Raw genomic sequence first — 55,397 nt, forward strand, 5'->3', positions numbered from 1 at the left:
GTCATCGTCAAGCTCCTATCACCAGACCCCCAATCCGAGCAATCGGGTTGGGGGTTTGGCTTTGGGCTAGGGAAAATATTGGGCATATTGGCGGATTATCTACTCTGAGTGCCCGTTTAATTGCATATTTAAGCATCTGATATCTCTAATGGATGCGTTTCATGCAATTACCAGATCTCAATCTTCTCGTGGCGCTGGATGTGCTGCTGGAGGAAGGTAGTGTTGTTGGGGCTGCTCGGCGCATGCATCTGAGTGCGCCCGCCATGAGCCGCACATTGGCGCGTATTCGAGAAGCTGTCGGCGATCCGATCCTTGTCAGGGCTGGTAGACGCCTTGTGCCGACGCCGCGCGCCCTGGAGTTGCGGGACCAGGTTCGTGGTGTCGTTGAACAGGCCGCGGGGCTGTTCAGGTCATCGGCAGTCGATCTGTCCAGCCTGGATCGTCATTTCCATGTTCGAACCAATGACATCTTCATGGTTTGTTATGGCGGTCGTCTTTTCGAGCGGATGCACCTCGAGGCCCCTAATGCCGTTCTGCATTTCGTACCGGAAATCAATGGCGATGATGAGGCTTTGCGCGAAGGCCGTGTCGACTTGATCGTCGGCGCTTCAAATCGGTTGACTCCGGAGATCAAGTCGCAAGGCTTGTTCGAGGCCAGCTTCGTCGGGCTTGTACGGGAAGGGCATCCGATTTTCGATGGGCCGATAACTCCTAGACGTTTTGCCACTTTCGACCAGATGAGTGTGTCGCGACGTGGCATTACCAGAGGCCCTATCGATCATGCCTTGGCGGAGCTGGGGTTGAGTCGCCGGGTGGCGATGATCTCGCCGAGCTTCTTTTCCGCTGTGCTTGCCTTGCGTGAGTCGGACCTGATTCTGCCCATGCCCGATCTTGTAGGAAGCACTTGTATCGAGCTGGGTTTGCCATTGAGGACATTCGAGATCCCGCTTGCACTCGATAGTGTGAGGGTGAGGCAGTCCTGGCATCCGCGTCTTGATAATGATCCGGCGCATTGCTGGTTGAGGGCGATGATCAAGCAATGCTGCATCGAGGGCACGTAACGCTAAGCTCGGCTAATGATTAGTCGTGCGCCAAGCGCAATGACTATTTAAATAGATTGCAGTTTTCGTTATGCGTCCATGACCATAGACTTTCCCGGTACCCGTAGTACCGGAATGTTTCATGTATCACTTTAGTTTTTCTCTCGGGCCGTTCGCAGAATGACCGCCGCGGTGTTGGCGGGCCAAGTATCTACACCGGCCATTAAGTCCGTGCCTACTCCTTTTGGTCTGCGGATCATCGTCGGCCTGCTGGGGGTTCTCCTAGCCGTCCTCGTTTCAGGTTTCAATGAGAACGTTACCAAGATCGCCCTGAGTGACATTCGTGGGGCCATGGGGATCGGTCATGACGAAGGTTCCTGGCTGATCGCCTTGTATGCCGCGCCTTCGGTGTGTGCCATGGCCTTCGCCCCCTGGTTTTCGGTGACCTTCTCACTGCGCTGCTTCACGTTATGCGTAATCACGGGGTTCATGCTCCTGGGATTGTTGTCGCCTCATGCGCCGAACCTCGGTTCGCTCATGGTTCTCCGGGCACTGCAAGGGCTCGCCGGAGGCGCGTTGCCGCCCATGCTAATGACGGTCGCGCTACGCTTCCTGCCCCCTAACATCAAGGTCTACGGGCTTGCCAGTTACGCCCTGACGGCGACGTTCGGACCAGGTCTTGGCACGCCTCTGGCTGCTTTCTGGGTCGAGTATGTTGGTTGGCAATGGGCATTCTGGCAGGTCATTCCGTTGAGCCTGGTCGCTATGGTTGCCGTCGCCTGGGGGCTGCCGCAGGACCCTGTGCGCCTGGAGCGTTTCAAGCAGTTCGATTGGCGTGGGCTGCTGCTCGGCTTTCCGGCCATTGCCATGCTGGTCATCGGGCTGGTGCAAGGCGAACGTCTGGCCTGGTTCGAATCGCCGCTCATCGCTCTTCTACTGATTGGCGGGGGCTTGCTACTGATCCTGTTCATGGTCAACGAGTGGTCCCACCCGCTGCCGTTCTTCAAGCTGCAGATGCTCAAAATCCGCAACCTGAGCTTTGCGCTGTTTTCCCTGGCGGGAGTCCTGGTTGTACTGCTTGCGGTCGTGGTCATTCCTTCGGGATACCTGGCTCAGGTCCAGGGCTATCGGCCGTTGCAGACTGCGCCTTTGATGCTGATCGTCGCCATGCCACAACTGCTCGCATTACCTCTGGTCGCAGCGCTGTGCAACCTGCGCTGGATCGACTGCAGATGGGTACTTGCCTGTGGTTTCGCGATGTTGGCGACGTCATGCTGGCTGGGCAGCCATATGACCTCGGCCTGGATTCGCGATGACTTCTACACCGTGCAGTTGTTGCAGATTTTCGGACAGCCGATGGCGGTACTGCCGCTACTGATGCTCTCCACCGGTAGCATCGCTCCGCCCGAGGGGCCGTTCGCTTCAGCCTGGTTCAACTCCGTAAAAGGTTTCGCTGCAGTATTGGCCGGCGGTGTGCTGGATGCGCTGACTACAGCCCGCCTGCATTTTCATTCGACCATGCTGGTTGATCGCCTGGGCAACATGCCATTCGTGGATGGCGCTGGTCTCGCTCGCCGCCTGCAGCAGCAGGCAATGGTACTGACCTATGCCGACCTTTACCTGTACATGGCTGTGCTGGCGGCTGCTTTGATTCTGATCATCCCCTTCGTTCCGACGCGCATCTATCCGCCTCGTGCCACCTGACTCAACGGAATTCGACATGAGTGATACACGCATGCAAAAACCACTGATTTTCTGCGCTGCAGCAATGGCTGCCGGACTGCTGGTCTGGACGGCTTGGCGGATGACAGCGGAGCATGGCGAACAGGCAACCAATGATGCCTTCGTCAACGCCGACTACACCCTGGTCGCACCCAAGGTTTCGGGCTTTATCAGCGAAGTGCTGGTGGCTGATAACGAACGCGTGAAGGCTGGCCAGGTTCTGGCACGCATCGATGATCGTGACTATCGCGCAGCTGTTGAAGGGGCCAAGGCCGAGGTTGCCAGTGCCCAGGCACAGCTTGCCAATGCCCAGGCCATTCTGGAGCGCCAGGCGTCATTGATCGAGCAAGCTGAGGCTACGGTGAGGGTCGACCTGGCCGAGGTGCTGTTTGCCAGGCACGAGGTGGAGCGCTATACGCACCTGGCTGGCCAGGGCGCGGGGACCCTGCAGAATTTGCAGCAGGCCCAGGCGCGTTTCGATACCGCCAAAGCGCATCAACTGGAACACCAGGCGGCCTTGTTGGCGACGCGCAAGCAGACCGATGTCCTCACTGCCCAGCGCGATGCCGCAGCTGCAGCGGTACAGCGTGCAGATGCCTTGTCGGTCCGTGCCGAACTCGATCTTTCCCATACCGAACTGGTTGCGCCCATGGATGGCATGGTCGGACGTCGAGCCGTACGTGTTGGCGCTTTCGTCAGCCCAGGGAATGCCTTGCTGGCCGTGGTGCCTCTGGATCAGGCTTATGTCGTCGCCAACTTCCAGGAAACGCAATTGACCGATGTGCGACTGGGCCAGCCGGTCGAGATCGCTGTCGATACCTTTCCCGGCGAGCGTTTGCGTGGCCACGTGGAAAGCATCGCCCCGGCGACCGGGGTCACGTTCGCCAGTGTGGCGCCAGACAATGCCACGGGGAATTTCACCAAGGTTGTCCAGCGTATCCCGGTGCGTATCGTGCTGGATGCCGGGCAGCCGCTGGTTGGCCATCTGCGCGTGGGAATGTCCGTGGAGGCCAGTATCGACACGCGTTTCGAGCCCCAGGCGACGGCTGCGGTGAATTGAAATGACACGTCATGCACTGCTGGTTCTTGCCAGCCTGATACTGGGCGCCTGCAGCCTGGGTACCGATTTCGTCAAGCCCGAGCCGGTGCTCGCATCGCGCTGGGCGTTGCCTATCGGTGATGAAGTGAACAGCCAGGCCGTCGAAGGCGAAGTGCAAGCGCGCTGGTGGGATACGTTCAACGACCCGCAGCTGTCTGCGCTGATCCAGCGTGTGGCCAAGGACAATCTGGATCTGCAACTTGCCGCCAGCCGCCTTGAGCAGAGCCGGGCGGCCCGCATTGGCACGGCGGCCGATGAGTGGCCGGATCTGAATGGGACTGCCGGCTACAGCCGTTCGCGCAACAGCCAGAACGGCCTGAGCGATCCTTCGGGACATAGCGGCAAGTCCGCCTACAACCTCTGGCAGGCGGGGTTCGACAGTAGCTGGGAGCTTGATTTGTGGGGCCGCGTGAGGCGTCAGGTCGAGGCCGCCGATGCGGCCGTTCAGGTGTCCGTCGAAGAGCTGCATGGCGTACGCCTGATGGTCATGGCGGATACCGCGCGCAATTACATCCAGCTACGGGGTACGCAGAGAAGCCTGGCTATCGTCGAGCAGAATCTGCAGATCGCCCGACGCACTCTGGGGCTGAACCAGACCCGTCTCGCCGATGGCGTGGCGACTCAACTGGAAGTGGCCGAGGCGGCTGCCCAGGTCGCGGCCATCGAGGCACGCCTGCCGCCGTTGCAGCAGCACCAGGCTCGCTTGATCAATGCCCTGAGCCTGTTGCTGGGCGAGCCGCCGCAGGCACTGCAGAGCGACGTGCAGACCGCCGCCGCACTGCCCAAGGGGCCGGCCCGCATACCGGTTGGCTTGCCGAGCGAACTTGCCCAGCGGCGACCCGATATCCGCCGTGCCGAGGCGGCCCTGCATGGTGCCATCGCGCAGGTCGGCGTGGCGCAGGCGGATTTCTATCCACGTATCACGCTTGACGGTAACGTCGGGCTGCAATCGCTGCAGTTGAGCGACCTAGGCTGGGATTCGCGCCGTTTCGCCTTCGGCCCGTCGCTGAGCGTGCCGCTGTTCGACGGTGGGCGCCTGCGTGGTGCTTTGCAACTGCGTGAAGCCCATCAGCAGGAGGCCGCTATCCTCTATCGCAAGACGGTTCTGGCTGCCTGGCATGAGGTCGACGATGCCTTGATGGCTTATCGTTCCGAGCAGCGTCGCTATGCCAGCCTGGAGCAGGCCGTCGGCCAGACGCGCCAGGCGCTGGATAATGCCGAGCAGCAATATGCCCAGGGCACGGTGGATTTTCTCAATGTGCTCAGCGTGCAGAATACCTTGCTGGCCAATCAGGCCGCGCTGGTGGACAGTGACAGCCAGGTGTCGTTGGCCCTGGTCGATTTGTACAAGGCGCTAGGCGGTGGCTGGCAGGCGGACGCGCTCTCGGCGACGGTGCATTGAAAGATGGCCAATGGCGCGGCAGACTGCGGCGCGCCGTTAACCGACCGAGTGATTGATCATGCTGTTCGTTGTCATGCTGGGCGGCAAACATCCGAGGGCCAAGATCGAGGTCCATGACGTGGTGTTCGCCTTCGCCGAAACGCTTGAAGACACCTATCCGCAACTGCGCCAGGAGTGGTTCGGCAGCCCGGCCGGCATGCATATCGATTCCTGGCTGGAAGTACGTGGCGTGGACGGCTTCCGTGTCGAACTGAGCGAGCTGATGCCGGCTGCTGGCGAGCCCCGTCTGTTCTTCGTCAACCTGGGCGGCTACGAACCCCATGATTTTGGCGAGGCCCATCACTATGTGCTGGTCGTGGCTCGTGACAAGGCCGAGGCCAAGCTCAAAGGCAAGCGTTGCATGCCAGGCTCGTGGGACAAGCCGCATACCGATGCGCTGGTGGATGTGGACGACTGCATCGCCATCGACCAGGTGGGCGGGCGCTACGTCAGGCTGATCGAGGGACAGACCGCGGATATCGTTCGCCGCAGCGACTACATCCTGTTGTGAGTAGGGAGCAAGCCCCATGGACCTGGACAGCATCAAAACCTTTCTCGACATCGCCCGCTATGGCAGTTTCGTTTCCGCTGCCGAACGCCTGTGCGTGACCCAGACCGCCGTATCGGCACGCATTCAGAAGCTGGAAAACCTGCTCGGGTGCCAGCTTTTCGTGCGTAATCGTGGCGGCTGTCGCCTGACCGTCGATGGCGAGCGGTTCGTGGTTCATGCGACTCAGTTGCTACAGACCTGGGAGGCTGCGCGACGCGACCTGCCGATGCCCGTCGGCTGCGACAATCTACTGCGTATCGGCGGTGAGACGAGCCTGTGCAACCCGCTCATGCTGGAGTGGATCGGTGCGCTGAAGGATGCGCTTCCCAGTCACGCGATACGCAGTGAGATCGGTTCCGGTCCGCACCTGTTGCGTCAGCTCGAAGACGGTGAACTGGATGCCGTACTGGTCTACCAGCCTGCCTATTGGCCCGGCCACCAGGTCGAACAGGTACTCGAGGAAAAGCTGATCCTGGTTCGGGCGGCCAACCCCGATCCCTATGTCTATATCGACTGGGGCGAGGGTTTTCGCCAGGAGCATGACAGCGCCTTGCCGGAAAAGGCACGCGCCGCAGTGAGCTTCAATCTCGGCCCTCTGGCCCTGCAATACATCCTGGGCAGGGGCGGCAGCGGCTATTTCCGTACGCGGGTGGTCGAGCGCTACCTGGCATGTGGCTTGTTGCAGCGGGTGCCCAAGGCACCGGAGTTCACCTATCCCACGTACCTGGTTTATTCCCGCGAGCGGGACTGCGCCTCGTTGCAGAGCGCTTTCGAAACGCTGCGCCATGTCGTGCGTCACAGCACGGACTGGTCCCAGCGCTGGAATCCGGTGCTTTGACCGCTCGCCAAAAAAAACGGGGCTCGTCCAGTGAAGGAGGAGCCCACGTGGAGGATCGCTTTGGAGGATTCCTGATCGGCCATGGCCGGTCGGGAAGCGGTGCTTGCAGACCACTCCAAAAGCGATGCGCAAGTCTGCATCGTCGAGCCGGGTGCCGACCAATGGATAAAACTGCTCGTATGCTGCATTTATTTTGCTGGATGGCGCTGGCTTTGTTGCCTTGCCGGAGAATGTTTGCGTCCGCGCGATGAGTCGCCAGAGCCGGCGGAGGTTGTCGAACCGCTCCGTTTGCCGCAGCATTATCGCCCGAGGTGTGGCTTGCAGCCCAGTTGTAGCGTCGATATCTCCTGACAATCAAAGACCTGTGCCAATTCTCCGTGCCTAATCCCGGAGAGTGAAAATTTCTTGACGCCTGTGGCGATCGCCGATCAGCCGCCGGTCTATTTGCCGATGAGGAAGACAAGTTGATCATCCATCCTAAAGTTCGCGGTTTCATCTGTACCACCACGCATCCTGTGGGTTGCGAGCGCAATGTGCTCGAGCAGATCGAAGCCACCCGCGCCCTCGGCGTGCGTGAAGATGGTCCGAAGAAGGTCCTGGTGATCGGCGCCTCCAGCGGTTATGGCCTGGCTGCGCGTATCACTGCCGCCTTCGGCTTCAAGGCCGATACCCTGGGCGTATTCTTCGAGAAGCCTGGCTCTGAGACCAAGGCCGGGACTGCCGGCTGGTACAACTCCGCCGCATTCGACACGTTCGCCAAGGCCGAGGGCCTGTACAGCAAATCGATCAATGGCGATGCCTTCTCCGACGAAGCGCGGGCCCGGGTCATCGAGCTGATCAAGAACGAAATGGGCGGCAAGGTCGACCTGATCATCTACTCCCTGGCTTCTCCGGTACGCAAGTTGCCGCAGAGCGGTGAAGTGATCCGTTCCGCGCTCAAGCCTATCGGCCAACCGTACACGTCGACCGCCATCGACACCAACAAGGATGTCATCATCGAGGCCTCCATCGAGCCGGCCAGCGAGCAGGAAATCGCCGATACCGTCACGGTCATGGGCGGCCAGGACTGGGAACTGTGGATCGATGCCCTGCAGAAGGCCGAGGTGTTGGCTCCTGGTGTGCAAACCCAGGCGTTCAGCTACATCGGCACTGAAATCACCTGGCCAATCTACTGGCATGGCGCACTGGGCAAGGCCAAGCAGGACCTGGACGAGACCGCCGTGCGCCTGAACCAGCGCCTGCAGGCCATTGGGGGTGGCGCCAACGTGGCGGTACTGAAGTCGGTCGTCACCCAGGCCAGCTCGGCGATCCCGGTGATGCCGCTGTACCTGTCCATGGTGTTCAAGATCATGAAGGAAAAGGGCTTGCACGAAGGCACCATCGAGCAGCTCAACCGCATGTTCCGCGACCGCCTGTATCGTGCCGATGGGCAGCCGGCCGAGGTCGATGCAGAAGGTCGCCTGCGTCTGGACGACTGGGAACTGCGTGACGACGTCCAGGATGCCTGCAAGGCCCTGTGGCCGCAGGTGACCAGCGAGAACCTGTTCGACATCACCGACTACGCCGCGTACAAGCGCGAGTTCCTGAAGCTGTTCGGCTTCGAGCGCAAGGATGTGGACTACGACGCCGACGTATCGGCTTTCGTCGAGTTCGACTGCATTTCGCTCTGATTGCCAGCGGCACCTGGGGTGTTTCCAGGTGCCGTCTACCCACGTTGGGCAGCACTCATCGTTTTCCATCAGGCTGATTGCCCGGCGCCTGCGTCGCCTTCATGCGCCTGCTTATCCAGAACCGACACGCTGGCCTCTGGCAAGAGCCATTGGTTTTCTTGCTTGATCGACGGCTGCTAAAGTTCAGCGGGTCACAGCCGATCCGATAGAAACAAGAACAACACCCCTCATTGCTGCCGTCACCAAGGCTCGAGAACTCGATGAACATCAAACAGAAGTTGACTTGGGCCTTCGCGGCCGTCGCGTGTGTGCCAGTCATTTTGGTCGCTTTCGTCGTCGTGCTGAATTTACGCAGCCAGGCGCAGGATGGCTTCGTTGAAAGCAGTGGCCGAGAGATCCGCCAGATCGACAATGCCATGCGTCTGTTCTTCGATAGCATCAGCCAGAACGTGAGCTATTTGTCCAAGGAGCCGCTGGTCAATAGCCTGGGGGACTTGAAGAAATACATGGGCGCCGATGCGGCCCAGACGCCGTTGACCGAGGACAATCAGCAGTTGCTGGCGATGTTCACGCGCTTTGCGGAAAACCACCCGACGACGGCCTATCTTTCCGTCGCCCGGCCTGACGGCGGCTATGCCAGCTGGCCGAACGACAGCAAACTGGCCAACTACGATCCGCGCGTTCGTCCCTGGTACCAGGCCGCCATGGCCGCTCCAGGAAAGACCACCCGGACCGCGGCCTACTATTGGGCGCCTGACGACACCGTCCTGATCTGCACGGTGCACACCTTGGAAGGGGCGAATGGCCAACCCATTGGCGTGATCGGCCTGGATGTCTCGCTCAAGCAGCTCACCGATCTGGTCAAGCAGATCAAGATCGGTGACAGCGGTTACCTGATGCTGGTCGAGAACAGTGGCAACGTCCTCGTCGATCCGGGCAACGCCGCGCATACCTTCAAGTCCCTGGCCGATCTGGAAGGGGATTATCCGGCGCTGGCAAAAATCAGCAGTGGCTTTACCGAGCTGAATATCAATGGCACGACCTACATGGCCAATGTTTATTCATCGGATGCGCTGGGATGGCGATTCATCGGCTTGATTCAGCGCGATGAGGTCATGAGCGCCACGACGCGTCTCACGTGGTTGATCGTATTGATCACCGCGGTTCTCGTGCTGGTATTCGCCCTGGCCGGGGCGGCATTCGCAGGCATGATCGTACGGCCGATCCGCAGCGTTTCCAGTGGCCTGGAGGGCATCGCCCAGGGCGAGGGCGACCTGACCCGTAGCCTGGATATCCAGGGCAAGGATGAAACCGCGACCCTGGCACGCTGGTTCAACCAGTTCCTGGGCAGCATTCGCCAACTGGTACAGCGCATCATCGGTGCATCCGGAGAACTGCAGAAGGCATCCGATGCCAGCACCCGCGTTGCGCACAACATGAACGATGCCGCTGGCCGGCAGCGTGAGGCGGTCGAGCTGGTTTCCACGGCGTTCAACGAAATGGTCGCGACCGCCAACGAAGTGGCACGCTCGTGCAGCGAAGCGGCGGCATCCGCCGACGCGGGCCATCGCCAGGTGTACAACGGCCAGACCCAGATCGACGAAGCCACCGGCAGCGTCTCGCGACTGAGCGACAACCTGCAACAATCGACCCAGGCCATGCAGGTGCTGGAGCAGGACAGCAAGAACATCAATGCCATCCTCGACACCATCCGCTCGATTGCCGAGCAGACCAACCTGCTGGCGCTCAACGCCGCCATCGAGGCGGCCCGGGCCGGTGACCAGGGCCGTGGCTTCGCGGTGGTTGCCGACGAGGTGCGTGCCTTGGCCAAGCGTACCGCCGACTCGACGGGAGAGATCGACGGGTTGCTGGGTAACCTGGCACGGCGCACCCAGGAAGTGACCCGGCAGATGCAGAGCAGCCTGGAAATGTCGCAGAGCAGTGTCGAGCGTATCCGCCAGGCGCGTGACAGCTTCGAGCAGATCCGTAGCTCGGTGGATAACATTCGTGACCAGAGCACGCAGATCGCCACGGCTGCCGAAGAGCAGCACCAGGTCGCCGAGGACATCAACCGGCATATCGCCCAGATCCATTCCGACGCCTTGCTGGTCGAGGAACTGGCGCAATCGGCGCGCGCCGACTCCCAGCAACTGGAGCACCTGTCTGCCGAGCTGAACGGCCTGGTCGGACGCTTCAGGACCTGATCCAGGGCGGTTGGGCGAGGCTACCCGCATGGCCTTGTCCGAGCCCCCGGCTGGGTTTTTTCGGTTACAATCGGCGCACCGTACCCGGCTGTGAACCGGGAAAGCCCGACCGGGGAACGTTCAGACGAGGTGAGTGAACCGTGGACATTATCGACACTATCAAAGACCAGATCGCCAATAACACCATCCTGCTGTACATGAAAGGCTCGCCGAACGCGCCGCAGTGCGGTTTTTCCGCGCGCGCCTCGCAAGTGGTGATGGCCTGCGGCGAGAAGTTCGCCTACGTCGATATCCTGCAGAACCCGGAAATCCGTGCGAACCTGCCCAAGTACGCCAACTGGCCGACTTTTCCGCAACTATGGGTTGGCGGTGAGCTGGTCGGCGGCAGCGATATCATGACCGAGATGTTCGAGAAGGGTGAACTGCAGACCCTGATCAAGGAAGCCGCGCAAAAAGCCAGCGCGGAATAAGCCCGCTTTCAAGCTGCGCAATGTTTCAGAAAGATCCGATGCCGGTTGCCGGCATCGGATTTTTTATGGCTGGCCATTCGCTCCAGTAAGCGCCGGCCGTACGCGTGCATGGAACAGCTGGAGTATGCGTCGCCGTGCAGTTTGCATGTGTACAGGCCGCATGGATCTTGCAATTTGCAATGTCAAAGCTGCCATGAATTTTCGTATCTATATGATTTTTAATAATAATTTTTTGTAATTGGTTTGGCACGTAGCATGCACCGCTCCTTGGCAGTGAAAGCCACCTGAGCGGGGAGATTCATCATGCAAATCGTCATCCGTGAGCTGTTCCAAGCCTTTCCAAGCCATGAAGTCGCCATCAAGCCGCGTCCCGACGGCAAGCTGTTGTTGACCTTGAGCCAGGGCGGCCAGGCGACGCTGAACAAGGCCATCGAAAGTGATGCGGTGTTTTGCCAGCAGCGTGTGCGTGCGGTGATTCGCGATTTGCTGCGGGATATCAAGCTGGCGTCGGGCGAGGTCTCCATTGCCCACGGCAGCCAGTGGGTGCTCAACGATCTGCCGACGTTCACTGGCGGACCGATCCAGCAGACCGCCTCGAAAACCCTGTTCGCCCGCCGCAAGCTGGATGCCCACAAGGCAGCCGCGCGTCAGTCGGCTGCGGTTTGAGCCACCGGTGCGTCTTCAAGGCGCGTCGGCTGCCTGTTCGTTTTCCTGGCCGAAGCGCCTGAGCGTTTGCAAGAACGCCTGCAGGACAGGTGACTGATCGCCCTTGCGGTAGAGGCAGATCAGTTCAATCGCCGAATCGCCACGACAACTCAGCGGCCGGTAGACCACACCAGGCAGGCGCAGGTTGGTCGCCGCACGCGGCACGATGCTCATACCCAACCCGCCGCCGACCAGCGCGATGCTGGTGGTGACGTCCGTCACTTCGTGGGCGATCACCGGATGGGCGTCGTATCGCGAGAACATTTGCTGAATCTGCACCACCAGGCTGCCACGTACGCCGCGCGGGTAGAGGATCATGGGCTCTGCGAGAATCTCGCCCAGGTCGATGCTGTCGCGCCCGCTCAGCGGATGCTGTTCGCTCAGCGCCAGCATCAGTGGTTCGCGACGCACTTCTTCCTGCTCGATATCCGGTTCGGCCGGGACCAGGCGATTGAAGCCGATGGTCAGGCGCCGTTCACGCAGCGCCTGGATCTGCGCGTCCTTGTCCATGGGATGCAGCGAGACGCCGACTGCCGGATAGGCACTGGTGAAGCGCTTGAGCACCTGTGGGATGAGGTCGAGTATCGATGAGCCGAAAATGCCGATCGCCAGCTTGCCGCGTTGGCCCGACGACAACAGCTTCGATTCCTCGGCGGCGAAGCTGAGGTCGCCAAGAATGCGCTGGGCGTGGTGATAAAAGGATTCCCCGGCGCTGGTCAGCGCGACCCGCTTGGAGTTGCGTTCGAGCAGGACCGCCGAGATGTCATCCTCCAATTGCTGAATCTGCCGGCTCAAGGCCGATTGCGAGATGTACAGGCGTTCGGCCGCCCGGTTGAAGTTCAGTTCTTCCGCGACGGCGATGAAATAGCGTAATTGCCTGATTTCCATGTCCTGGCCCATTGACGTGCAACGATGCGTTTTAGTCATTGTTCGTTGAGTATACGGTATTGGACTGCATCGTTGCCCAGCCCTACCTTGATGCCACGGCTACCGGCGACTCGCCGGATGGTTCTTTTCGGCACTGATGGCAGGCATTTCATGCAATCCACACATTTAGACGAGTTGAGCGACGAGCTGTACCGCGCGCTCAAGGACAACCAGGCAATTTCCCCCCTCACCGAACGCTACCCCGAGCTGACGCTGGAGCAGGCTTATCAACTGCAGTTGCGCGTGCTCGCTCGCCGTCTGGAAAACGGCGAGCGAGTGATCGGCAAGAAGATCGGCGTCACCAGCCGCGCGGTGATGGAGCAATTGAACGTCGAGCAACCCGACTTCGGCCATCTCACTTCGGCGATGCTGCGCGAAGAGGGTGCCTCCATTGCCGTGTCCAGCCTGATCGCGCCCAAGGCGGAGGGGGAGATTGCCTTTCTGCTCAAGCACGACCTGTGCGGGCCGGGACTGACCGTTGCCGACGTAATGCGTGCCACCGAGTACGTCATGCCGTGCTTCGAGATCGTCGACTCGCGCATTCGTGACTGGAAGATCAGCATCCAGGACACCGTCGCCGACAACGCATCCTCCGGGCTCTTCGTGCTGGGGGACGGGGCCATCGACCCGCGCCAGCTCGATCTTGGCCTGGTCGGCATGACCCTGGAACTCAACGGCGAGGTCGTCGGCACCGGTGCCGGGGCGGCGGCGCTCGGTCATCCGGCCAATGCCGTGGCCTGGCTGGCCAATACGCTCGGACGCCTGGGCATGTCCCTCAATGCCGGCGAGGTGATTCTGTCCGGCGCGCTGTCCGCCATGGTGCCGGTCAAGGCCGGTGACAACCTGCGCATGAGTCTTGGCGGCATCGGTTCCGCCAGCGTGCGCTTCATCTGAACGGAGTGTGACGACATGGCGCTGAACGCGACCACCATCAATGAACTGGCCCTGCACCTCGACAGCGCGGAGCGGCAGGCGCACGCCGTTCACAAGATCACCGACGATTTTCCCGAGATGGATTGGGCCGATGCCTATGCCATCCAGGACGCCATCCGCGAGCTCCAGCGGCAGCGTGGCGTGCGCATCGCCGGCCTGAAAATGGGCCTGACCTCCAGCGCCAAGATGCGCCAGATGGGCGTGGTCGAACCGATCCACGGTTTCATCACCGATTACGGCGCGGTGGCGGATGGCGGCGAGATCGACACCGGCACGTTGATTCATCCCAAGGTCGAGGCGGAGATCGCCTTCGTCACCAACCGCCCGCTGCGGGGGCCGGGTTGCCACATCGGCGAAGTCCTGGCGGCGACCGAGTTCGTCTTGCCGGCGGTGGAGATCATCGACTCACGCTATGAGGATTTCCGCTTCGACCTCAAGAGCGTGATCGCCGACAACACCTCGTCTGCGCGCTATGTGCTCGGTGGGCGCACGTTGCGTCCGCAAGGGCTGGACCTGCGCAATCTCGGCGTGGTCATGGCGCGCAATGGCCGCGTGGTGGCCACCGCCAGTGCCGCCGCCGTTCTCGGCCATCCCGCGCAGAGCGTGGCGATGCTGGCCAACATGTTGGGAGCCCGCGACCGCGATATTCCCGCCGGCACCCTGATCCTCACTGGCGGGGTGACCGAGGCCATCGCCGTCGAGGTGGGCGACAACATCAACGTACGCTTCCAGCACCTGGGCAGCGTCTCCATGCGTTTCGTCTGAACGGAGCCTGTCATGCCAATCATTCAAGTGCACCTGATCGCCGGGCGCAGCGAAGAACAGAAGGCCCATTTCATCGAAGCCATCAGCCGGGCCGCGGTGGATACGCTGGATGCGCCCATCGAGTCGATCCGGGTAATCATCAACGAGGTGCCCAGCACCGATTTCGGCATCGCCGGGCAAACCGCCAAGCAACGTGGGCGCTGAGCCCACATCGCTTCACCTGGATCAACAAGCACAATTACAGGAGATCCCATGACCTCGACACGTTCACGCTGCAAGGTCGCGATCATCGGCTCGGGCAATATCGGCACCGACCTGATGATCAAGGTGCTGCGCCATGGCCAGCATCTGGAAATGGCGGCGCTGGTCGGCATCGACCCCGCTTCGGATGGCCTGGCCCGTGCCCGGCGGCTCGGGGTGGCGACCACCGCGGGCGGCCTGGAAGGCCTGCTGGGGCTGCCGGGCTTCGATGAAATCGGCATCGTCTTCGATGCCACCTCGGCGCAGGCCCACGGGCGTCACAACGAGGCCTTGCAAGCCCATGGCGTCAAGGTCATCGACCTGACGCCGGCGGCCATCGGCCCCTATGTGATCCCGGCGATCAACCTCGACGATGAATGGCAGGCAGCGAACATCAACATGGTCACCTGCGGTGGCCAGGCGACCATTCCTATCGTCAAGGCGATCTCCCAGGTCACGACGGTGCATTACGCGGAAATCGTCGCGGCCATCTCCAGCCGTTCGGCGGGGCCTGGCACCCGGGCGAATATCGACGAATTCACCGAAACCACCAGCCGTGCCATCGAACGGCTCGGCGGCGCGCAGCGGGGCAAGGCGATCATCATCCTCAACCCGGCCGAGCCGCCACCGATCATGCGTGACAGTGTGTTCGTGCTGTGCGAGCCGGCCGGGCACCAGGCCATCGCGGCCAGTATCGAGACGATGGTCGCCAGGGTGCGCGACTACGTGCCGGGTTATCGACTCAAGCAGCAGGTGCAGTTCGAGGCCATCGACACGCCGATCAACGTGCCGGGGCTCGGCCTGCGCCAGGGCTTGAAGGTCTCGGTGTTCCTCGAAGTCGAAGGCGCCGCGCACTACTTGCCGGCCTATGCGGGCAACCTGGACATCATGACGTCCGCCGCGCTGGCCTGTGCCGAGCGTATTGCCGGCGCAAGGGCATAAGGCCATGGCGCCGCGCCGCTTGTCGATTCGCGAGCGAGTCAGTGGCGCTCGCTTCGAGCTGGATGAGGGCGTTTCGTTGCAGCAGGCCATGGAGCGCTCCTGCTGCCAGGCCATCGCCGTGGGCTGCCGTAACGGCGGCTGCGGGGTGTGCAAGGTCAGGGTGCTCGCGGGGGATTTCGCCTGTGGCGCCATGAGTCGGCGCCAGGTCACGGCGCAGGAGTGCGAGCAGGGATTCGCCCTGGCCTGCCGTCTTTATCCACTAACCGACTTGGAGGTCGAGCGCATCCTCGAACCCGTTGCAAGGCAACCCTGAGTCAGCCGCTGACCCAGCCAGAACAACTACAACAAACAGGTGATGACATGAGAAAAGGTGTTCTACGTCCCGGCCACGTCCAGATCCGTGTGATGAACATGCAGCAGGCGCTCCGGCATTATGTCGAGCTGGTTGGCCTGATCCAGACCCATCAGGACAGCCAGGGGCGCGTCTATCTCAAGGGCTGGACCGAGACCGACCGGTTCTCGGTGATCCTGGCCGAGGCCGAGGTGCCGGGCATGGATTTCACCGGCTTCAAGGTGCGCGACGAGCAGACACTGGTTGCACTGACCCAGGATCTACAGGCCTTTGGCTGCCAGGTGGAGCAGATCCCCGCCGGGGAGCTGGATTTCTGCGGGCGGCGCGTGCGTTTCCTGTGCCCGACCGGGCATTGGATCGAACTGTATGCCGACAAGCAGTACACCGGCCGCTGGGGCGTCGGCGAAATCAACCCGGAGGCCTGGCCGCGAGGCTTGCGTGGCATGCGTGCGCACGCTTTCGACCATTGCCAATTGCATGGCAGCGAGCTGGCGCTGAACCGCGAGCTGTTCGTCGATGTGCTGGGCTTCCACGTCACCGAGCAGGTGCTCGATGGCAACGGCGAGAGCGTGGCCGACTGGCTGTCGCTGTCGATCAAGGCCCATGACGTGGCCTTCGTCGGCGATGGCAACGTCGGGGCGTTCCATCATGCCGCGTTCTACCTGGACACCTGGGAGTCCCTGCTCAGGGCTGGCGACCTGCTGTCGATGACCGACACCTCGCTGGACGTCGGCCCGACCCGGCATGGCATCACCCACGGGCAGAGCATGTATTTCTTCGATCCGTCCGGTAACCGCAACGAGGTGTTCGCCGGTGGCGATGTCCATTATCCGGACCAGAAACCGGTGATCTGGCAGGAGAAGGACATCGGCAAGGCGATCTTCTATCACAGCCGGGTGCTCAACGAGCGCTTCCTCACGGTGATGACCTGATAACCAGGGGGACTCCAATGAGCAAGAAACTCTACATATCCGACGTCACCCTGCGTGACGGCAGCCATGCCATCCGCCACCAGTACACCCTGGAGCAGGCGCGGGCCATCGCCACGGCGCTCGACCGTGCCGGCGTCGCCAGCATCGAGGTGGCCCACGGCGACGGCCTGCAGGGCTCGTCGTTCAACTATGGCTTCGGCCGCCACTCCGACCTGGAATACATCGAGGCGGTGGCCGACAGCATTTCCCAGGCGCGCATCGCCACCTTGCTGCTGCCCGGCATCGGCACCGTGCATGACCTCAAGGATGCCTACCAGGCCGGTGCCAGCGTGGTGCGGGTGGCAACCCATTGCACCGAGGCGGACGTGTCGCGCCAGCACCTCGAATACGCCCGTACGCTGGGCATGGACGCCGTCGGTTTCCTGATGATGAGCCATATGCAGACGCCAGCGGGGCTGGCCGAGCAGGCCCGGTTGATGGAGAGCTACGGCGCGACCTGCATCTACATGGCCGACTCGGGCGGGGCGATGAACATGCGGGACGTGCGCGAGCGCATGCGTGCCCTGAAGGATGCGCTGGACGCGTCCACCGAAGTCGGCATGCATGCCCACCATAACCTCAGCCTCGGCGTGGCCAACTCCATCGTCGCGGTGGAGGAGGGCTGTGATCGTATCGATGCCAGCCTCGCCGGCATGGGCGCCGGCGCGGGCAACGCGCCGCTGGAGGTGTTCATCGCCGCCGCCGACAAGCTGGGCTGGAACCATGGCACCGACCTGTATGCGCTGATGGATGCCGCCGATGACCTGGTGCGACCGCTGCAGGACCGGCCGGTGCGGGTCGACCGGGAAACCCTCGGCCTGGGTTATGCCGGGGTCTATTCGAGCTTCCTGCGGCACGCCGAGATCGCCGCCGAGCGCTACGGCCTGAAGACCCTCGACATCCTCGTCGAGCTGGGGCGACGGCGAATGATCGGCGGTCAGGAGGACATGATCGTCGATGTCGCACTGGACTTGCTGGGAACGCCTGCCTGACGTCACTGCACGAGGGATTCGAACATGCATAACAAGAACAATAGCGATGTGCTCCTGCAGCAACCCGCTCAACGCCTCTCGCTGGGGAACCAGCCGTTTCTCGGCGGCGTCGGGCTGGGCTGTGTGATCGTGCTGTCGCTGGCGCTGATCGGTTGTTTCAGCGGCGCATTCTTCGCCACCTGGGTAACTTTCTTCGTGGTCTGCTGCGTACCTGTGCAGATCGTCCTGGCGATGCTCTGGCGCGGCCAGTATCCGGGCTGGCTCAAGCAACTGGCGCAGCCATGGCGCGGGCTGGCCCTGGTGGCCATGAGCCTGGCGGGCGGTGCCCTGATCGCCAGCCTGGTGTTCTTCACCCAGGCCCGGGAAGTCGGGCCGCCCACGCCTTTCACCCTGATGTACGTGATCTTCTGCGTGCTGCTGAGCTTCTGGCTGGTGATCATCTGGGAGTGCTGGCCGTTGTCCAGGCTGCTGCGCCACCCGCTGGCGCTGGGGCTGGCGACGCTGCTGGTCGCCTATCTGCTTGGCTACCGGCTGTTTGCCTGGCTGTTCGACTTTTCGGCGATGGCCGGCGCGCCGTTCTACCGTGCCGAGCTCGACCCGCAAGGGTTGGCCCCGGCGTTCGAGATACTGGCCTTCGCGGTGACCACCGTGGGGGTGACCTTTGCCTGTGTGCTGCTCGGTTTCTGGCCGCTCGGCTCTCGGCTGCAAGGCCTCCAGCCATGGGCCGGGTTGGCGCGCAGCGCGCTGGTCCTGGGGCTCAGCGCCGCGCTGTACCTGGGCGCCACCCGGTTACTGGGGATCGCGGCGGTGCCGTTCATGGTGCATGGCGCGATTGCCCTGCTGTTTGGTTGCCTGGTGCCGCTGCTGGCCTTCGAGGGCGAGCTGTTCGGTAGGCTCGCGCAGCCTTTGCGCGGCCTGCTGCAACTGCTGGTCGCGCTGCTCGCGGGGGCTGTGCTGCCCCGCCTGTACTGGGTCGCCGGGCCCTGGCTCAGTGGCCCGATGAGCGCGGGCGCGGTGGACTACGCCCATGAATTCTGGCTGGCCTCGGCACTGCTGGCGATGACCTTCCCTGTGCTGGTTGCATTCAGCCAGTTCTTCGATTTCTGGCCATTGCGCCGCCGCTGACCCTTTTCCATTGCTTTCCAGGTACCCGGCCATGAGGCCCGGTGCATGGCGTTCGCTCGTCTCGACAAAGGAGTCCGTAGATGCACAAGAACAACAAGCACGCACTGCTCGTCATTCCCTTGCTGCTGGGAGTGGTATCGCCTGGCATGGCCAGTGAGGGCGGCGGCTCGTCCTACCCGATGGGGGCGGAGAACTACATGTCCGGGGCATTGCCGCCGCCGGGCTGGTATGCCCAAGTGTACGCGCAGCACTATGCGGCCGACGACCTCAAGGGCAACGATGGGCACGCCCTCGACCTGGATTTTCGCCTGCGCGCCACTGTCGTCGCGCCACGCCTGGTATGGGTGAGCGAGAGCAAGGTGCTGGGGGGCGACCTGGCATTCCAGGCCATCGCCCCGCTGGTCGACCTCAGTGTCAGCGTCAATGGCGATCGCGAGCGGCGCCGGGGCCTGGGCGACGTGATTTTCGGTCCGGCCCTGGGCTACCACTACAACGAGCGTTTTCATGCGGTCTATGCCCTGGACATCATCGCCCCGACCGGCAGTTACGAGCGTGATCGGCAGGCCAACATCGGCCGAAACCATTGGGCGTTCGAACCGGTCGCCGCATTCAGCTACGTCGACCCGGATGGCCTCAATCTCGATCTCAAGCTGATGTACGACTTCAACCTGCGCAACCCGTCCACCGACTACCGTTCCGGGCAGGAAGCCCATGCCGACTATGCCGTCGGCTGGGGGCTGGGCAATGGCTGGGTGATCGGCGTGGGCGGCTACCTGTATCGCCAGGTCAGCGCTGACCGGCAATCCGGCGAGCGGGTGGCGGACAGCAAGGGCAGGGCATTGGCCATCGGCCCGTCGATCAAGTACAGCAGCGCGGCTGGCTGGTTCGTGACCGGCAAGTGGCAACAGGAAAGCGGCGTGCGCAACCGTCCGCAAGGCGATGCCTACTGGCTGAAATTGACCGTACCGCTGTAAGAACCTGTTCACGATCTTTTCGAGCCCGTCTAAATGGCTGCATTAAGGCAATTGTGAATACACGTCGCAGCCGGTTGGGAGCCTTCGTCATTCCCGCGAAGGCGGGACAGCGGCTCCATCGCTGAACAGCGCTTGCGCTGGCCCGCAGGGGAATAAACCAGAAGACTCAAAGCATCTGGGCTCCCGCCTTCGCGGGAGTGACGGTCAAACACACCGCGTAGGAACGGTTATCGCACGAATGTCCAGCCCTCGACCGCTTCAATAACGCTGACGCCTGAGATCGTGAACAGGTTCTAAGGCTTGCGGGCGATCAGTGTGGCTCGTACTGGCGCTGGCAAGCCTTCGAGGGTGCGACTGTGATCGGCCGGATCGAGAAAGTCGGGCAGCGACTGGAAGCGCATCCAGTCGGTGGCGCGCTGCTCCTCGACACGGGTGGTCGAGACGTCGACGCAACGCACGTCGAGGAACCCGGCGCGGCGCAGCCACAGTTCCAGTGCCGGCACCGAGGGCAGGAACCAGACATTGCGCATCTGCGCATAGCGATCCTCCGGCACCAGTACCTGTTGCGCATCGCCTTCGACGACCAGGGTTTCCAGCACCAGCTCACCGCCACGGCGCAGGCAGTCCTTGAGTTCCAGCAGATGATCGATGGGCGATCGCCGGTGATAGAGCACGCCCATGGAGAACACGCTGTCGAAGCCTTCCAGGCGCGGCGGCAATTCTTCCAGCGCCAGTGGCAGGTGCCAGGCCGGCAGGTCGGGCAGGTAGCGCTTGATGGCGAGGAACTGATTGAAGAACAGCCAGTTCGGATCGATGCCGATCACGCTGGAGGCACCGGCACCGAGCATGCGCCACATGTAGTAGCCGTTGCCGCAGCCGACATCCAGTACCCGTCGCCCTTGCAGGTCGATATGGGGCGAAACCCGCTCCCACTTCCAATCCGAGCGCCATTCGCTGTCGACATGCACGCCGAACAGGTCGAACGGCCCTTTGCGCCAGGGAATCAACCCTTGCAGGGCGCTGCGCAGTTCGTCGCGGGAGGCCTCGTCACAAGGGCCGTCCAGGCGCAGGCCGTGTTTCAGCGAGCGGAGCTGCGCGACCAGCGGCGGCAAGTCGAGCACGGCAGCGTACCAGCGTTGCAGGTCACCGTGGCCGACGGCCAGCTTGGCATCGAGATGACCGGGCAGATCGGCGGCCCAGTCTTGCAGTGGGGTGCCCGCCAGGGTTTGCTGGAGGGCGTCGAGGTCGAGTTGGTGAATCATGGCAGGGCGATCAATGAGGCGAAGTTGATGCATTGGAACCACGGCAGCACCTGGCTGAAACCGGCGGCGTGCAGGCGTTCGCGATGCTGCTCGAAGCTGTCGGGCTTCATCACGTTCTCGATGGCGCTGCGCTTCTGGGCGATTTCCAGTTCGCTGTAGCCGTTGGCTCGCTTGAAGGCGATGTGCAGATCGGTGAGCAGGGCCTGCTGCGAGTCGTCCTCGAAGCGCAGCTTTTCCGAGAGGATCAGTGCGCCACCCGGCAGCAAGGCCTGGCGGATGCGCTGGAGCAGGCCGAGGCGCTCCTGGGGCGGGATGAACTGCAGGGTGAAGTTCATGGCCACCAGCGAGGCCGGCTGAAATGCCAGATTGAGGATGTCGCCTTCGAGCACCTCGACCGGCAACAGCTCCTGGAACATTGAGTCCTGGGCGTGCAGGTATTCGCGGCAGCGCTCGACCATCGCGGTGGAGTTATCCATCGCGATCACCCGGCAACCATCCGCCTTCACATGGCGACGCAGGGACTGGGTCACCGCACCGAGCGAGCAGCCCAGGTCATACAGCGCCGAGTTGGCCTGGGCGAACTCGGCCGCCAGCACGCCGATGTTCTCGACGATGGTCGGGTAGCCTGGCACTGAACGCTTGATCATGTCCGGGAAGACCCGCACCACGTCCTCGTTGAAGACGAAATCCCTGATCTGTGGCTGCGGTTGGGAGAAAAGACGGTCGGGTTGGTCGGTCACGGCGGTTCCGGCGAGGGTAAAAAGGCCGGCATTTTATCCAAGTGGGGCCCGCGACCCAACCACCGTTGCGCCGACCGACATCCCGGGATGTCGAGACTTCAGCGTGGCACGTGGCCAGACTTGAGCCTTACGGGCGGCACGCCGGCCCTGTAAGGGTTAAGCTATGGTCGTCAAATCAATGGAGTGTGAAGACAAGATGAGAGCCGCAGCCAGACTCAGGGCCGGTTTCATGCTGGCGATCCTGATGCTCGTACTCAATGTGCTTTTGCCATTGGTCAGTACCTTGTGGATCTCGCAGAACCGCAAGGAATACGACCGGCAGCAGCACTTGAACGCGGAAATCTCTCTGCTCCTGTCTGCCCTCAAGGACGGTGAGACCGGCCAGCGTGGTTTTGCCATCACCGGGCGCGACGATTTCCTCTCGCCCCTGTATGCCGGTTATGCCGATGTCGACCGCCTGACGCGCCAGCTCAACAGCGAACTGGTCAACGACCCCGAGCTGGGGGGGCGGATGCAGGAGATGGAGGCGCGCATCGCCGAGCAGCGCACGTATTTCTCTCTGGTCATCGACACGCGGAGAGCGTCCGGTCTGCAGGCGACCAGCGAACTGATCAACCAGGGCAATGGCAAGCGCCTGATGGAAGGCCTGCGTGACCATGTTGCGGAAAGCCTCAGCGTTCAGCAGAGGCGCATTGTCGCACTGGAGTTGCAGGAGCAGTGGCGCGAGCGGATCAGCCTGGCCGGCCTGATGCTGATAGGCGTGCTCGACCTGGTCGTGATCGGCATGCTGTTCCATTTCACCTTTCATACGCTGCGCGAGTCGCGCAAGGTGCGCAACGAGCACATCAGCCTCAGCGGAAAACTTTCCGAAGGCGTGCAGCGCCTGGAGCAGCGCAACCTCGAAGTGTCGCTGCTCAGTCGCATGGCGGGCGCATTGCATTCCGTCACTCAGTTCGACGAGTGCTACACCATCATCAATCGTTTCGCCAAACAGCTGTTCCCTCACAACAGTGGTTGCCTGGCGCTTTATCATCCGTCGCGGGACATTCTCGAAGGCGCCATCAGTTGGGGCGACTGGCCCAAGGAGCTGCAGTTCTTCGAGCCGAACGCCTGCTGGGCCATCCGCCGTGGGCAGAGCCATGCGGTGCTGGATCCGGACAAGGACCTGATCTGCCCGCACTTGCATGACACCTCGGTGATCAGCCACGGCTACGTCTGCGTGCCGCTGATGGCCCAGGGCGAGCCGCTGGGCGTGCTGACCCTGGATCACAGCGTACTGGTCGATCTGGAGTTGGCCGAGGCGTTCGCCGAGCAGGTGTCCCTCGGCGTGGCCAACCTGTCGCTACGCGACAGCCTGCGCCAGCAGTCGCTGATGGACGCGTTGACCGGCCTGCACAATCGGCGTTTCCTCGACGAGACCTTGCGCCGTGAACTGCTGCGTGCCTCACGTAACCAGTTCAGCGTGGCGGTGGTGCTGCTGGACGTGGATCACTTCAAGCGTTTCAACGACACCTTCGGCCATGAGGCGGGCGACCTGATCCTGCGTCACCTGGCGCTGGAAATGAAACGCAACGTGCGCGGCAGCGATCTGGCGTGCCGCTACGGGGGGGAGGAGTTCGCCCTGGTCCTGCCGGAAATCAGCATGCAGGACGCCATCGAACGTTGCGAGCACCTGCGCCTGGCCGTCAGTCGCCTGCAGGTGCGCTATGGCGGCCAGCCACTCGGCCCGATCACCATTTCCCTGGGCCTGGCCTGGTTCCCGCGTGACGGCACAGAGGCCGAGGCCCTGTTGCATAACGCCGATCTGGCGCTCTACCGGGCGAAGAACGAGGGGCGCAACCGCCTGTGCGTATTCCAGGCGGAAATCGAGGCGGGCGCGGTCAACGGGCGGTGATGCCGCAATCGATGGTCTTTTCCGGCGCCAGGTCGGCTTCCCAGGGGCGCTGATAGGTCATCAGCAGGCGACCCTCGCCAGCTTGCTTGACCTGGTAGCGCCAGCTCGACTGGCCCGCGCCGCCAACCAGGCCGGCATCCTCGGGAGCGCTGTAGACCTCGGGGCCGAGGCTGCGCAGGACGCTCGGCGCCGCTTCGGTGACTTTCCAGCGCAGCCCCGTGGTCGGGTTGCTGGGCAGGGTGACGGTCAGGGTCTGGCCGGTGTAGACCTTCACCGGGCAGTCGCTCAGGTCGTCATCCAGCAGGGTGACGCTGGGCGGATGCTGGGCGCAGGCACCCAGCAGAACGAAGGCACAGGGCAACAGCAGGCGGGTCATGTAGCGCTCCTTGGGCGGCGGGTCGCGCCCAGCATAGCCCGTCGCGCCGAGTTCAGTCGAACAGCACCTTGGCCACGTCGCCGAAGCGCTTGGCGAAATGCACGGTGATGCCTTCCTTGAGGTAGTCGGGCAGTTCGGCGAAATCGCCACGGTTGGCTTCCGGCAGGATCAGCTCATGGAGCTTCTGCCGCCGGGCCGCGATGACTTTTTCCCGTACCCCGCCGATTGGCATGACTTGGCCGGTCAACGACAGCTCGCCGGTCATGGCCACGCCTTTCTTCGGGGCCTGGTCGCGCGCCAGGGAAAGCAAGGCGCTGGCCATGGTGATGCCGGCGCTGGGACCATCCTTGGGCGTGGCGCCATCCGGTACATGCAGGTGGACGAAGGCCTGGTCGAAGAAGGTCGGATCGCCCTTGAAGGTCTTCAGGTTGGAGCTGATGTAGCTGTAGGCGATCTCCGCCGATTCTTTCATCACGTCGCCAAGCTGGCCGGTGAGCTTGAAGCCGCGGTTGAGGGTATGGATACGTGTCGCTTCGATCGGCAAGGTCGCGCCGCCCATGCTGGTCCAGGCCAGGCCGGTGATGATGCCGGTGCCGGATAGCAGGCGCTCGGTGCGAAAATGCGGCATGCCCAGGTAGCCGTCCAGGTCCTTGGGGCCGATCTTGATCTTGCTGTCGGGGGTTTCCAGCAACGTGACCACGGCCTTGCGCACCAGCTTGCCCAACTGCTTCTCCAACTGCCGCACGCCCGCCTCGCGGGCATAGCCTTCGATGACCAGGCGCAGCGCGGCGTCGTTGATCGACAGCCGGTTCTTCGGCACCCCGGCGCGCTCCAACTGGCGCGGCCACAGGTGACGTTTGGCGATGGCCAGTTTCTCTTCGGCGATGTAGCCGGAGAGACGAATCACCTCCATGCGGTCGAGCAACGGGCCGGGGATCGAGTCCAGGGTGTTGGCGGTGCAGACGAACAGCACCTTGGACAGGTCCAGGCGCAGGTCCAGGTAGTGATCGAGGAATTCGACGTTCTGCTCCGGGTCGAGCGTCTCCAGCAGCGCCGAGGCCGGATCGCCCTGGTAGCTGGCGCCCATCTTGTCGATCTCGTCGAGCATGATCACCGGGTTCATCACCTCGACTTCCTTCAACGCCTGCACCAGCTTGCCAGGCATGGCGCCGATGTAGGTGCGCCGATGGCCCTTGATCTCCGCCTCGTCGCGCATGCCGCCGACGCTGAAGCGGTAGAACGGCCGCCCCAGGGACTCGGCGATGGATTTGCCGATGCTGGTCTTGCCCACGCCCGGCGGACCGACCAGGAGGACGATGGAGCCGGCGATCTCGCCTTTGAAGGCGCCCACGGCGAGGAATTCGAGGATGCGGTTCTTCACGTCGTCGAGGCCGGCGTGCTGGGTGTCGAGCACCTGGCGGGCGTGCTTGAGGTCCAGTTTGTCGCTGCCCAATACGCCCCAGGGTACGCTGGTGGCCCAGTCCAGGTAATTGCGGGTGACCGCGTATTCCGGCGAGCCGGATTCGAGGATGGCCAGCTTGGTCAGTTCTTCGTCGATACGCTTCTGCGCCTGGGCCGGTAGCGTGCGACCTTGCAGGCGGGCGCGGAACTCGTCGGCGTCGGCGCTCTTGTCATCCTTGGTGATGCCCAGCTCCTGCTGGATGATTTTCAACTGTTCCTTGAGGAAGAATTCGCGCTGGTGCTCGCCGATCTTGCGATTGACCTCTTCGGACAGCTCGTTCTGCAGGCGCGCGACTTCCACTTCCTTGCGCAGCAGCGGCAGGACTTTCTCCATGCGCTGCAGGATCGGCACGGTATCCAGGACCTCCTGCAGATCCCTGGCCGAGGCCGTGGTGAGGGCGGCGGCGAAGTCGGTCAGCGGCGAAGGCTGGTTGGGACTGAAACGGTTCAGGTAGTTCTTCAACTCCTCGCTGTACAGCGGGTTGAGCGGCAGCAGTTCTTTGATCGCGTTGATCAGCGCCATGCCGTAGGCCTTGACCTCGTCACGGGTGTCTTCGGCATTCTTCGGGTAATCGACCTCGGCCAGGTAGGGTGGGCGATGGCGCTTGAGCCAGCCGCGCACCTTGACGCGCGTCAGGCCCTGGGCGACGAACTGCAGCTTGCCGTCGGCGCGGCTGGCGTGGTGGACGCGCACCAGGGTGCCGTGCTGGGGCAGGCTCTCGGTGTCGAAGTGGCGCGGGTCGCTGACCGGCTGGTCGACGTAGAACAGCGCCAGGCTGTGATGCCCGGTATTGGCCACCAGCTCCAGGGTTTCTGCCCAATGCTCTTCATCGACGATCACCGGCAGCACCTGCGCCGGGAAGAACGGACGATTGTGGATCGGGATCACATACAGCTTGTCCGGCAGTGCCTGGTCGGGCAGGGCGAGGCTGGTTGCGGCCTGCGCTTCGATGAATTCGGCAGAGTTTTCTTCGCTCATGGGGCACCTTGGCTCGATTACTGTTCCTTTTAATGGGATGCCGTGGAGCGCTTTTCAATCCTCGGATTTTTTTGTGGCTCGCCATCCTTGGCCGCCACCCTTCGGGCCATCGCGAGCGACGTCAAAAATTGCTCCCGGCAATTTTTTGCCGGGCAGGCTGCCAACCCATGCCGATTGCAGTAGAGTGCGCAAAACCTGATCAGTGCCCACTCATGCTCAATGCCCGCCTGCTGTGCCTGGATACCCAAAGCCACGAACACGCCCACGATCATCATCAACTGGTGATGTCGCTGTCCGGGCGGGCCGAGTTCGAGGTTGGCGGCAGCGGTGGCGAGGTCTGTCGCATGCGTGCGTGCCTGGTGCCGGGCGATGCCGATCACCAGTTCGCCGGGGTTGGCGACAACCGCATGCTGATCCTCGACCTCGACGAGCAGGACACGCCGCCCGAGGACCTGGACCTGCTGGCGCAGATGTTCGAGATGCCGCGCTATCCGACCCTGGATGCGGATTTCCAGAACCTGCTGAGCTATGCCGGTGCCGAACTGGCTCGCTATGGCAGCGATCCGCATTTGGCCAGGGCCCTGGGCGGCGTGTTGTTGCGTGCGCTGCACCTGCGCCTGTTCGGCGAGCGGGTAGCGGTCGGCGGCAGCCTCAACCTGGAACGCCTGGACGGCTATATCGCCGAGAACCTGGCCCGGCGCATCACCGTAGTCGAACTGGCCCAGGTTTCCTGCCTCAGCCCGAGCCATTTTCATGCCCAGTTCAAGGATGCCATCGGCCTGACACCGCACCAGTACCTGCTCAAGGCACGCCTCGACCGTGCCTCGCGCCTGTTGCGCGAGACGCCGCTGGCGCTGGTGCGCATCGCCGAAGAGTGTGGTTTCTCCAGCCAGAGCGCATTGACCACGGCGATGCGTCGTTATCTTGGGTTGACGCCCAAGCGCTTGCGCAAGGCATAGCCAGGGGCTGTTGCCTCGAAGCTGCCTGTGCGAAATGTTGGCAAGGATATTCTCCAATATTGCCAACACCCCCTAGTCACCTTTCGCCACCGGTCGCTGCTCGTCGGTGATCCACTCGCTCCATGAGCCGGCGTACAGCGGCGTCAATGGGTAGCCGGCCAGGCTCAGGGCGAACAGGTTGTGGCAGGCGGTGACGCCAGAGCCGCAATAGGCCACCAGGGCTTCTCGCGGACGTTCGCCGCGCAGCGTGTCGAAGCGCTGGCGCAGTGTCCCGGCTGGCAGGAAGCGGCCATCAGGACCCAGGTTGTCGGTGAATACCGCGCATTGCGCCCCGGGGATATGGCCGGCGACCGGGTCGAGCGGTTCGACGTCGCCGCGAAAGCGCGGCAATGCACGGGCATCGAGCAGGGTCAGGTCCGGATCGCCGAGCAGCAGGTGCAATTGCTCGGCATTGATCAGCAGCTCGTTGTCGGGCTTGCCGTCGAATTGTCCCGGTGCCGATTGCGGCGTTGCCGTTGTCAGTGGCAGGTCGGCTTCCTTCCAGGCCTTCAGTCCGCCATCGAGGAGGAATACGCCGTCGCGCTTGCCCAGCCAGGCCAGCAGCCACCAGGCGCGGGCGGCGAAGGCGCCGGGACCGTCGTCGTAGAGCACGACGGTCGAGTCATCATTGATTCCCCACCCGCGCGCGGCGCTGATGAATGCCTCTACCGAGGGCAGCGGGTGGCGCCCGCTGAAACCTTTGCGTAGCGGACCTGACAGGTGTTTTTCCAGGTCGGCGAAGTGCGCGCCAGGGATATGCCCGGCGGCATGGCTGCGTGCGCCGTACTCGGGATCTTCCAGGGCGAAGCGGCAGTCGAGGATGATCAGCTCGGGGTCGTCGAGGCGACCGCCGAGCTGCTCGGCCGTCAGCAATTGGGCGATTGGCATGGGAACTCCTGTATCGAAACTGTAATTTTGGCCATCATAAGAGCGGCTTGAAAAAAGGATAAGCACTCTACGCGACCGTGCGCGACGAGTGTCATCGAGGAGATTTCATGTTCAATCTGCACCCCGCCGGGCGAGGCGCCAACGTCATCCAGCGCGCCGGCGTGATCCTGGGCACCGCTTTGGTGACCTTTCATTTCTGTTCCCTGATCATCCTGAGAGCGACCTTTCGTCAACTGCGCCGCGAGCATATCGACAGTTACACCCGGCGCTGGTCGAAGCAACTGCTGCGTCTGCCGAGGGTCAGCCTGAGCATCCACGGCGCGCCATTGCCGGATTTCAACGACGGTCGTCGATATCTGCTGCTCAGTACCCATTCCAGCCATTACGACATTCCGGCAACCTTCGTTTCGATTCCTGGCTCGGTGCGCATGCTGGCCAAGAGCGAGCTGTTCCGCATCCCGCTATTCGGGCCCGCGATTCGTGCCGGCGAATTCCCTTCCATCGATCGACGCAATGCCTCGCAGGCACGCCGCGACCTGGAGCGGGCCAGGCAAATGATGGAGAGCGGTATCGTGCTCTGGGCCGCCCCGGAGGGGACGCGTTCCCAGGATGGGCAATTGTTGCCGTTCAAGAAGGGCTGCTTTCACCTGGCGCTCAATACCAACGCGATCATCGTGCCGATTGCCTTTCGCGGTATCCATCGGCTGCAGCCGGCCCGCACCTGGCAGCTCAACCCCGGCCAGGCCGTGCAGTTGCATGTGGGCGAGCCTATCGATAGCAGCGCCTATGACGTCGAGCGCCTGGCCGAGCTGATGACCGATACCCGCCTGAGCATGCTGGCGCTATTGGGCGAAGAGAACGAGCTTGCGCCGTTGCTCGAGCCGATTCCCAGCGAAGCGGTGTGAGCGCGTCCCGTATATACTGCGCGGCATTGTCATAGGAGGGCCGCGTGGCCATCGATATTCAGTGGATCACCGACGACGCCAGCCTGGCGCGTCATTGTGCGCAGTGGCAGCGCTTGCCATTCGTCGCCCTCGACACCGAGTTCATGCGGGTCGACACCTTCTATCCGATCGCCGGGCTGCTGCAGGTCGGCGACGGCCAGACCGCCTATCTGATCGATCCGCTGCGGATCGATGACTGGAAACCGTTCGCCGCGCTGCTCGAAGACACCGGGGTGACCAAGGTTCTGCACGCGTGCAGCGAAGACCTGGAGGTATTCCTGCGCCTGACCGGCAGCCTGCCGTTGCCGCTGTTCGATACTCAGTTGGCCGCCGGTTACCTGAACATCGGCTTTTCCATGGGTTATTCGCGCTTGGTACAGGAGGTGCTGAACCTCGAGTTGCCCAAGGGCGAAACCCGCTCCGACTGGCTGCAGCGACCGCTGTCGGACACCCAGATCAGCTATGCCGCCGAGGATGCCCAGCACCTGGCCGAGCTGTATTGCGCGCTGCTGCCGAGGCTTGCGGCGGAAAAGCTGGCCTGGGTTCTCGAGGATGGCGCCGAACTGGTGATCAACCAACGCCGCGAAGTGGACCCGGACGAGGCCTACCGCGAAGCCAAGCTGGGCTGGAAGCTTTCGCGCCAGCAATTGTCCGTGCTGCGTGCGTTGTATGCCTGGCGCGAACGTCAGGCGCGCGCGCGCGACCAGCCGCGCAACCGGGTGATCCGCGAGCATTGCCTGTGGCCGATGGCGCGTTTCCAGCCGGATAACAACGTGGCCCTGGCACGCATCGAGGACATGCATCCAAAGACCGTGCGCCAGGACGGCGAGACTTTGCTGACGATCATTCGCGAGGCTGGCCAGTTGCCGCCGGAGGCCTGGCCTGAGCCGTTGCCGGCGCCATTGCCGCTGGAGGCCGCGGCGTTGCTCAAGACCCTGCGTGCCGTCGGTCAGCGCGAGGGCGAACGCCTGCACATCGCCCCGGAACTGATGCTGAAGAAGAAACCCCTGGAGGCGCTGTTGCGCTCCGGTTATCCCGACGGGCCCTGGCAACTGCCAGACAGCCTACGTGGATGGCGCCGTGAACTGATGGGCCAGGCATTGCTCGCGGCCCTGGAAAAATGACATGAAAAAGATCTGCTCGATTTACAAAAGCCCGCGCAAGGAAGGCATGTATCTCTACGTGCTCAAGGCCGAAGCCCTTGGCCGTGTGCCAGAGGGCCTGCTGACGGCCTTCGGCGCGCCTCGGCATGCGTTCGACATGATCCTCACGCCGGAAAAGAAGCTGGCGCGCGAAGACATCGGCAAGGTGCTGCAGAACCTGGAAACCCAGGGCTATCACTTGCAGATGCCGCCCCCCGAGGACGAATACATCGAGCACCTGCCTGAAGAACTGCTGCGGATGAACGATCCTGTCTGAACGTCGCCGCTAGAGCGGGCGCATCAGCAGTTCGTCGACGGCGCGACCACCGATGAACTGTTCCTCCACCAACCTGCGCACGTCCGCTTCATCCCGTACCTGATACCAGGCGCCAGGCGGATACACGCTCAGGGTCGGTCCCTGGTCGCAGGGGAACTGGCACTGGGTGCGGGTGATGTGCACGCCTCCCGCGCATTCGAGTTTGCCCGCTGCCTTGAGTTGTTCGCGCAGTGCCTTCCACAACGGCAGGGCGCCACGGCGTGTGCAGCGTGGGCCATTGCACAGCAATACGCGGTAGTCATGCACGGGGATGTGCGACCAGCTATGCGACGTCGGCAGCGTTTCGACCCGCTCGCAGGGCAGGTGTTTGCTCGTGTCCGCGATCAACATGGGCAGGGCGGCGACCTGTGCGGCATCACCCGGCGCGACGAACAGCCACTCCGGCTTGCCCCGGACTTGCAGTTCGCTGCGCAGCCAGTCGAATTGCTGGCTGCTGGTCTGCGGGTCGAGATCGATCAGCAGGGTCGTTCCGTCCAGGCTTTCTAGCCGTTGCCAGAGTGCTTCGTAGCTGGTCGTCGTGTCGACGATAGCGGCCAGGGCCTGTTCGCCGAACTGCATGCTCAGTTGCTGGCGAAACAGTTCGGCGAAGGACCCACGCAGCAGGTCGGGGCCGACGAACAGGACGCGAGTGTAAGGGGACGCGGACATGGGTGTTCCAAGGCTGAAAGGCCGGACAGTCTAACCTAGGGGGCTGTTGCCGTTTCGTCGCGACAACGCGTCTTGCGCCGAAACGGCAACAGACCCTAGGCGCAGGTTGCAATTCAGGCGCGTGTTGGCGGAAGGTCGCGAAGCGATATGCCGGCCGTCACCAGCGCCTGTTGCAGGCTGGCGAGGTCGGCGAACGTTCTATCCACCCCCGGCAACTCAGGGCGGGCCATGATCAGCACCGGCAGGCCGCGCTCGCGGGCCACCTGCAGCTTGGCTTCGGTGGCCGCGCCGCCGCTGTTCTTGCTCACCAGCACATCGAAGCGTTGCGTAGCGAAGAGCTGCCGCTCCTTGTCCAGGTCGAACGGCCCGCGATCCCCGATCACCCGGGCTTGTGCGTTGCCGGGGTGGGCGTCGAGCATGCGAATGGTCCAGAACTGCGTGGCCGGGATGTTTTCGAGGTGCGCCAGCGGTTCGCGGCCCAGGGTGAAGAACGGCCGCTGGAACGAGGCAAGGGCATGAGCCAGGCCATCCCAGTCGGCCACCTCGCGCCAATCGTCATCCGCTCCAGCCAGCCAACCGGGACGGCGCAATGCCCAGCAGGGGATGGCGCACTGACTGGCTGCCTGGGCGGCGTTGCGGCTGATCCTGGAGGCATAGGGATGCGTCACGTCGAGCAGCAACTCGATGCGTTGTTCGACGATGAAGCGCGCCAGGCCCTCGGCGCCGCCGAAACCGCCGACACGAACCTGGCAGTCCAGGTCATCCGGGACCTTGCCCAACCCGGCGAGGCTGTAGATATGCGTCGGGCCCAACTGGCGGGCGAGCTTGAGCGCGTCGCCCACGCCGCCGAGAAGCAGGAGGCGGGTCATGGCTTGCGTTGTTCGAGCAGGGTGATCGGCAGGGCGCTGCGCCAGGTGTCGAAGCCGCCCAGTGGCTGGGCCTGGGATACCACCAGGCGGGTCAGTTCGCCGCCATGGCGCTCGCGCCAGTTGATCAGCATCGACTCGCTCTGCAGGGTCACTGCATTGGCGACCAGGCGCCCGCCGGGTTTCAGTGCATCCCAGCAGCGTTCGAGCACGCCGGGAATGGTGACGCCGCCACCGATGAACACCGCGTCCGGCGCCTCCAGGCCATGTAGAGCCTCGGGGGCGCTGCCGGCGACCAGTTGCAGGCCGGGTACGCCAAGGGCGTCGCGGTTCTGCTGGATCAGTTGCCGGCGGCCTGCGTCCTCTTCGATGGCGAGGGCGCGGCAGCTTGGATGGGCGCGCATCCACTCGATACCGATGGAGCCGCAGCCGGCACCGACATCCCACAGCAGCTCGCCGGGGCTTGGCGCGAGGCGGGCGAGGGTCACCGCACGCACGTCCCGCTTGGTCAGTTGGCCATCATGGTTGAAGGCATTGTCGGGCAAGCCACAGGTCAGTGGTAAACGAATGGCATCATTGTCGGGGACGCATTGCACGGCGACCAGATTGAGGGCTGCCGCTTCGTTCAAGGCCCAGTTTTGCGCCAGGCCTTCGACCTGTCGTTCCTGGGGGCCGCCAAGATGCTCCAGTACGCTGAGGCGGCTGCAGCCGAAGCCGCGCGTGCGCAGCAGGGCGGCGATGGCGGCCGGGCTGTGGCCGTCATTGCTCAGGATCAGCAGGCGTCGGCCAGGGTGAATGTGGGCGTTGAGGGCGGCCAGCGGCCGGGCGACGACCGAGAGTAGCGTCACCTCCTGCAGCGGCCAGCCCATGCGCGCGGCGGCGAGGGAATAGGAGGAGGGGGCCGGCAGCACGCGCAGTTCATCGCTGGCCACCTGCCGCGCCAGGCTGGCGCCGACACCGAACAGCATCGGGTCGCCGCTGGCGAGCACGCACACCGGCGTGCCGCGCCGGGCCAGAACCGGCTCCAGGCTGAAGGGCGAAGGCCACGCCTCACGCGGGGCGCGGATGCAGGGTGGCAGCAGGTCGAGCTGGCGCGGCGCGGCGACGATCAGGCGAGCGTCGAGCAACGCCCGGCGAGCGAGCTTGCCCATCCCCGAATAGCCGTCTTCGCCGATCCCCACTATCGTCAACCACTGTGCCATCGGCGTTCCTCTCTACAGGCCTGGCCCGGCGACGAGCAGGCTTGGCGCCAGGCCGGGCAAAGCGGGCATAATAGCGTCTTCGCTGGCCGCCCGGACCCTACCGTGTCAGATAGCCTGACTTCCATCCGCCCCTCTGCTTGTCCTGGCCTGCTGCGTATCGTCCCCGCGCTGGACGGTGGTATCTGTCGGGTCAAACTGGCTGGCGGCGTGCTGAGCAGCGCCCAGGCGCGGGCGATCGCCGGAGCGGCGCAAGCCCATGCCAGCGGTGTGCTGGAGTTGACCAATCGTAGCAACCTGCAGATTCGCGGCGTACGTGACGACCGCCAGCGGGCGCTGATCGACAGGTTGCTGGCGGCCGGCCTGGGGCCGCGCAACGCCGCCGCCGATGATGTGCGCAATGTGCTGCTCAGCCCGGCTGCCGGTCTCGACGCGCAGGCCTTGCTCGACATCCGGCCACTGGCGGCCAGTCTGCTGGCCTTGCTCGAAGACACGCCGGCGTTCCACGCGCTGTCGCCGAAGTTCGCCCTGCAACTGGACGGCGGCGAGGCCCTGGCCATGCGTGAGCACGCCCATGACCTGTGGTTGCGGGCGGTGCCGGGCGAGCGCTTGGCCTTCGGCCTTGCCGGTTGCCCGCAGGATGCGCCGCTGGCCGCCGTCGCTGCCGAGCAGGCGGTGACACTGGTCGCCGCGGTGCTCGAGCTGTTCCTTGAACTGGCGGGATCGCAACACGCGCGCATGCGCCAGTTGCTGGCGACTCTCAGCCCGCAAGCGTTCATCGACGCCTTGCGGGCTCGCTTGCCGTTCGAGCTGCATCCTGCCAGCCCGGCGGTTTCGCCGCGCAGCGAGGCGGGCGTTCCGCTCGGTGTCCATGCCCAGCATCAGGCGGGAATGAACATGTTGCTGGTGGGCGCCAGGCTGGGGCGGATCGATGCGATTCAGTTGCAGGGGCTGGCTGACCTGGCCGAGCGGCATGGCGATGGCAGCCTGCGTCTGACGCCCTGGCAAGGCGTGCTGTTGCCGAACGTCGGCGATGCCCGGCTCGCCGAATTGCGCCAGGCCCTGGTCGCGCTCGGCTTGCTGGTCGACGCCAGCGAACCGCTCGCGCAACTGATCGCCTGCACCGGCTCCAGCGCCTGCGCCAAGGGCCTGGCCGACACCAAGGGCGATGCCCGTCGCCTCGCAGTGGCTCTGCAGAACAGCGGCAAAGCGCCAGGCGTGCACCTGTGCGGTTGCGCGCGTTCCTGCTCGGCGGCGCATGTCGCGCCGTTCACCTTGCTGGCCCAGGCCGAAGATTCCTATCGGCTCTATCAACGCGACAGCGAGGCGAGTGGCTTCGGCCGCCTGCTGGCGCCTTCACTCAGTATCGAGGAGGCCGGTGCCTGGTTCGCCGCATCGGCCAAACGGAGTTGAAAGCACCCTCGGAATGCTCATTTGCAGCAGGTAAACTCCGCTTCCCCGGGCACTTTCGCCACCGTTTTGCTCTAGCTCGTGAACAGGCTTTCAGGAAAAAACGCATGATCGATTACATCCGCGACGGCCAGGAAATCTACCGGCAGTCTTTCGCCACCATCCGTGCCGAGGCCGACCTGTCGGCGATCCCCGCCGACCTGGAAAAGCTCGCGGTGCGCCTGATCCATGCCTGCGGCATGGTCGACGTGGTGCAGGACATCCGTTTCTCGCCGGGCGCGGGCGCGGCCGGTCGCCAGGCCCTGGCCAAGGGGGCGGCGATTCTCTGCGATGCGCGCATGGTCGCCGAAGGCATCACCCGTGCGCGCCTGCCGGCCAACAACCCGGTGATCTGCACCTTGCACGATGTCGGCGTGCCCGAGTTGGCCCGTGAGATCGGCAATACCCGTTCGGCGGCGGCGCTGGAGCATTGGCGCGAGCACCTCGAAGGCAGCGTGGTGGTGATCGGCAACGCACCGACCGCCTTGTTCTATCTGCTGGAAATGATCGATGCGGGCGCGCCGAAACCGGCGCTGATCCTCGGTATGCCGGTGGGCTTCATCGGTGCCGCCGAATCCAAGGACATGCTGGCCGTCGACAGCCGTGGCGTGCCCTACGTGATCGTGCGTGGCCGCCGGGGAGGCAGTGCCATGGCCGCGGCAGCGGTCAATGCCCTGGCCACGGAGGTCGAGTGATGAGCGCTGGTAAAGGTCGCCTGCTCGGGCTCGGCGTCGGGCCGGGCGATCCGGAGCTGATCACCCTCAAGGCCCTGCGCTTGCTGCAGGCGGCGCCGGTGGTCGGCTACTTCGTGGCCAAGGCCAAGGCGAACGTGGGGCAGGGCGGCAATGCCTTCGGCATCATCGAGCAGCACCTGAGCAACGCCCAGCAGCGCCTGCCGCTGGTGTATCCGGTGACCACCGAGAAGCTGGCGCCGCCGCTGACCTACGAAGGCGTGATCAGCGATTTCTACGACACCTGCGCGGTGCGGATCGCCGAGCACCTGGACGCCGGCCGCGACGTGGCGGTGATCTGCGAGGGTGATCCGTTCTTCTATGGCTCCTATATGTACCTGCATGATCGCCTGGCCGGGCGTTACCAGGCCGAGGTGATCCCCGGCGTCTGCTCGATGCTCGGCAGTGCGGCCGTGCTTGGCGTACCGCTGGTGTACCGCAACCAGAGCCTGTCGGTGCTGTCCGGCGTACTGTCCGAGGATGAATTGCGCGAACGCTTGCGCGATGCCGAAGCCGCGGTGGTGATGAAGCTCGGCCGCAACTTCGACAAGGTGCGCCGCGTACTGGGCGAACTGGGCCTGGCCGAGCGTGCCCACTATGTCGAGCGCGCGACCATGAGCAACCAGCGCATCGTGCCGCTGGACGAGGTCGAGCCGATGGCCTCGCCGTATTTCTCGATGATCGTCGTGCCCGGCATCAAGTGGCGCGGCTGAGGTTTTCATGAGTCCCGCAATCGTTATCCTCGGCGCCTCGGCGCTGGCCAGCGCACGGCGTATCCAGGCGCTGTATCCGTCTTCCGTGGTGCATGGCCTGCGCGAGCGGGTCGAGGCCGATCAGGCCTATGACGAGTTCGGCGAAACCCTGCGCAGCCTGTATCGCGCCGGCACGCCGATCATCGCCCTGTGCGCCGCCGGCATCGTCATTCGCAGCCTGGCGTCGCTGCTGAGCAGCAAGGGGGGCGAACCACCCGTGCTGGCGGTGGCCGAGGATGGCAGCGCGGTGGTGCCGTTGCTCGGCGGGCTTGGCGGGGTCAATCGCATGGCCCGCGAGATCGCCCAGGTCTTCGCCGTGGCGCCGGCCATCACCACCAGTGGCGAGTTGCGCTTCGGCACCTGCCTGCTCGATCCACCGAGCGGCTACGTGCTGGCCGACCTGGAGCAGGGCAAGCGTTTCGTCTCCGACTTGCTGGGGGGCGAAGCTCTGCGCATAGAAGGCGCTGCGCCCTGGCTGGAACAGGCGAGCCTGCCTTTGGCCGCCGATGCGCGGCGTCAGGTTCGGGTCAGCGTCGAGCGCCTGGCGGATGACCGTGAGTCGCTGCTGATCCACCCACAGGTGCTGCTGGCCAGGGTCGATGAGGCAAGCGAGGAACTGGCCGAGCGGATCGTTCGGTCGCTCGAGGCGGCGGGGCTGGCGCGGCAGGCACTGGCGGCGGTCATCGCCCCGCAGTCGCTGATGGCGGATGAGCGGCTGCGGTTGTGCGCCGCCTCGTTGTCCGTGCCGTTGCGTTTCGTCGCTGATGGCCAGGTGTTGCCGGACGTACGTTTCGACGCGGGATCGGTGCGCCTGCTGCAGGCCGATTCGCCCGAGGCTGCCCGTGGCATCGGCCGCCCGCGTGGCCGCCTCAGTGTGGTCGGCCTAGGTCCCGGTGCGGCGGATTGCATGATCCCCGCCGTGCGCAGGGCGCTGGATGAGGCGCAAGACCTGCTCGGCTACGAAACCTACGTGACCATGGCCGGCCCGTTCCGTGACGATCAAGTACGCCATTGCAGCGATAACCGCGAGGAGTTGCAGCGTGCTCGCCATGCCTTCGAACTCGCTGCCAGTGGTCGGCGCGTGGTGGTGATCTCTTCGGGCGACCCTGGCGTGTTCGCCATGGCCGCTGCCGTGCTGGAAGCGCTGGAGGCCGAGGGCACGCCAGAAGCCTGGCACCGCGTCGAGCTTGAGGTACTACCCGGCGTATCCGCCGCCCTGGCCACCGCGGCCAAGGCGGGCGCGCCGTTGGGGCATGACTTCTGCCTGATTTCCCTGTCGGACAACCTCAAGCCCTGGAGCATGATCGAGAAACGCCTCGACCACGCCGGTGCGGCGGATTTCGCCATGGCCTTCTACAACCCGATCTCCAAGGCCCGCCCCTGGCAGCTCGGCCGCGCCCTGGACATCGTTCGCCAGCATCGTTCGCCGGAAACGGTGGTAGTCCTCGGCCGCGACATCGGCCGCCCGGCGGAGCGCCTGAGCGTGCTCTGCCTGGGCGAGCTGACGCCCGAGCGGGTCGACATGCGCACCCTGGTGATCATCGGTTCCAGCACCACCCGGCGCTTTCCGCGTGCCGATGGGGGCGAGTGGGTCTATACGCCAAGGTGGTATCCGCAGGACGAAGGCTGAATCACCCTGAGCGAGGCTTCAGGCAAATAGGACAAGGTTGTCAAATATTCGCCGTTTGTCAGGCGCTGACTATTCTATACATACAGGATATGCATAATGGACGCATTCCAGATCGAGTTCGACCCACGGAAGGCAGTGGAAAACAGGCGCAAGCACGGTGTGCGCCTGGCCGAGGCCGAGCATGTGCTCTACGACGACATGGCACTCAGAGTCGAAGACCCTGACCATCCTGAACAGCGCTTCAGAGTCCTTGGGCGAGACGGAACAGGCAGGCTTCTCGTTGTCGTTTATACCTATCGGGAGCCCAACGTCATCAGGTTGATTTCTGCCAGGCATGCGACTCGCCGAGAAACCGACCAGTACCAGAACGGGTGATCGAATGAACGACGAATATGATTTCAGCCAGGCAAAACGTGGCGCAGTGGCGCCCAGCAAAGGCAAGACCCGAATCACCATCATGCTGGACGACGCGGTCCTTGAAGCCGCTCGCAACGAAGCAGACTCGAAGGGCATCGGCTACCAGACCTTGATCAATGGCCTGCTGCGCGAAGCCCTGGTCGAAGACGACAGGTTCGAGAAGCTGGCCAGGGAGTTGAAAGGCGTGCAGACGCAGCTCAAGCGGTTGGTGCAGATGCAGGAAGCGCAGGGGAAGTATCAGGTGCAGGGCCCATAGGCTGGACTGCGTCTTAATCGCAAGGGGCGAGCGTCGCGCCGGAGTGATGCCTTTCAATTTGAAAGACAAGCCCCGTGCCGTATCCGGGGGCGCGATGCTCCTTTAATGGCAGCTTCTCATTGCTGAGCTAACCGTAATTCACTCACGCGAAATGTAGATAGATGTTCATCGCTCACGCATCCTCCGGCTACATTCTTTCGGCATATGTATCGAAGGCGTTCAAGTGCCGTTTGCTCTCTACGCGTAGCGTCGTTACCGCCGGTATTCTCGGCGCCTTGGCGCCCGATATCGACATGCTCTATTTCTATCTGGTCGATAACCGCCAGACCCACCACCATCATTACGTCACGCATTGGCCAATCCTGTGGCTGGGGCTGACTGCGCTTGCCGGACTATTCACGTACCTGGACAAGTCGTCTCGGCATGGGCGACTGGCCTTGATGTTTTGCCTGGCGGCACTGCTTCATCTGCTGTTGGATACGCTGGTGGGGGATATCTGGTGGTTCGCCCCCTTTGTCGACCAGCCTTATGCACTGTTCACTGTGCCGGCACGTTATCAGCCGTGGTGGTTGAATTTCTTGTTGCACTGGTCGTTCGCCGTCGAGATCGTTATTTGCAGCTGGAGCGTGTGGCTGTATTGGCGGCGGCGTAGTATTCAAGCGTGAGACCCCCACTGCTGACGTTGCCCTTCAACCACCGACCGCCCTCATTCGTGTGGATCACTGCCTTGTTGCGTTATCGATCCAGGTATCGCCGACCTGCTGGCGCTGGTCCGGCAATACGACGATTGCGTCGTGAGGCTGTTGCGTCGGATGAGTCTGTGGTTCTGAGGCATTCCTGATAAACTCCGCGCCGCTTTCCGCCCGGTCGATCCCTGCCATGCATCCAGAAACGCTCGCCAATTCTCCAGTCTTCTCCCGCCGTTTCAGCGTGGCGCCGATGATGGATTGGACTGACCGCCACTGCCGCTACTTCCTGCGCCAGCTTTCGCGTCATGCGCTGCTATATACCGAGATGGTTACCACCGGCGCGCTGCTGCATGGCGATCGCGAGCGTTTTCTGCGGCATGACGCGTGCGAGCACCCGCTGGCCTTGCAATTGGGTGGCTCCAATCCGACCGATCTGGCCACCTGCGCGCAGTTCGCCCAGGCATGGGGCTACGACGAGGTCAACCTGAACGTCGGTTGCCCGAGCGACCGGGTGCAGAACAACATGATCGGCGCCTGCCTGATGGGTCATCCTCGGTTGGTCGCCGAGTGCGTGAAAGCGATGCAGGATGCGGTGTCGATCCAGGTGACGGTGAAGCATCGCATCGGTATCAACGGCCGCGACAGCTACGAACAATTGTGCGATTTCGTCGGTACGCTGCGCGAAGCGGGTTGTCGCAGTTTCACCGTGCATGCGCGGATCGCCATTCTCGAAGGCCTTTCGCCCAAGGAGAATCGCGAGATACCGCCACTGCGCTATGACATCGCCGCACGGCTGAAAGCTGACTTTCCCGATCTGGAAATCATCCTCAACGGCGGGATCAAGACGCTGGAAGAGTGCCAGGCGCACCTACGGACCTTCGATGGCGTGATGCTCGGGCGTGAGGCGTACCACAATCCCTATCTGCTGGCGCAGGTCGATGCCGCGTTGTTCGGCAGTGGCGATGAGCCGGTCAGCCGCACCGATGCGCTGCTGCAACTGCGGCCTTATATCGAGCGACACATCGCCGAGGGCGGCATGCTGCACCATGTCACCCGTCATGTGCTGGGCCTGGCCCAGGGGTTCCCTGGGGCGCGACGTTTTCGCCAACTGCTGTCGGTCGACGTGCACAAGGCGGATGAGCCTCTGGCCGTTCTGGATCGCGCCATCGAGTTGCTTGCCGGGCGTTGAGCCCTCGTCGGCTCTCGGGTAAGGTCAGGTGCAAATCGCACTGACAAGAGCGTTATCCATGACCTCCAAGCTCGAACAGCTCAAGCAATACACCACTGTCGTCGCCGACACCGGCGATCTCGATGCCATCAGCCGCCTGAAGCCCGTCGATGCCACCACCAATCCGTCGCTGCTGCTCAAGGCCGCCTCGCTGCCCCGTTACGCCGGGTTGTTGAGCGAGGCCGTGCGCGGTGCGTCGGGCGATCTGGGCCTGGCCAGTGACCGTTTCGGTGTGTCCGTCGGTCAGGAGATTCTCAAGGTCATTCCCGGTCGGATTTCCACGGAAGTGGATGCGCGCCTGTCGTTCGATACCCAGGCGACCCTGAGCCGTGCCGAACGGATCATCGGCCTGTACGAGCAGGCTGGCATTGGTCGTGAGCGGGTTCTGATCAAGATCGCCTCGACCTGGGAAGGCATTCGCGCAGCCGAGAAGCTGGAAAAGGCCGGCATCCAGACCAACCTGACGCTGCTGTTCTCTTTCGCCCAGGCCGCGGCCTGTGCCGATGCCGGGGTGTTCCTGATCTCGCCTTTCGTCGGCCGCATCTACGACTGGTACAAGAAGGCCGAAGGCCGCGACTACATCGGTGCCGACGATCCGGGCGTGCGTTCCGTCGCACGCATCTACCAGTACTACAAGGCCAATGGCTATCAGACCGTGGTTATGGGGGCGAGCTTTCGTAACCTTGGGCAGATCGAGCAACTGGCAGGCTGCGATCGCCTGACCATCAGCCCCGACCTGTTGCAGAAGCTGGCAGACGAGCAGGGCGACCTGCCGCGCCTGTTGCAGGCCGATGCCAGTGGCGAGGCGCGAGTGCAGTTGGACGAGGCGGCATTCCGCTGGGCGCACAACGAAGACGCCATGGCCACCGAGAAGCTGGCCGAAGGCATCCGCCTGTTCGCCCGCGACCAGGAAAAGCTGGAAGTGCTGCTGGCCAGCAAGGCCTGATGGACGACGGCGCCGTTTGTTGCGGCGCCAGGTCTTACTGAGCGGTTGTGCTAGCGATTGCCTGCTCGACCGCTTTGACCAGGCTTTCGTCGTCCGGCTTGGTCATGCTGGAGAAACTGGCGATGACCTTGCCGTTGCGGTCGACCACATATTTGTAGAAGTTCCAGCGCGGTGCGCTGGTCTGCTTCGCCAGTTCCCTGAACAGCGGGATGGCATCGTCGCCACGGACGGCCTGCGGCTCGCTCATGGTGAAGGTCACGCCGTAATTGACGTAGCAGACCTTGGCCGTCTCGGCGGAATCATCAGCCTCCTGCTTGAAGTCGTCGGAGGGGACGCCGAGCACTTGCAGGTCCTGGCCCTTGAAGCGTTGGTACAGCGCCTCCAGTCCCTTGAACTGCGGAGCGAAGCCGCAGTGGCTGGCGGTGTTGACCACCAGCAGCGGCTTGCCGGCGAAGCGTTCGCAGAGATCGATGCGGTCCCTGGAGCGCAGTTGTTGCAGATCGCTCTGCAGCAGCGCCGGGCAGTCCGCCAGGGCATTCATCGTCAGGCCGCCCAGTAGCAGGCCTGCGAGCATTCGTAGAGTCATGGCACTGTCCTCGCTGTGTCGTGGCCGTCAGCTTGCCATGCTTGGGCGGTCCTTGCAGCCAGCAGGTGCTGGCCTGGTCCGGTATGATGCACCAAGATCGCTCACAACCTGCCTGCCGAGTTTCATGTCCAGCCCATCGAATTCGTCGTCACTGCGCCTGCGTTTGTACCAGTCGCTGAAAGCCTTCTGGCCCAAGCCTCAGGCGATCGCTCACCGCGAAAAGCTGCGGGCCAGTTGCGGGGCATTGTTGGGCATCCTGCTGGTCGCACTCGGTGCGGGATGGTGGCTCAACGGCCTGCCAGCCCATGAGCACGGTCTATTGGCACTGACCTTGGTGGCCCCCCTGGGAGCGAGCGCGGTGCTGGTATTCGCGGTGCCGGCCAGCCCTCTGGCGCAACCCTGGTCAGTGGTCGGTGGCAATACCTTTTCTGCGCTGATCGGCATCGCCTGTTTCAAATGGGTGCCGGATGCCAGCCTGGCGGCCGGGCTGGCCGTGGGCCTGGCGATTGCGGTGATGTTCGGGTTGCGCTGCCTGCATCCACCGGGCGGTGCCTCGGCGCTGCTGATGGTACTGATTGGCTGCGATCATTTTTCCTTCGCCTTCAGCCCGGTTCTGCTCGATTCGCTGTTGCTGGTAGCCGGCGGGCTGTTCTACAACAACCTGACCCGTCGCAGTTGGCCGCATGTCGCTCCTGCACCGGCCAAGCCGCAGGAGAAACCGGCGCACTTCACCCGTGGCGACCTGGATGCGGCGCTGGCGCAGTACCAGGAAGTGCTGGACATCAGCCGCGACGATCTGCAAAGCCTGTTCGAAAAGGCCGAGGCCGTGGCGTACCAACGGACCATGGGGGAGATGCGTTGCGCCGATGTGATGAGCCGCGAACCGGTGGCGGCGCGCCAGGAAATGCTGCTCACCGAGGCTTGGGCATTGATGCGCAAGCACCGGATCAAGGCATTGCCGGTGATCGACCGGCAGCGGCATCTGCTGGGCATCCTGACCGTGGCGGATTTCATGCGCCAGATCGACCTGGACGTGCACCAGGGCATCGCCTGGCGCCTGCGGGCTATGCTGCGCCGGGGCGACAGTCATGGTGCGGGGCACGCCCATACCGTCGCCCAGATCATGACTCGCTCGGTGCGCGTGGCCAGCAGCGACCGACTACTGATCGATCTGGTTCCGGTGTTTTCCGATGGGGGGCACCGGCATATCCCGATCATCGACGGGGAACGCCGTCTGGTGGGCATCATCACCCAGTCCGACCTGATCAAGGCGCTCTATGCCGCGGTGCGAATCTGATCAGTCGCCGCGATACTCGCAGCCGCTGGTGCAGGTTTCATGGATACGGATGCGCGACAGCTCGGGCAGCAATGGCTTGAGCCTTTGCCAGATCCATTTGCACAGGACTTCGCTGGTGGGGTTTTCCAGGCCGGGAATATCGTTCAGGTAGTTATGGTCGAGCTGCTCGTAGATCGGCTTGAAGATCGCCTTGATTTCCGAGAAGTCCCGAATCCAGCCGGTATGCGGGTCGGGCTCACCCTCGATGCACACCACAACCCGGAAAGAGTGCCCGTGCAGACGCCCGCATTTATGTCCAGCAGGCACATGGGGAAGACGGTGGGCGGACTCGAAGATGAATTCCTTGAACAGTTCCAAACCGGGACCTTGCGCGTGAAGTCGATGGGGCGCGCAGTCTAACAGGTATCAGAGCGGCAGCAGGCGTTCGCCCAGGCGTCCGCTGTCGGCCAGTTCGAGAAACTCGTCGCCCAGTCGTGCGCTTTCCGCCATCGCCTGATGCCAGTAGCGCTGGCGGCCGCTGTCGTTGCCCAGGTAGCGCTTGAAGTCGCTGCGGTCCGGCAGCTTGCCGTGGGGCAGGCGGCTCAGGTAGCGGGGCGAAGGCGAAAGCAGCAGCACATCCTGCAGGCGCGTGGCATCGCCGCGGCGCCAGGGCAGGCCCTTGTCGAACCAGCCGGGAATCACTCGGTCGGTAAAGTGCGGGTAAAGCACGATGCCGTCGTCCCGATAGGGCAGGTCCAGGTGGTAGTCGAGCAATCCGCCGTCGCGATAGGCGCCAGGCGCGAGGCCGGGGATCTCGCGGATGGCCTCCATGACCATCGGGATCGAGCCCGAGGCCAGCAGGGCCTGGCGCAGGTTGCCGGTATCCAGCGTGTGGAAGTGCGAGCGAAAATCGGTGAGTTCGCTCAATGGCGGCGCCAGGCGCGCATCGTGGAGGATGACCCGGTCGAAGTGCCGGCCCAGGCGATTGCGGCCGAGCAGGTTATTGCCTATCACCGACGACAGGCCGACGCCCAGATGAGCCTTGCGATCCTCCCGCAGCAGGCCGTGGCTGCGTACCAGCATGATGTTCAGGCGGTAGTGAGGGTTGTCCAGGATGCTGGCGTCGCGGCCTTCCAGGAGGTCGTCGAGCAGCTTGATGCAGCTACGCGACACCTCGGCCATGGTCACGCCTTTGGCGAAGCATTGCGCGGTGTAGAGTTCGCCCAGGCGCTTGATGCCGGCGGCCGCGTCGGGCAGGCAGGCGCTGGCGAAGCGCCAGGAGCCGATGGAGGCGCCGATCAGGGTGCGCTCCCGTGGCACACGCTGCAGCCAGTCGCCGAACAGCGCCAGGTCCAGTCCCTGGATGCCAAGCCCCTTGGGGCCGCCGGCGGCGCCTGGCAGAATGCCGACGTCCTGAGGCGTAAGGCCACGTTCGCGGATGCGTGCCATGGCCCGTTTCCCTGCGCGCAGGGTCAGTGCCGGAGACTTGATGTGGATGGCGGTCATGGCTTGGCTCCATGGGCGGGCAGGCGATTATAGTGCGATCGGGTGGCAGGCCAAGTCGATGATTCAGGTTGAGTTAAGTCGTTGCGCTTATTGTCGATGTGTATCGCCAATCAATGGATTTCATCAGGAGATGAACATGAAACAACTGACGGCCCTGTTCGCCGCTTCCGCTATCGCCTTGACCACCCTTGCTGCCCAGGCTCGTGACCTGGGGCCGGACGAGGCACTCAAGCTGCGCGATGCCGGTACCATCCAGTCGTTCGAGAAGCTCAACGCGGCGGCCATCGCCAAGCATCCTGGCGCCACAGTGAAGGATACCGAGCTGGAAGAAGAGCATGGCCGCTACATCTATCAGGTCGAGTTGCGTGACGCCCAGGGTGTCGAATGGGACCTCGAACTGGATGCCAAGACCGGCGAAGTGCTCAAGGAGCATCAGGACCGCTGATGAGATTCATCGCGCGCTATATCAGTATCGTCGCCCTGGTGCTTGCGGTTCTCGCGCTGCAGGCCGAGGCGCGTGACCTGGATCAGGACGAAGCCCTGCGCCTGCGGCGTGAGGGCATCATCATGCCACTCGAACAGTTGATGCAGGCCGCTCTCGCGCGATACCCCGGCGCGTCGTTGCTGGAGGTCGAGCTGGAGGAGGACGATGGCATCCTGATCTACGAGGTCGAGTTGCTCACTGACAATGGCGTGGTGCGCGAGTTGGAACTGGATGCCCGTGACGGCCGCATTCTGAAGGACGAGGTAGACGACTGATGCGTTTGCTGCTGGTGGAAGATACGGTATCGCTAGCCGATGAGCTGTGCGCCACGCTGACCCGGCAAGGCTATGCCGTCGACTGGTTGGCCGATGGCCGCGACGCGCTGAGCCAGGGCGTGATCGAGCCCTATGACCTGATCATTCTCGACCTTGGCTTGCCCGGCATTCCCGGTTTGCAAGTGCTGCAGCAATGGCGTGCGGAGAAGCTCGCCACGCCGGTACTGATCCTGACGGCACGGGGCTCCTGGTCGGAGCGCATCGAAGGGTTGAAGGCCGGGGCCGACGATTACCTGACCAAGCCCTTTCATCCCGAGGAACTGTTGCTGCGTATCCAGGGCTTGTTGCGGCGTGCGCGTGGCCTGGCCAACCAGCCGCAACTGGAGGCGGCCGGCTTGCAACTGGATGAGAGCCGGCAGTGCGTGGTACGCGACGGTAGCGACGTTGAGCTGACCGCTGCCGAATTTCGTCTGCTGCGTTACTTCATGCTGCATCCAGGGCAACTGTTGTCGAAAATGCACCTGGCCGAGCACCTCTACGATGGCGAGACCGAACGCGATTCGAATGTACTGGAGGTCCACGTCAACCGGCTGCGCGGCAAGCTCGGGCGCGAGGTGATCGAAACACGGCGCGGGCAGGGCTACCGTTTCACCGGTGTGGCGCAGTGAGGTCCATCCAGCGCCGCCTAAGCCTGGGGTTGGTCGGTGTGCTGCTGGTGGTCGGGTTGGGCGTGATGCAGTTGGGACTGTGGTTGCTCGATGGCAGTTTGCGCGGCTACATGGCGTCCTCACTGCAAGACGAGGCCAAGTCTCTGGTTGTCGCCATCGTGCGTGGGCCGGACGGTCTGCAGTTGGATGAGCAGCGCTTGAGTGCCGCCTACCAGCGACCGTTGTCCGGCCTGTATTTTCGCATCGACTTCGCCGGCAAGACCTGGCGTTCGCGTTCCGCCTGGGATCGTGAACTGGTGCAGCCTGCCGTGCCCGGTCTGCAGGATCAATTGGGGGACGGGCCGCGCGGGCAACTGCTGCTGACCTATCGCGAGGATTTCTCCCGGCATGGCGAGCGTTTCGCCATTGTCGTCGCTCGTGACTACACCCCGGTACTGGCGAGTTTCCAGCGTATTCAATGGGTCGGGCTTGGGCTTGGGATTGGCGCGCTGTTGCTGATCCTGCTTGCCCAGCGTTACACCGTGCACAATGCCTTGCGTCCCCTTGAGCAGGTGCGTCGGCAGGTGGCGCAGTTGCAGGAAGGGCGACGCAGTGAACTGGATGCCGAGGTTCCTGTCGAGCTCGAGGCTTTGGTGGGGCAGATCAACCACTTGCTGCGGCATACCGATGAAACGTTGCGCCGCTCACGCAATGCCTTGGGCAATCTCGGCCATGCCTTGAAGACCCCCTTGGCGGTGCTGGTCAGCCTGGCCAACCGGGATCAACTGAAAGCGTGTCCGCAGTTGCATCACGGTTTGCTCGAGCAACTCGAACAGATCGAGCAACGGCTGGCTCGTGAGCTGGGGCGTGCGCGGCTCGCCGGCGACGTTCTGCCTGGCGCCTATTTCGATTGCGCCACCGAACTGCCGGGTCTGTTCAATACCTTGCGGATGATCCATGGCGCCGGGCTGGATATGCACTGGGAGGCACCACAGGCGCTACGCCTGCCATGGGATCGCGAGGACATGCTGGAGTTGCTGGGCAATCTGCTGGACAACGCGTGCAAGTGGGCGCGTTCGAGGGTTCGCTTGCGTATCGTGCGGGAGTCCGATGGGGTTCTGCTGCTGGTCGAAGATGACGGTCCGGGGATCGAGTCAGCGTTGCGCGAGGAAGTGATCGAGCGTGGCGTGCGGTTGGACGAACAGGTCAGGGGGCATGGCCTTGGGCTCGGTATCGTGCGTGATATCGTTGATGCCTGGAAAGGTAGCCTGGTGTTGCAGGAGTCGGAGCTGGGAGGGCTGGAGGTAGAGATTCGTCTACCGCAACGGCGCTAGCATGGCCTTATCTGCAAGCGGTAATGACATCAAGGCCAGTGCGTCTCGGCCTGATTGAGTAGGGTTGCGGGGGCTGGCAGGCAATCCTAAACTTGCGATCTCCGATCGATAGAGACGCTGCAATGCTTCCCGAATGCCAGCTATTCAGCACGCTCGGCTGTCATCTTTGCGAAGTGGCGGAAGCCGAGCTCATGCCATTCGTCGAGCATGGGTTGCTGGTGGAGCTGGTCGATATCGCCGACCGTGACGACTGGGTCGAGCGCTATGGCTTGCGAATTCCAGTTCTGCACCGCTGTGACAGCGGCGCAGAACTGGATTGGCCCTTCGATGCCGATCAGGTCGCGCGCTTTCTGCTTTGATCAGTCATCCTTGCGCTTGGCTGCCGCTTCACGCTGCAATTGGTAAACGAAGCGTTCGATCTGGCGTTGTTCCTGGCCGCCGAGGTGGTGGAAGCGCAGGCCCGCGAAGCTGCTGTCGACTTTCTCTTCGTAGGAGATGTGCCGAAGCTCCGCTGCTGTGGTCATGGTGCCGAACGGCATTTGTACGCTGAGGTTTTCATAGACTTGCCCGGTTTGCAGGCCGGCGGTGACATTGCCAACGAAGCGCAGCTTGCAGCCGGTCGCAGAAATATCCAGGAGCAGCCCCTTCAGTGGTCGGCTGAGGCGAGTGCCCGATAGCTCGCTCACTACCGTCTCGCCCAGCTGTACCGGAGCTCGATAGGCGCTACGGCGCTGGTGATAGATGACTTCTTCGGGCAGGTGGCACCAATAACATGTAGCGCCCTGGTATTCGCCAACCTGCACTGGGTCCTCGCAGTCCCAGGCGATTCGCACGCCATCATGGAAGCCTTCGATCCTGAAAGCTTCGCCGGCCTTGAGGAAGCGTTCGCCATCGTTGGGAATCAGTTCATCGAGGGTGATGATGCTGCGTTCGCGATCGATTTCGACCAGGTAACTCTGAAAGCGTTGGCTTCGATCCTTGAAGGTCAGGACCAGCGGGTCGTGATGTTGTTGTAGCTGGCGCAGGCTGGCGATTATTTCCAGTGGCGCCTTGAGTATCTTCGGCGGCTGCGGGCCATTTTCCGCGGCAAATGGATTGGACACGGTCCGGTGTTCTCCAGGCAACGATATGATGCCCGGAACACGAGCGGCAGCGGGCAGGTTGATGAAGGATCGGGTCAGGCCTGGCTGAGCGGGCGCTGACCGCCGATTCTAGCGGCTGAGCCTCGGCTGTCATAGAGTCCGGGGGCTTCGCCGCCACGCAGGATTTCCAGCATGCTGGCCAGTGTCGTCTGGTTGACTCGAATGATGCGGCCATTGCGCAGATTGGCCTCGCGGCAGCGTTCGAGCAGGGTATTCAACTCATCTGCCAGCTCAAGCAACTGAGGGCCTTCGGCAATCCGCTGCGCATATTGCTGCAGACCTTCTGCGTCAGGCGACAACTGCATGGTGGTGAGCGTGTGGCTGCGAAGGTTGCCGTGCTGTTCGAGCAGGCCGAGCAACGGTAGCTTTTCGTTGATAATCGACTGCAGGTGCGGCAGGTCTTTCTCGCCGAGGGCGGTGTGTTCGATATCGATCAGCTCAAGCAGGCGTCGTGCAGTGTCGATATCGTCTTTGAAGAGTTGAAGCAGATTGAGGTCTGACATCGCTGGCTCTGGGGTTGGGCGTCATATACCCCCAGCGCGGCCCTTGGACTAGCGCTGGGACTCGAAGTCGAGCAGCTTGCTTGCTACGCGCTGGCTGTCGACCTGGTAGCTTCCATCGGCTACCGCTTGCTTCAGCTTGGCTACGCGTTCCTGGTCCACGCTGGGAAGGTCGCGAAGCTGGTCGCTGGTTTTCTGCAATTGTTGGGCTTCGCTACTGAGCTGGACGTTTTCTCCACTCTTGCCAGCCTGCGCCAGCTCCTGCGAATTGTCGAGTGTGCTGGCCTGCGTGCTGGCCTGATTGGTGCCAACGGCTTCATTGCGCCCGCTGGATTGGGTGCTACTGATGCCGGAGGATGTGGCGGCATTGTTCAGGCGGTTGAAGTCGATGACCATGATGCAAACCTCGGACGATATTGGACGCTTGCCAAGCTTTTCGGCCGGTCCCGATGAAACTTTAGGGCGTATTCGTTAGTTTTTCCGCCTGCTTGGCGCAAGACCGATTGTGCCATCACTCACAGCTCCGCTTCCACTTGTCCCGGGCCGATGATTCTGGCCCGTATGACGCGTTTCGAACCGGCATTACGCACGCTGATCTGTTCGCCAAGCACGCCATTGGCCAGCGCTTCGCCGGGCATGCGCACGCTTATGTTGCCGCTGCGTGCGATGATCATGACCTGGTCACCACGATGAACGGCGTCGGCCAGTTGCAAGACGTTCGGTGTCAGTACCAGGTCGGCTTGCAGGGTGCGCGTCACTTTTCTGCCCAGGGCCTGCTCAGGATCGGTCAGATAACCGCGACCGAGCGTGCCAACGTCCTTTTCGACCATGCCGATATCGCCCAGGCCGATCACCTCTTCGCGTTTCAGGGGGCGGACCAGAATGACAACCTCGCGGTACAGGCTGACTTGGGCTGGCACGAAGATGCTCCAGGGCGTTCCGCTTTCACAGCTGACCTTTACGGTGACTCGCCCCAGTGGGGGGCCGCTGCTTTGCAGGGATTGCGTCAAATCTTCGTCGCACGAGGCGAGGTTCAGGCGCGGATCGAGAGCGCTAACACGAATCTCGTGGCGGCCCTGGATTTCGCTACGCTGTAAATAGTCATCCACGGTGTACTCAAGAAAGCCTTCGGTCGCGCCGATAAGCTCCTCGGGAAGCGTGTTTGCCAGCGCCGGCGTACAACTGTAGCCGAGCAGGCATAAAGCAGGTAAAACACCAGCAAGCGTGTGGTGTTTCATCGGCCAGAGTCGATAAAGCGTCATGAAAATGTTCATGTGCTCGCTAAAGCAAAGCTCGTGCCGCCTGCTACTCTAGGCACAGCGTCCAGTGATAGATAACAGAGGAGCCTGGGTATATGGCCGGGGTGTTGGATTCGGTTAACCAGCGTACCCAATTAGTCGGGCAGAACCGCCTGGAGCTACTGCTTTTCCGGCTGGAAGGGCCGCAGCTCTATGGCATCAACGTATTCAAGGTGAAGGAGGTGCTGCAATGCCCCAAGCTCACCATCATGCCCAAATCCAGTCCTGTTGTGCGTGGTGTGGCCAACATCCGTGGTGGCACCATCCCAATCCTTGACTTGGCTTTGGCCACGGGCAGGCCTGGGCTGGATGACTTGCGCAATAGCTTTGTGATTATCACCGAGTACAACACCAAGGTTCAGGGCTTCCTGGTGCGCTCGGTGGAGCGCATCGTCAACATGAACTGGGAGGAGATCCACCCGCCACCCAAGGGAACCGGCCGCGCTCACTATCTGACGGCGGTTACCCGGCTCGATCAGCAACTGGTGGAGATCATCGACGTGGAGAAAATCCTCGCCGAGGTCGCACCTATGTCGGAGGCTATTTCCGAAGGAGTGATTGACAGTGAGACCCAGGCACGTGCCGTCAGCAAGCGCGTTCTGATCTGCGACGATTCGTCGGTCGCCCGCAAGCAGGTGATTCGTTGCCTGGAAAGTGTCGGGGTAGAAGTGGTTGCGCTCAACGACGGGCGTCAGGCTTATGAATACCTGCATCAGTTGGTGGCTGATGGCAAGAAGCCAGAGGACGAGTTCCTGATGCTGATTTCCGACATCGAGATGCCCGAGATGGACGGCTACACACTGACTGCGGAGATCCGGTCGGATCCCAGGATGCAGAAGCTACATGTAATTCTGCATACTTCGCTGTCTGGAGTGTTCAACCAGGCAATGGTGAAGAAGGTTGGCGCAGATGATTTCCTTGCGAAGTTTCGTCCTGACGAACTGGCTTCTCGTGTAGTCGAACGCATTCGTGTCGCGGATGAGGGCTGAGGTCAGCCTCCGCAGAGTTTAAGTATGGTGAGGCGACATTAGTGTCTTCTGGAAATTTGGATTTTGAGCAATTCCGGGTATTTCTGGAAAAGGCTTGCGGCATTTTGCTGGGTAGTAACAAGCAATACTTGGTTTCCAGCCGCCTCAACAAGCTGATGGAGCAGCAGGGAATCAAGTCGCTGGGGGAGCTTGTGCAGAAAATGCAGGCGCAACCCCGTGGCGGCCTGCGTGAGCAGGTGGTTGATGCGATGACCACCAATGAAACCCTGTGGTTTCGTGACACCTATCCATTCGAGGTACTGAAGAACCGTGTTCTGCCCGAGATGATCAAGACCTCGCCCAACCAGCGTTTGCGCATCTGGTCGGCAGCTTGCTCGTCGGGGCAGGAACCGTACTCCTTGTCGATGAGTATCGATGAGTTCGAAAAGGTCAATCTGGGGCAGCTCAAGGCGGGCGTGCAGATAGTCGCGACCGATCTGTCAGGATCCATGCTCACGGCTTGCAAGGCCGGTGAGTACGACAGCCTGGCGATGGGGCGTGGTTTGTCTCAGGACCGACTGCAGCGCTATTTCGATCCCAAAGGGCCGGGGCGCTGGGCGGTCAAGCCGGCGATCAGGAGTCGTGTGGAGTTTCGTCCGCTCAATCTGTTGGATAGTTATGCTGCGCTTGGCAAGTTCGACATCGTGTTCTGCCGTAACGTCCTGATCTACTTCTCTGCTGAGGTGAAGAAGGACATCCTTACGCGTATTCATGCCACGCTGAAGCCGGGAGGCTACCTGTTTCTCGGGGCTTCCGAGGCGCTCAACGGCCTGCCGGATCTATACCAGATGGTCCAATGCAGCCCGGGCATCATCTATAAGGTGAAGTGATAGTTCGCGTCGCCGCCTAGCCTGAAAGATATCGATTCCCCTGTCATTGTCGAGCCCGCCTCTATTGCCGGAGGCGGGCTTCGTCATTCGATGCATGCTGGTGAGCGAGGCGTATCCTGCTCCTCGTAGCACCGCCCGTCGCGGGCATGCTAGCCGTTCTCATCCTGTTTACCGTTGCTTTGCTTGTTTTTTCATGGGCATGGCCCCATCTTAGGCCGATGGGTCCCCGTCAGTTTATGGCCAATTGGCCGCTGCAGAGTTGAAATCATGAAGACATCCATTGAATTGCCACTCCTGCCGCTGCGCGATGTCGTGGTTTATCCGCACATGGTCATCCCGCTTTTTGTCGGACGTGAAAAGTCCATCGAAGCCCTCGAGGCGGCAATGACTGGCGACAAGCAGATTCTGTTGCTGGCGCAACGCGATCCTGCCGATGATGATCCGGATGAAAATGGTCTTTATCGGGTCGGTACCGTGGCGACTGTGCTGCAGCTCCTGAAGTTGCCGGACGGTACGGTAAAGGTGCTGGTCGAGGGGGAGCAGCGTGGTGCCATCGAGCGTTTCATCGAGGTTGATGGCCATCTTCGTGCAGAAGTCCAATTGATCGATGAGCTGGATGTTGCCGAGCGTGAGGCGGAAGTTTTCACGCGTAGCCTGCTTAGCCAGTTCGAGCAATATGTGCAACTGGGCAAGAAAGTGCCCTCCGAAGTCCTTTCTTCACTCAATAGCATCGATGAGCCGGGCCGTCTGGTCGATACCATGGCTGCCCATATGGTGCTCAAGATCGAGCAGAAGCAGGAAATTCTCGAGCTCACCGAGCTACCGGTCCGTGTGGAGCATGTGTTGGCGCTGCTCGATGCCGAGATCGATCTGCTGCAGGTCGAGAAGCGTATTCGTGGCCGCGTCAAGAAACAGATGGAGCGTAGCCAGCGTGAGTACTATCTGAACGAGCAGATGAAGGCCATCCAGAAAGAACTGGGTGATATCGATGAGGGGCATAACGAACTCGATGAGTTGAGAAAGCGCATCGACAATGCTGGCTTGCCGAAGGACGCGCTGACCAAGGCCAATGCCGAGCTGAGCAAGCTCAAGCAGATGTCCCCGATGTCTGCCGAAGCAACCGTGGTGCGTTCCTATATCGACTGGCTGGTCAATGTGCCGTGGTCTGCAGAGAGCAAGGTACGGCTGGATTTGGCCAAGGCCGAGGACATCCTCGATGCGGATCATTACGGCCTGGAAGAGGTAAAGGAACGAATCCTCGAGTATCTCGCCGTGCAGAAACGAGTGAAAAAACTCAAAGGGCCGGTTCTATGTCTCGTCGGGCCACCTGGTGTAGGCAAGACCTCGCTGGCGGAATCCATTGCCCGAGCGACCAACCGCAAATTCGTGCGCATGGCGCTCGGTGGCGTGCGTGACGAGGCTGAGATCCGGGGGCATCGCCGGACCTATATCGGCTCTATGCCAGGCCGCCTGATCCAGAAGATGACGAAGGTTGGCGTCCGCAACCCGTTGTTCCTGCTCGACGAGATCGACAAGATGGGCAGCGACATGCGCGGTGATCCGGCGTCAGCATTGCTTGAGGTGCTTGATCCAGAGCAAAACCATAATTTCAATGACCACTATCTGGAGGTCGACTACGACTTGTCGGATGTGATGTTCATCTGCACAGCCAACTCGATGAGCATTCCCGGTCCACTGCTCGATCGCATGGAAGTTATCCGTCTGCCTGGTTATACCGAGGACGAGAAGGTCAACATCGCGGTCAAGTACCTGTCGCCGAAGCAGATCGAAGCCAATGGCTTGAAGAAGGGCGAGCTGATCTTTGAGGAGGCGGCGATCCGCGACATCATTCGCTACTACACCCGCGAGGCGGGCGTTCGTAGCCTGGAACGTCAGGTTGCAAAGGTCTGCCGCAAGGTGGTCAAGGAGCACGCCAAGGAGAAACGCTTCAAGGTTGTGGTTACCGCTGATTCCCTTGAGCATTTCCTGGGAGTACGTCGTTATCGTTATGGGCTGGCCGAGCAGCAGGATCAGGTCGGTCAAGTCACGGGCCTTGCATGGACCCAGGTCGGCGGCGAATTGCTGACGATCGAAACTGCCGTTGTTCCAGGCAAGGGGCAACTGATCAAGACCGGTTCCCTGGGCGATGTCATGGCCGAGTCGATGACGGCTGCTTTGACGGTGGTACGCAGTCGGGCGAAGAGTCTGGGTATTCCGGCTGACTTTCACGAGAAGCGGGACGTGCACATCCACATGCCGGAGGGTGCCACTCCGAAGGATGGTCCGAGTGCCGGTATCGGTTTGTGCACGGCATTGGTATCTGCCTTGACTCAGATTCCGGTGCGGGCCGATGTGGCCATGACCGGAGAAATCACCTTGCGCGGCCAGGTGCTTGCCATTGGTGGTTTGAAGGAAAAATTACTTGCTGCGCATCGGGGTGGAATCAAGACAGTGATCATTCCGGAAGAGAATGTGCGCGATTTGAAAGAAATTCCCGAAAATATTAAGCAGGACCTGACTATTAAGCCAGTCAAATGGATTGACGAAGTCCTGCAAATTGCGCTGCAATACGCCCCGGAGCCCTTGCCCGATGCGGTTCCTGAGATGGTTGCAAAGGATGACAAGCGCGAGACTGATTCCAAGGAGCGAATCAGCACGCATTAGCCGGAAGCCTTCCTTGACACATTTTTCGAGCCCTT

The 55,397-nt window shown here is 62.5% G+C and carries 58 protein-coding genes and 1 pseudogene; 43 read left to right on the forward strand and 16 right to left on the reverse strand.

Going from position 1 to position 55,397, the window contains the following annotated elements:
- The first annotated feature begins 161 nt into the window (after positions 1-161).
- The 11 genes and pseudogenes from ACSZPK_RS19730 to ACSZPK_RS19780 all read left to right on the forward strand — a co-directional run bounded on the left by ACSZPK_RS19730 (position 162) and on the right by ACSZPK_RS19780 (position 11,700).
- Positions 162-1,061, forward strand: a complete 900-nt coding sequence (locus ACSZPK_RS19730; RefSeq protein ID WP_437883234.1) for a LysR family transcriptional regulator — start codon at positions 162-164, stop codon at positions 1,059-1,061.
- A gap of 159 nt (positions 1,062-1,220) precedes the next feature.
- On the forward strand, positions 1,221-2,744 hold the full coding sequence (locus tag ACSZPK_RS19735) for an MFS transporter (protein ID WP_437883235.1): 1,524 nt from the start codon (positions 1,221-1,223) through the stop codon (positions 2,742-2,744).
- Positions 2,745-2,760: 16 nt separating this feature from the next.
- Positions 2,761-3,822 (forward strand): HlyD family secretion protein, encoded by a 1,062-nt coding sequence (locus tag ACSZPK_RS19740; protein WP_437883236.1) that lies wholly within the window; start codon positions 2,761-2,763, stop codon positions 3,820-3,822.
- Position 3,823: 1 nt separating this feature from the next.
- A complete protein-coding gene (locus tag ACSZPK_RS19745) occupies positions 3,824-5,263 on the forward strand; it encodes an efflux transporter outer membrane subunit (RefSeq protein ID WP_437883237.1) in 1,440 nt (479 codons plus the stop codon).
- A 58-nt stretch (positions 5,264-5,321) separates the two neighbouring features.
- On the forward strand, positions 5,322-5,813 hold the full coding sequence (locus ACSZPK_RS19750) for a DUF1543 domain-containing protein (RefSeq protein WP_437883238.1): 492 nt from the start codon (positions 5,322-5,324) through the stop codon (positions 5,811-5,813).
- Between the two features lie 16 nt (positions 5,814-5,829).
- Positions 5,830-6,690 carry a LysR family transcriptional regulator gene (locus ACSZPK_RS19755; protein ID WP_437883239.1) on the forward strand — a complete coding sequence of 287 codons (861 nt, stop codon included), beginning with the start codon at positions 5,830-5,832 and terminating at the stop codon, positions 6,688-6,690.
- 464 nt (positions 6,691-7,154) lie between these two features.
- Positions 7,155-8,360 carry an enoyl-ACP reductase FabV gene (gene fabV, locus ACSZPK_RS19760; protein ID WP_437883240.1) on the forward strand — a complete coding sequence of 402 codons (1,206 nt, stop codon included), beginning with the start codon at positions 7,155-7,157 and terminating at the stop codon, positions 8,358-8,360.
- A 260-nt stretch (positions 8,361-8,620) separates the two neighbouring features.
- A pseudogene (locus tag ACSZPK_RS19765) lies at positions 8,621-9,709 on the forward strand (cache domain-containing sensor histidine kinase); the annotation flags it as partial.
- Between the two features lie 87 nt (positions 9,710-9,796).
- Complete coding sequence (locus tag ACSZPK_RS19770; protein WP_437883450.1) at positions 9,797-10,564, forward strand: methyl-accepting chemotaxis protein; 768 nt, start codon at positions 9,797-9,799, stop codon at positions 10,562-10,564.
- 140 nt (positions 10,565-10,704) lie between these two features.
- Positions 10,705-11,034, forward strand: a complete 330-nt coding sequence (grxD, locus tag ACSZPK_RS19775; RefSeq protein WP_437883241.1) for a Grx4 family monothiol glutaredoxin — start codon at positions 10,705-10,707, stop codon at positions 11,032-11,034.
- 303 nt (positions 11,035-11,337) lie between these two features.
- Entirely contained in the window at positions 11,338-11,700 is a 363-nt protein-coding gene (locus tag ACSZPK_RS19780) for a DUF3509 domain-containing protein (protein WP_437883242.1), read from the forward strand.
- A 15-nt stretch (positions 11,701-11,715) separates the two neighbouring features.
- On the opposite strand, the gene ACSZPK_RS19785 is transcribed toward ACSZPK_RS19780, so the two are convergent.
- The gene (locus ACSZPK_RS19785) at positions 11,716-12,627 is read right to left on the reverse strand and encodes a LysR family transcriptional regulator (protein ID WP_437883243.1); all 912 of its coding nucleotides are present in this window, start codon (positions 12,625-12,627) and stop codon (positions 11,716-11,718) included.
- A gap of 150 nt (positions 12,628-12,777) precedes the next feature.
- Between ACSZPK_RS19785 and dmpE the strand changes: the two genes are divergently transcribed.
- From dmpE to ACSZPK_RS19830, 9 genes are all read left to right on the forward strand, one after another.
- Positions 12,778-13,560 (forward strand): 2-oxopent-4-enoate hydratase, encoded by a 783-nt coding sequence (gene dmpE / locus ACSZPK_RS19790; RefSeq protein WP_437883244.1) that lies wholly within the window; start codon positions 12,778-12,780, stop codon positions 13,558-13,560.
- Positions 13,561-13,575: 15 nt separating this feature from the next.
- A complete protein-coding gene (dmpH, locus tag ACSZPK_RS19795; protein WP_437883245.1) occupies positions 13,576-14,364 on the forward strand; it encodes a 2-oxo-3-hexenedioate decarboxylase in 789 nt (262 codons plus the stop codon).
- Positions 14,365-14,376: 12 nt separating this feature from the next.
- Positions 14,377-14,568 (forward strand): 2-hydroxymuconate tautomerase, encoded by a 192-nt coding sequence (locus ACSZPK_RS19800; protein WP_437883246.1) that lies wholly within the window; start codon positions 14,377-14,379, stop codon positions 14,566-14,568.
- A 48-nt stretch (positions 14,569-14,616) separates the two neighbouring features.
- Positions 14,617-15,546 (forward strand): acetaldehyde dehydrogenase (acetylating), encoded by a 930-nt coding sequence (locus ACSZPK_RS19805; protein ID WP_437883247.1) that lies wholly within the window; start codon positions 14,617-14,619, stop codon positions 15,544-15,546.
- 4 nt (positions 15,547-15,550) lie between these two features.
- Positions 15,551-15,859 (forward strand): 2Fe-2S iron-sulfur cluster-binding protein, encoded by a 309-nt coding sequence (locus tag ACSZPK_RS19810; RefSeq protein WP_437883248.1) that lies wholly within the window; start codon positions 15,551-15,553, stop codon positions 15,857-15,859.
- A 47-nt stretch (positions 15,860-15,906) separates the two neighbouring features.
- Positions 15,907-16,830 (forward strand): catechol 2,3-dioxygenase, encoded by a 924-nt coding sequence (locus ACSZPK_RS19815; RefSeq protein WP_437883249.1) that lies wholly within the window; start codon positions 15,907-15,909, stop codon positions 16,828-16,830.
- A gap of 17 nt (positions 16,831-16,847) precedes the next feature.
- Positions 16,848-17,861: a 4-hydroxy-2-oxovalerate aldolase gene (dmpG, locus tag ACSZPK_RS19820; RefSeq protein WP_437883250.1), complete on the forward strand. Its 1,014-nt coding sequence runs from the start codon at positions 16,848-16,850 to the stop codon at positions 17,859-17,861.
- Between the two features lie 24 nt (positions 17,862-17,885).
- Positions 17,886-18,986: a hypothetical protein gene (locus ACSZPK_RS19825; RefSeq protein ID WP_437883251.1), complete on the forward strand. Its 1,101-nt coding sequence runs from the start codon at positions 17,886-17,888 to the stop codon at positions 18,984-18,986.
- A gap of 80 nt (positions 18,987-19,066) precedes the next feature.
- Positions 19,067-19,960, forward strand: a complete 894-nt coding sequence (locus tag ACSZPK_RS19830) for a SphA family protein (protein WP_437883252.1) — start codon at positions 19,067-19,069, stop codon at positions 19,958-19,960.
- A 293-nt stretch (positions 19,961-20,253) separates the two neighbouring features.
- On the opposite strand, the gene cmoB is transcribed toward ACSZPK_RS19830, so the two are convergent.
- Both cmoB and cmoA read right to left on the reverse strand, forming a co-directional pair.
- Positions 20,254-21,222 carry a tRNA 5-methoxyuridine(34)/uridine 5-oxyacetic acid(34) synthase CmoB gene (gene cmoB, locus ACSZPK_RS19835; protein WP_437883253.1) on the reverse strand — a complete coding sequence of 323 codons (969 nt, stop codon included), beginning with the start codon at positions 21,220-21,222 and terminating at the stop codon, positions 20,254-20,256.
- Complete coding sequence (cmoA, locus tag ACSZPK_RS19840; protein ID WP_437883254.1) at positions 21,219-21,962, reverse strand: carboxy-S-adenosyl-L-methionine synthase CmoA; 744 nt, start codon at positions 21,960-21,962, stop codon at positions 21,219-21,221. The genes cmoB and cmoA overlap by 4 nt, the downstream gene beginning before the upstream one ends.
- A gap of 196 nt (positions 21,963-22,158) precedes the next feature.
- Between cmoA and ACSZPK_RS19845 the strand changes: the two genes are divergently transcribed.
- Entirely contained in the window at positions 22,159-23,856 is a 1,698-nt protein-coding gene (locus ACSZPK_RS19845) for a sensor domain-containing diguanylate cyclase (protein ID WP_437883255.1), read from the forward strand.
- Here ACSZPK_RS19845 and ACSZPK_RS19850 read toward each other — a convergent pair.
- Positions 23,843-24,232, reverse strand: a complete 390-nt coding sequence (locus ACSZPK_RS19850; RefSeq protein ID WP_437883256.1) for a protease inhibitor I42 family protein — start codon at positions 24,230-24,232, stop codon at positions 23,843-23,845. The two genes, ACSZPK_RS19845 and ACSZPK_RS19850, sit on opposite strands and share 14 nt — an antisense overlap.
- 52 nt (positions 24,233-24,284) lie before the next feature.
- Positions 24,285-26,672 carry an endopeptidase La gene (gene lon, locus ACSZPK_RS19855; RefSeq protein WP_437883257.1) on the reverse strand — a complete coding sequence of 796 codons (2,388 nt, stop codon included), beginning with the start codon at positions 26,670-26,672 and terminating at the stop codon, positions 24,285-24,287.
- A 212-nt stretch (positions 26,673-26,884) separates the two neighbouring features.
- Between lon (ACSZPK_RS19855) and ACSZPK_RS19860 the strand changes: the two genes are divergently transcribed.
- Positions 26,885-27,631, forward strand: coding sequence for an AraC family transcriptional regulator (locus ACSZPK_RS19860; protein WP_437883258.1), 747 nt, complete (start codon positions 26,885-26,887; stop codon positions 27,629-27,631).
- A gap of 72 nt (positions 27,632-27,703) precedes the next feature.
- Here the strand turns inward: ACSZPK_RS19860 and ACSZPK_RS19865 are convergent, their stop codons facing one another.
- Complete coding sequence (locus ACSZPK_RS19865) at positions 27,704-28,558, reverse strand: sulfurtransferase (RefSeq protein WP_437883259.1); 855 nt, start codon at positions 28,556-28,558, stop codon at positions 27,704-27,706.
- 107 nt (positions 28,559-28,665) lie between these two features.
- Here ACSZPK_RS19865 and ACSZPK_RS19870 point away from each other — a divergent pair, with 107 nt between their 5' ends.
- From ACSZPK_RS19870 to ACSZPK_RS19880, 3 genes are read left to right on the forward strand one after another with little or no spacing between them, the layout of a single operon-like run.
- Entirely contained in the window at positions 28,666-29,463 is a 798-nt protein-coding gene (locus ACSZPK_RS19870; RefSeq protein WP_437883260.1) for a lysophospholipid acyltransferase family protein, read from the forward strand.
- 44 nt (positions 29,464-29,507) lie between these two features.
- Positions 29,508-30,626 (forward strand): ribonuclease D, encoded by a 1,119-nt coding sequence (gene rnd, locus ACSZPK_RS19875; protein ID WP_437883261.1) that lies wholly within the window; start codon positions 29,508-29,510, stop codon positions 30,624-30,626.
- A 1-nt stretch (position 30,627) separates the two neighbouring features.
- Positions 30,628-30,921, forward strand: a complete 294-nt coding sequence (locus ACSZPK_RS19880) for a YcgL domain-containing protein (RefSeq protein WP_437883262.1) — start codon at positions 30,628-30,630, stop codon at positions 30,919-30,921.
- 9 nt (positions 30,922-30,930) lie between these two features.
- Here ACSZPK_RS19880 and ACSZPK_RS19885 read toward each other — a convergent pair whose 3' ends face one another.
- The 3 genes from ACSZPK_RS19885 to cbiE form a co-directional block, all read right to left on the reverse strand.
- Positions 30,931-31,629, reverse strand: coding sequence for a (2Fe-2S) ferredoxin domain-containing protein (locus ACSZPK_RS19885; protein WP_437883263.1), 699 nt, complete (start codon positions 31,627-31,629; stop codon positions 30,931-30,933).
- Between the two features lie 113 nt (positions 31,630-31,742).
- Positions 31,743-32,498: a cobalt-precorrin-6A reductase gene (locus ACSZPK_RS19890; RefSeq protein WP_437883264.1), complete on the reverse strand. Its 756-nt coding sequence runs from the start codon at positions 32,496-32,498 to the stop codon at positions 31,743-31,745.
- Positions 32,495-33,697: a precorrin-6y C5,15-methyltransferase (decarboxylating) subunit CbiE gene (cbiE, locus tag ACSZPK_RS19895; protein ID WP_437883265.1), complete on the reverse strand. Its 1,203-nt coding sequence runs from the start codon at positions 33,695-33,697 to the stop codon at positions 32,495-32,497. Before cbiE ends, ACSZPK_RS19890 begins: the two co-directional genes overlap by 4 nt.
- A gap of 102 nt (positions 33,698-33,799) precedes the next feature.
- On the opposite strand from cbiE, the gene cobG reads away from it, so the two are divergent.
- The 9 genes from cobG to tal all read left to right on the forward strand — a co-directional run bounded on the left by cobG (position 33,800) and on the right by tal (position 41,792).
- Positions 33,800-35,107 (forward strand): precorrin-3B synthase, encoded by a 1,308-nt coding sequence (gene cobG, locus ACSZPK_RS19900; protein ID WP_437883266.1) that lies wholly within the window; start codon positions 33,800-33,802, stop codon positions 35,105-35,107.
- A gap of 104 nt (positions 35,108-35,211) precedes the next feature.
- Positions 35,212-35,838: a precorrin-8X methylmutase gene (locus tag ACSZPK_RS19905; protein ID WP_437883267.1), complete on the forward strand. Its 627-nt coding sequence runs from the start codon at positions 35,212-35,214 to the stop codon at positions 35,836-35,838.
- Entirely contained in the window at positions 35,835-36,587 is a 753-nt protein-coding gene (locus tag ACSZPK_RS19910) for a precorrin-2 C(20)-methyltransferase (RefSeq protein ID WP_437883268.1), read from the forward strand. The genes ACSZPK_RS19905 and ACSZPK_RS19910 overlap by 4 nt, the downstream gene beginning before the upstream one ends.
- Positions 36,588-36,594: 7 nt before the next feature.
- On the forward strand, positions 36,595-38,256 hold the full coding sequence (gene cobJ / locus ACSZPK_RS19915) for a precorrin-3B C(17)-methyltransferase (protein WP_437883269.1): 1,662 nt from the start codon (positions 36,595-36,597) through the stop codon (positions 38,254-38,256).
- 96 nt (positions 38,257-38,352) lie between these two features.
- Positions 38,353-38,631, forward strand: a complete 279-nt coding sequence (locus ACSZPK_RS19920) for a BrnT family toxin (RefSeq protein ID WP_437883270.1) — start codon at positions 38,353-38,355, stop codon at positions 38,629-38,631.
- A 4-nt stretch (positions 38,632-38,635) separates the two neighbouring features.
- On the forward strand, positions 38,636-38,929 hold the full coding sequence (locus ACSZPK_RS19925) for a BrnA antitoxin family protein (protein ID WP_437883271.1): 294 nt from the start codon (positions 38,636-38,638) through the stop codon (positions 38,927-38,929).
- A gap of 161 nt (positions 38,930-39,090) precedes the next feature.
- Positions 39,091-39,594 carry a metal-dependent hydrolase gene (locus ACSZPK_RS19930; RefSeq protein ID WP_437883272.1) on the forward strand — a complete coding sequence of 168 codons (504 nt, stop codon included), beginning with the start codon at positions 39,091-39,093 and terminating at the stop codon, positions 39,592-39,594.
- 214 nt (positions 39,595-39,808) lie between these two features.
- Positions 39,809-40,807 (forward strand): tRNA dihydrouridine(20/20a) synthase DusA, encoded by a 999-nt coding sequence (gene dusA / locus ACSZPK_RS19935; protein WP_437883273.1) that lies wholly within the window; start codon positions 39,809-39,811, stop codon positions 40,805-40,807.
- Between the two features lie 58 nt (positions 40,808-40,865).
- A complete protein-coding gene (gene tal / locus ACSZPK_RS19940; RefSeq protein WP_437883274.1) occupies positions 40,866-41,792 on the forward strand; it encodes a transaldolase in 927 nt (308 codons plus the stop codon).
- Positions 41,793-41,826: 34 nt separating this feature from the next.
- Here tal and ACSZPK_RS19945 read toward each other — a convergent pair whose 3' ends face one another.
- Positions 41,827-42,378, reverse strand: a complete 552-nt coding sequence (locus tag ACSZPK_RS19945) for a glutathione peroxidase (RefSeq protein WP_437883275.1) — start codon at positions 42,376-42,378, stop codon at positions 41,827-41,829.
- A 124-nt stretch (positions 42,379-42,502) separates the two neighbouring features.
- On the opposite strand from ACSZPK_RS19945, the gene ACSZPK_RS19950 reads away from it, so the two are divergent.
- Positions 42,503-43,675, forward strand: coding sequence for an HPP family protein (locus tag ACSZPK_RS19950; protein WP_437883276.1), 1,173 nt, complete (start codon positions 42,503-42,505; stop codon positions 43,673-43,675).
- Here ACSZPK_RS19950 and queD read toward each other — a convergent pair whose 3' ends face one another.
- Together queD and ACSZPK_RS19960 are read right to left on the reverse strand one after the other, a co-directional pair.
- Positions 43,676-44,032, reverse strand: coding sequence for a 6-carboxytetrahydropterin synthase QueD (gene queD, locus ACSZPK_RS19955; protein WP_437883277.1), 357 nt, complete (start codon positions 44,030-44,032; stop codon positions 43,676-43,678).
- A gap of 48 nt (positions 44,033-44,080) precedes the next feature.
- Positions 44,081-45,160 carry a patatin-like phospholipase family protein gene (locus ACSZPK_RS19960; protein ID WP_437883278.1) on the reverse strand — a complete coding sequence of 360 codons (1,080 nt, stop codon included), beginning with the start codon at positions 45,158-45,160 and terminating at the stop codon, positions 44,081-44,083.
- 136 nt (positions 45,161-45,296) lie between these two features.
- Here ACSZPK_RS19960 and ACSZPK_RS19965 point away from each other — a divergent pair, with 136 nt between their 5' ends.
- The 5 genes from ACSZPK_RS19965 to ACSZPK_RS19985 all read left to right on the forward strand — a co-directional run bounded on the left by ACSZPK_RS19965 (position 45,297) and on the right by ACSZPK_RS19985 (position 48,259).
- Positions 45,297-45,605, forward strand: a complete 309-nt coding sequence (locus ACSZPK_RS19965) for a PepSY domain-containing protein (RefSeq protein ID WP_437883279.1) — start codon at positions 45,297-45,299, stop codon at positions 45,603-45,605.
- The gene (locus ACSZPK_RS19970; protein ID WP_437883280.1) at positions 45,605-45,919 is read left to right on the forward strand and encodes a PepSY domain-containing protein; all 315 of its coding nucleotides are present in this window, start codon (positions 45,605-45,607) and stop codon (positions 45,917-45,919) included. Before ACSZPK_RS19965 ends, ACSZPK_RS19970 begins: the two co-directional genes overlap by 1 nt.
- Entirely contained in the window at positions 45,919-46,587 is a 669-nt protein-coding gene (locus ACSZPK_RS19975) for a response regulator transcription factor (protein ID WP_437883281.1), read from the forward strand. The genes ACSZPK_RS19970 and ACSZPK_RS19975 overlap by 1 nt, the downstream gene beginning before the upstream one ends.
- Positions 46,584-47,900, forward strand: coding sequence for a sensor histidine kinase (locus tag ACSZPK_RS19980; protein ID WP_437883282.1), 1,317 nt, complete (start codon positions 46,584-46,586; stop codon positions 47,898-47,900). Before ACSZPK_RS19975 ends, ACSZPK_RS19980 begins: the two co-directional genes overlap by 4 nt.
- A gap of 122 nt (positions 47,901-48,022) precedes the next feature.
- Positions 48,023-48,259: a glutaredoxin family protein gene (locus ACSZPK_RS19985; RefSeq protein ID WP_437883283.1), complete on the forward strand. Its 237-nt coding sequence runs from the start codon at positions 48,023-48,025 to the stop codon at positions 48,257-48,259.
- Here the strand turns inward: ACSZPK_RS19985 and ACSZPK_RS19990 are convergent, their stop codons facing one another.
- The 4 genes from ACSZPK_RS19990 to flgA form a co-directional block, all read right to left on the reverse strand.
- Positions 48,260-49,003: a flagellar brake protein gene (locus tag ACSZPK_RS19990; RefSeq protein ID WP_437883284.1), complete on the reverse strand. Its 744-nt coding sequence runs from the start codon at positions 49,001-49,003 to the stop codon at positions 48,260-48,262.
- A 74-nt stretch (positions 49,004-49,077) separates the two neighbouring features.
- Positions 49,078-49,545 carry a flagella synthesis protein FlgN gene (locus ACSZPK_RS19995; RefSeq protein WP_437883285.1) on the reverse strand — a complete coding sequence of 156 codons (468 nt, stop codon included), beginning with the start codon at positions 49,543-49,545 and terminating at the stop codon, positions 49,078-49,080.
- Between the two features lie 48 nt (positions 49,546-49,593).
- Entirely contained in the window at positions 49,594-49,938 is a 345-nt protein-coding gene (flgM, locus tag ACSZPK_RS20000; RefSeq protein WP_437883286.1) for a flagellar biosynthesis anti-sigma factor FlgM, read from the reverse strand.
- A gap of 119 nt (positions 49,939-50,057) precedes the next feature.
- Complete coding sequence (gene flgA / locus ACSZPK_RS20005) at positions 50,058-50,816, reverse strand: flagellar basal body P-ring formation chaperone FlgA (protein WP_437883287.1); 759 nt, start codon at positions 50,814-50,816, stop codon at positions 50,058-50,060.
- An 80-nt stretch (positions 50,817-50,896) separates the two neighbouring features.
- Between flgA and ACSZPK_RS20010 the strand changes: the two genes are divergently transcribed.
- The 3 genes from ACSZPK_RS20010 to lon (ACSZPK_RS20020) all read left to right on the forward strand — a co-directional run bounded on the left by ACSZPK_RS20010 (position 50,897) and on the right by lon (ACSZPK_RS20020) (position 55,362).
- Positions 50,897-51,829, forward strand: coding sequence for a chemotaxis protein CheV (locus ACSZPK_RS20010; RefSeq protein ID WP_437883288.1), 933 nt, complete (start codon positions 50,897-50,899; stop codon positions 51,827-51,829).
- Between the two features lie 41 nt (positions 51,830-51,870).
- Complete coding sequence (gene cheR / locus ACSZPK_RS20015; RefSeq protein ID WP_437883289.1) at positions 51,871-52,698, forward strand: protein-glutamate O-methyltransferase CheR; 828 nt, start codon at positions 51,871-51,873, stop codon at positions 52,696-52,698.
- A 267-nt stretch (positions 52,699-52,965) separates the two neighbouring features.
- Positions 52,966-55,362, forward strand: coding sequence for an endopeptidase La (gene lon / locus ACSZPK_RS20020; protein WP_437883290.1), 2,397 nt, complete (start codon positions 52,966-52,968; stop codon positions 55,360-55,362).
- Positions 55,363-55,397 lie beyond the last annotated feature (35 nt).

Source organism: Pseudomonas sp. LRF_L74 (assembly GCF_965644255.1).
Classification (GTDB): Bacteria; Pseudomonadota; Gammaproteobacteria; order Pseudomonadales; family Pseudomonadaceae; genus Aquipseudomonas.

Bases quoted from the DNA above. Each gene is read 5' to 3' on its own strand.
- ACSZPK_RS19730 (WP_437883234.1), top strand. From the start codon at position 162: ATGCAATTACCAGATCTCAATCTTCTCGTGGCGCTGGATGTGCTGCTG.
- ACSZPK_RS19735 (WP_437883235.1), top strand. From the start codon at position 1,221: ATGACCGCCGCGGTGTTGGCGGGCCAAGTATCTACACCGGCCATTAAG.
- ACSZPK_RS19740 (WP_437883236.1), top strand. From the start codon at position 2,761: ATGAGTGATACACGCATGCAAAAACCACTGATTTTCTGCGCTGCAGCA.
- ACSZPK_RS19745 (WP_437883237.1), top strand. From the start codon at position 3,824: ATGACACGTCATGCACTGCTGGTTCTTGCCAGCCTGATACTGGGCGCC.
- ACSZPK_RS19750 (WP_437883238.1), top strand. From the start codon at position 5,322: ATGCTGTTCGTTGTCATGCTGGGCGGCAAACATCCGAGGGCCAAGATC.
- ACSZPK_RS19755 (WP_437883239.1), top strand. From the start codon at position 5,830: ATGGACCTGGACAGCATCAAAACCTTTCTCGACATCGCCCGCTATGGC.
- ACSZPK_RS19770 (WP_437883450.1), top strand. From the start codon at position 9,797: ATGAACGATGCCGCTGGCCGGCAGCGTGAGGCGGTCGAGCTGGTTTCC.
- ACSZPK_RS19780 (WP_437883242.1), top strand. From the start codon at position 11,338: ATGCAAATCGTCATCCGTGAGCTGTTCCAAGCCTTTCCAAGCCATGAA.
- ACSZPK_RS19785 (WP_437883243.1), bottom strand. From the start codon at position 12,627: ATGGAAATCAGGCAATTACGCTATTTCATCGCCGTCGCGGAAGAACTG.
- dmpE (WP_437883244.1), top strand. From the start codon at position 12,778: ATGCAATCCACACATTTAGACGAGTTGAGCGACGAGCTGTACCGCGCG.
- dmpH (WP_437883245.1), top strand. From the start codon at position 13,576: ATGGCGCTGAACGCGACCACCATCAATGAACTGGCCCTGCACCTCGAC.
- ACSZPK_RS19800 (WP_437883246.1), top strand. From the start codon at position 14,377: ATGCCAATCATTCAAGTGCACCTGATCGCCGGGCGCAGCGAAGAACAG.
- ACSZPK_RS19805 (WP_437883247.1), top strand. From the start codon at position 14,617: ATGACCTCGACACGTTCACGCTGCAAGGTCGCGATCATCGGCTCGGGC.
- ACSZPK_RS19810 (WP_437883248.1), top strand. From the start codon at position 15,551: ATGGCGCCGCGCCGCTTGTCGATTCGCGAGCGAGTCAGTGGCGCTCGC.
- ACSZPK_RS19815 (WP_437883249.1), top strand. From the start codon at position 15,907: ATGAGAAAAGGTGTTCTACGTCCCGGCCACGTCCAGATCCGTGTGATG.
- dmpG (WP_437883250.1), top strand. From the start codon at position 16,848: ATGAGCAAGAAACTCTACATATCCGACGTCACCCTGCGTGACGGCAGC.
- ACSZPK_RS19825 (WP_437883251.1), top strand. From the start codon at position 17,886: ATGCATAACAAGAACAATAGCGATGTGCTCCTGCAGCAACCCGCTCAA.
- ACSZPK_RS19830 (WP_437883252.1), top strand. From the start codon at position 19,067: ATGCACAAGAACAACAAGCACGCACTGCTCGTCATTCCCTTGCTGCTG.
- cmoB (WP_437883253.1), bottom strand. From the start codon at position 21,222: ATGATTCACCAACTCGACCTCGACGCCCTCCAGCAAACCCTGGCGGGC.
- ACSZPK_RS19845 (WP_437883255.1), top strand. From the start codon at position 22,159: ATGAGAGCCGCAGCCAGACTCAGGGCCGGTTTCATGCTGGCGATCCTG.
- ACSZPK_RS19850 (WP_437883256.1), bottom strand. From the start codon at position 24,232: ATGACCCGCCTGCTGTTGCCCTGTGCCTTCGTTCTGCTGGGTGCCTGC.
- lon (WP_437883257.1), bottom strand. From the start codon at position 26,672: ATGAGCGAAGAAAACTCTGCCGAATTCATCGAAGCGCAGGCCGCAACC.
- ACSZPK_RS19860 (WP_437883258.1), top strand. From the start codon at position 26,885: ATGCTCAATGCCCGCCTGCTGTGCCTGGATACCCAAAGCCACGAACAC.
- ACSZPK_RS19865 (WP_437883259.1), bottom strand. From the start codon at position 28,558: ATGCCAATCGCCCAATTGCTGACGGCCGAGCAGCTCGGCGGTCGCCTC.
- ACSZPK_RS19870 (WP_437883260.1), top strand. From the start codon at position 28,666: ATGTTCAATCTGCACCCCGCCGGGCGAGGCGCCAACGTCATCCAGCGC.
- ACSZPK_RS19880 (WP_437883262.1), top strand. From the start codon at position 30,628: ATGAAAAAGATCTGCTCGATTTACAAAAGCCCGCGCAAGGAAGGCATG.
- ACSZPK_RS19885 (WP_437883263.1), bottom strand. From the start codon at position 31,629: ATGTCCGCGTCCCCTTACACTCGCGTCCTGTTCGTCGGCCCCGACCTG.
- ACSZPK_RS19890 (WP_437883264.1), bottom strand. From the start codon at position 32,498: ATGACCCGCCTCCTGCTTCTCGGCGGCGTGGGCGACGCGCTCAAGCTC.
- cbiE (WP_437883265.1), bottom strand. From the start codon at position 33,697: ATGGCACAGTGGTTGACGATAGTGGGGATCGGCGAAGACGGCTATTCG.
- ACSZPK_RS19905 (WP_437883267.1), top strand. From the start codon at position 35,212: ATGATCGATTACATCCGCGACGGCCAGGAAATCTACCGGCAGTCTTTC.
- cobJ (WP_437883269.1), top strand. From the start codon at position 36,595: ATGAGTCCCGCAATCGTTATCCTCGGCGCCTCGGCGCTGGCCAGCGCA.
- ACSZPK_RS19920 (WP_437883270.1), top strand. From the start codon at position 38,353: ATGGACGCATTCCAGATCGAGTTCGACCCACGGAAGGCAGTGGAAAAC.
- ACSZPK_RS19925 (WP_437883271.1), top strand. From the start codon at position 38,636: ATGAACGACGAATATGATTTCAGCCAGGCAAAACGTGGCGCAGTGGCG.
- ACSZPK_RS19930 (WP_437883272.1), top strand. From the start codon at position 39,091: ATGTTCATCGCTCACGCATCCTCCGGCTACATTCTTTCGGCATATGTA.
- dusA (WP_437883273.1), top strand. From the start codon at position 39,809: ATGCATCCAGAAACGCTCGCCAATTCTCCAGTCTTCTCCCGCCGTTTC.
- tal (WP_437883274.1), top strand. From the start codon at position 40,866: ATGACCTCCAAGCTCGAACAGCTCAAGCAATACACCACTGTCGTCGCC.
- ACSZPK_RS19945 (WP_437883275.1), bottom strand. From the start codon at position 42,378: ATGACTCTACGAATGCTCGCAGGCCTGCTACTGGGCGGCCTGACGATG.
- ACSZPK_RS19950 (WP_437883276.1), top strand. From the start codon at position 42,503: ATGTCCAGCCCATCGAATTCGTCGTCACTGCGCCTGCGTTTGTACCAG.
- ACSZPK_RS19960 (WP_437883278.1), bottom strand. From the start codon at position 45,160: ATGACCGCCATCCACATCAAGTCTCCGGCACTGACCCTGCGCGCAGGG.
- ACSZPK_RS19965 (WP_437883279.1), top strand. From the start codon at position 45,297: ATGAAACAACTGACGGCCCTGTTCGCCGCTTCCGCTATCGCCTTGACC.
- ACSZPK_RS19970 (WP_437883280.1), top strand. From the start codon at position 45,605: ATGAGATTCATCGCGCGCTATATCAGTATCGTCGCCCTGGTGCTTGCG.
- ACSZPK_RS19975 (WP_437883281.1), top strand. From the start codon at position 45,919: ATGCGTTTGCTGCTGGTGGAAGATACGGTATCGCTAGCCGATGAGCTG.
- ACSZPK_RS19985 (WP_437883283.1), top strand. From the start codon at position 48,023: ATGCTTCCCGAATGCCAGCTATTCAGCACGCTCGGCTGTCATCTTTGC.
- ACSZPK_RS19995 (WP_437883285.1), bottom strand. From the start codon at position 49,545: ATGTCAGACCTCAATCTGCTTCAACTCTTCAAAGACGATATCGACACT.
- flgM (WP_437883286.1), bottom strand. From the start codon at position 49,938: ATGGTCATCGACTTCAACCGCCTGAACAATGCCGCCACATCCTCCGGC.
- flgA (WP_437883287.1), bottom strand. From the start codon at position 50,816: ATGAACATTTTCATGACGCTTTATCGACTCTGGCCGATGAAACACCAC.
- ACSZPK_RS20010 (WP_437883288.1), top strand. From the start codon at position 50,897: ATGGCCGGGGTGTTGGATTCGGTTAACCAGCGTACCCAATTAGTCGGG.
- lon (WP_437883290.1), top strand. From the start codon at position 52,966: ATGAAGACATCCATTGAATTGCCACTCCTGCCGCTGCGCGATGTCGTG.